The sequence below is a fragment of the Thalassospira sp. ER-Se-21-Dark genome, from assembly GCF_017922435.1.
Lineage (GTDB): Bacteria > Pseudomonadota > Alphaproteobacteria > Rhodospirillales > Thalassospiraceae > Thalassospira.
The window spans coordinates 399,036-455,541 of sequence record NZ_VDEZ01000002.1 but is presented as its reverse complement, the minus strand read 5'-3'; the positions used below and the strand labels follow the sequence as shown (position 1 = coordinate 455,541).

General features: G+C 54.8%; 56 protein-coding genes, 5 tRNA genes and 1 riboswitch (1 of these 62 running past the window's edge). Of the genes, 29 read left to right on the top strand and 32 right to left on the bottom strand.

Annotated features, from left to right (window positions below; all coding sequences use genetic code 11):
* Positions 1-380, top strand: the end of a protein-coding gene (locus tag FHI25_RS09785) for a LysR family transcriptional regulator (RefSeq protein WP_210517254.1). It extends 526 nt beyond the left edge of the window; only the last 380 of its 906 coding nucleotides appear in the window; its start codon lies beyond the left edge, outside the window; the stop codon is at positions 378-380.
* Positions 381-400: 20 nt separating this feature from the next.
* Here the strand turns inward: FHI25_RS09785 and FHI25_RS09780 are convergent, their stop codons facing one another.
* Positions 401-919, bottom strand: a complete 519-nt coding sequence (locus tag FHI25_RS09780; protein ID WP_210517251.1) for an AAA family ATPase — start codon at positions 917-919, stop codon at positions 401-403.
* Positions 920-1,070: 151 nt separating this feature from the next.
* On the opposite strand from FHI25_RS09780, the gene FHI25_RS09775 reads away from it, so the two are divergent.
* From FHI25_RS09775 to FHI25_RS09765, 3 genes are all read left to right on the top strand, one after another.
* Complete coding sequence (locus FHI25_RS09775) at positions 1,071-2,090, top strand: LLM class flavin-dependent oxidoreductase (protein WP_210517247.1); 1,020 nt, start codon at positions 1,071-1,073, stop codon at positions 2,088-2,090.
* 180 nt (positions 2,091-2,270) lie between these two features.
* On the top strand, positions 2,271-3,845 hold the full coding sequence (locus tag FHI25_RS09770) for an L-lactate permease (RefSeq protein ID WP_210517244.1): 1,575 nt from the start codon (positions 2,271-2,273) through the stop codon (positions 3,843-3,845).
* Position 3,846: 1 nt separating this feature from the next.
* Positions 3,847-4,005, top strand: coding sequence for a hypothetical protein (locus FHI25_RS09765; RefSeq protein ID WP_210517241.1), 159 nt, complete (start codon positions 3,847-3,849; stop codon positions 4,003-4,005).
* 225 nt (positions 4,006-4,230) lie between these two features.
* Here FHI25_RS09765 and FHI25_RS09760 read toward each other — a convergent pair whose 3' ends face one another.
* Positions 4,231-5,931: an inverse autotransporter beta domain-containing protein gene (locus FHI25_RS09760; RefSeq protein WP_210517238.1), complete on the bottom strand. Its 1,701-nt coding sequence runs from the start codon at positions 5,929-5,931 to the stop codon at positions 4,231-4,233.
* Between the two features lie 643 nt (positions 5,932-6,574).
* Entirely contained in the window at positions 6,575-7,207 is a 633-nt protein-coding gene (locus FHI25_RS09755) for a LysE family translocator (RefSeq protein ID WP_210517220.1), read from the bottom strand.
* Positions 7,208-7,377: 170 nt separating this feature from the next.
* On the opposite strand from FHI25_RS09755, the gene FHI25_RS09750 reads away from it, so the two are divergent.
* Positions 7,378-8,541, top strand: a complete 1,164-nt coding sequence (locus FHI25_RS09750; protein ID WP_246879022.1) for a PA0069 family radical SAM protein — start codon at positions 7,378-7,380, stop codon at positions 8,539-8,541.
* A gap of 48 nt (positions 8,542-8,589) precedes the next feature.
* Here the strand turns inward: FHI25_RS09750 and FHI25_RS09745 are convergent, their stop codons facing one another.
* The 3 genes from FHI25_RS09745 to FHI25_RS09735 all read right to left on the bottom strand — a co-directional run bounded on the left by FHI25_RS09745 (position 8,590) and on the right by FHI25_RS09735 (position 10,444).
* Complete coding sequence (locus FHI25_RS09745; RefSeq protein ID WP_210517215.1) at positions 8,590-8,868, bottom strand: tyrosyl-tRNA synthetase; 279 nt, start codon at positions 8,866-8,868, stop codon at positions 8,590-8,592.
* Between the two features lie 301 nt (positions 8,869-9,169).
* Positions 9,170-9,697, bottom strand: a complete 528-nt coding sequence (locus FHI25_RS09740; protein ID WP_040823776.1) for a hypothetical protein — start codon at positions 9,695-9,697, stop codon at positions 9,170-9,172.
* 87 nt (positions 9,698-9,784) lie between these two features.
* Entirely contained in the window at positions 9,785-10,444 is a 660-nt protein-coding gene (locus tag FHI25_RS09735) for a hypothetical protein (RefSeq protein WP_210517212.1), read from the bottom strand.
* Positions 10,445-10,715: 271 nt separating this feature from the next.
* Here FHI25_RS09735 and FHI25_RS09730 point away from each other — a divergent pair, with 271 nt between their 5' ends.
* From FHI25_RS09730 to rpmF, 5 genes are all read left to right on the top strand, one after another.
* A complete protein-coding gene (locus FHI25_RS09730) occupies positions 10,716-11,426 on the top strand; it encodes an alanyl-tRNA editing protein (protein WP_210517209.1) in 711 nt (236 codons plus the stop codon).
* A gap of 168 nt (positions 11,427-11,594) precedes the next feature.
* The gene (gene sseA / locus FHI25_RS09725) at positions 11,595-12,452 is read left to right on the top strand and encodes a 3-mercaptopyruvate sulfurtransferase (RefSeq protein ID WP_210517206.1); all 858 of its coding nucleotides are present in this window, start codon (positions 11,595-11,597) and stop codon (positions 12,450-12,452) included.
* Between the two features lie 44 nt (positions 12,453-12,496).
* Positions 12,497-13,015 (top strand): GNAT family N-acetyltransferase, encoded by a 519-nt coding sequence (locus tag FHI25_RS09720; RefSeq protein ID WP_210517203.1) that lies wholly within the window; start codon positions 12,497-12,499, stop codon positions 13,013-13,015.
* Positions 13,012-13,698: a GNAT family N-acetyltransferase gene (locus FHI25_RS09715; protein WP_210517201.1), complete on the top strand. Its 687-nt coding sequence runs from the start codon at positions 13,012-13,014 to the stop codon at positions 13,696-13,698. Before FHI25_RS09720 ends, FHI25_RS09715 begins: the two co-directional genes overlap by 4 nt.
* A 41-nt stretch (positions 13,699-13,739) precedes the next feature.
* On the top strand, positions 13,740-13,919 hold the full coding sequence (rpmF, locus tag FHI25_RS09710) for a 50S ribosomal protein L32 (RefSeq protein WP_007090029.1): 180 nt from the start codon (positions 13,740-13,742) through the stop codon (positions 13,917-13,919).
* A 129-nt stretch (positions 13,920-14,048) separates the two neighbouring features.
* Here rpmF and FHI25_RS09705 read toward each other — a convergent pair whose 3' ends face one another.
* Positions 14,049-15,005 (bottom strand): threonine/serine dehydratase, encoded by a 957-nt coding sequence (locus FHI25_RS09705; RefSeq protein ID WP_210517198.1) that lies wholly within the window; start codon positions 15,003-15,005, stop codon positions 14,049-14,051.
* Between the two features lie 168 nt (positions 15,006-15,173).
* On the opposite strand from FHI25_RS09705, the gene metC reads away from it, so the two are divergent.
* The gene (gene metC / locus FHI25_RS09700) at positions 15,174-16,358 is read left to right on the top strand and encodes a cystathionine beta-lyase (RefSeq protein WP_210517195.1); all 1,185 of its coding nucleotides are present in this window, start codon (positions 15,174-15,176) and stop codon (positions 16,356-16,358) included.
* A 138-nt stretch (positions 16,359-16,496) separates the two neighbouring features.
* On the opposite strand, the gene FHI25_RS09695 is transcribed toward metC, so the two are convergent.
* The 4 genes from FHI25_RS09695 to FHI25_RS09680 are packed head-to-tail and all read right to left on the bottom strand — an operon-like array spanning position 16,497 to position 19,088.
* On the bottom strand, positions 16,497-16,970 hold the full coding sequence (locus tag FHI25_RS09695; protein WP_210517192.1) for a hypothetical protein: 474 nt from the start codon (positions 16,968-16,970) through the stop codon (positions 16,497-16,499).
* Positions 16,971-16,985: 15 nt separating this feature from the next.
* Positions 16,986-17,792 (bottom strand): metal ABC transporter permease, encoded by an 807-nt coding sequence (locus tag FHI25_RS09690; protein ID WP_210517189.1) that lies wholly within the window; start codon positions 17,790-17,792, stop codon positions 16,986-16,988.
* Positions 17,789-18,631, bottom strand: coding sequence for a zinc ABC transporter ATP-binding protein ZnuC (znuC, locus tag FHI25_RS09685; RefSeq protein WP_210517186.1), 843 nt, complete (start codon positions 18,629-18,631; stop codon positions 17,789-17,791). Before znuC ends, FHI25_RS09690 begins: the two co-directional genes overlap by 4 nt.
* Complete coding sequence (locus FHI25_RS09680) at positions 18,612-19,088, bottom strand: Fur family transcriptional regulator (RefSeq protein WP_008890884.1); 477 nt, start codon at positions 19,086-19,088, stop codon at positions 18,612-18,614. The genes znuC and FHI25_RS09680 overlap by 20 nt, the downstream gene beginning before the upstream one ends.
* A gap of 151 nt (positions 19,089-19,239) precedes the next feature.
* Between FHI25_RS09680 and hisI the strand changes: the two genes are divergently transcribed.
* The 4 genes from hisI (at position 19,240) to FHI25_RS09660 (ending at position 22,823) form a co-directional block, all read left to right on the top strand.
* Positions 19,240-19,638, top strand: coding sequence for a phosphoribosyl-AMP cyclohydrolase (gene hisI, locus FHI25_RS09675; protein WP_210517183.1), 399 nt, complete (start codon positions 19,240-19,242; stop codon positions 19,636-19,638).
* A 46-nt stretch (positions 19,639-19,684) separates the two neighbouring features.
* Positions 19,685-20,797 carry a GTP-binding protein gene (locus tag FHI25_RS09670; RefSeq protein WP_210517180.1) on the top strand — a complete coding sequence of 371 codons (1,113 nt, stop codon included), beginning with the start codon at positions 19,685-19,687 and terminating at the stop codon, positions 20,795-20,797.
* A 336-nt stretch (positions 20,798-21,133) separates the two neighbouring features.
* Entirely contained in the window at positions 21,134-21,964 is an 831-nt protein-coding gene (locus FHI25_RS09665; protein ID WP_210517176.1) for an aldo/keto reductase, read from the top strand.
* A gap of 196 nt (positions 21,965-22,160) precedes the next feature.
* Positions 22,161-22,823, top strand: coding sequence for a YitT family protein (locus tag FHI25_RS09660; RefSeq protein ID WP_210517173.1), 663 nt, complete (start codon positions 22,161-22,163; stop codon positions 22,821-22,823).
* Between the two features lie 20 nt (positions 22,824-22,843).
* Here the strand turns inward: FHI25_RS09660 and FHI25_RS09655 are convergent, their stop codons facing one another.
* The 6 genes from FHI25_RS09655 to FHI25_RS09630 form a co-directional block, all read right to left on the bottom strand.
* Positions 22,844-24,181, bottom strand: a complete 1,338-nt coding sequence (locus FHI25_RS09655; RefSeq protein ID WP_210517169.1) for a hypothetical protein — start codon at positions 24,179-24,181, stop codon at positions 22,844-22,846.
* Positions 24,182-24,426: 245 nt separating this feature from the next.
* Positions 24,427-24,503, bottom strand: a tRNA-Arg gene (locus tag FHI25_RS09650).
* A 142-nt stretch (positions 24,504-24,645) separates the two neighbouring features.
* Positions 24,646-24,939 carry an ETC complex I subunit gene (locus FHI25_RS09645; RefSeq protein ID WP_063089999.1) on the bottom strand — a complete coding sequence of 98 codons (294 nt, stop codon included), beginning with the start codon at positions 24,937-24,939 and terminating at the stop codon, positions 24,646-24,648.
* Between the two features lie 144 nt (positions 24,940-25,083).
* Positions 25,084-25,160 (bottom strand) — tRNA-Pro (locus FHI25_RS09640).
* A gap of 162 nt (positions 25,161-25,322) precedes the next feature.
* Positions 25,323-25,769 carry a DUF192 domain-containing protein gene (locus tag FHI25_RS09635; protein ID WP_210517166.1) on the bottom strand — a complete coding sequence of 149 codons (447 nt, stop codon included), beginning with the start codon at positions 25,767-25,769 and terminating at the stop codon, positions 25,323-25,325.
* Positions 25,766-26,980 (bottom strand): acetoin utilization protein AcuC, encoded by a 1,215-nt coding sequence (locus FHI25_RS09630; protein ID WP_210517162.1) that lies wholly within the window; start codon positions 26,978-26,980, stop codon positions 25,766-25,768. Before FHI25_RS09630 ends, FHI25_RS09635 begins: the two co-directional genes overlap by 4 nt.
* A gap of 187 nt (positions 26,981-27,167) precedes the next feature.
* On the opposite strand from FHI25_RS09630, the gene FHI25_RS09625 reads away from it, so the two are divergent.
* A complete protein-coding gene (locus FHI25_RS09625) occupies positions 27,168-28,244 on the top strand; it encodes an alpha/beta hydrolase (RefSeq protein WP_349237997.1) in 1,077 nt (358 codons plus the stop codon).
* Between the two features lie 100 nt (positions 28,245-28,344).
* On the opposite strand, the gene FHI25_RS09620 is transcribed toward FHI25_RS09625, so the two are convergent.
* Positions 28,345-29,475, bottom strand: a complete 1,131-nt coding sequence (locus FHI25_RS09620; protein ID WP_210517159.1) for a citrate synthase — start codon at positions 29,473-29,475, stop codon at positions 28,345-28,347.
* Between the two features lie 93 nt (positions 29,476-29,568).
* Here FHI25_RS09620 and FHI25_RS09615 point away from each other — a divergent pair, with 93 nt between their 5' ends.
* The 6 genes from FHI25_RS09615 (at position 29,569) to FHI25_RS09590 (ending at position 35,925) form a co-directional block, all read left to right on the top strand.
* A complete protein-coding gene (locus FHI25_RS09615) occupies positions 29,569-30,924 on the top strand; it encodes a CoA transferase (RefSeq protein WP_210517157.1) in 1,356 nt (451 codons plus the stop codon).
* A 69-nt stretch (positions 30,925-30,993) separates the two neighbouring features.
* Positions 30,994-31,105: riboswitch (TPP riboswitch) on the top strand.
* Positions 31,096-31,881, top strand: a complete 786-nt coding sequence (locus tag FHI25_RS09610; protein ID WP_210517155.1) for an ABC transporter ATP-binding protein — start codon at positions 31,096-31,098, stop codon at positions 31,879-31,881. It overlaps the preceding riboswitch by 10 nt.
* Positions 31,878-32,687 (top strand): ABC transporter permease, encoded by an 810-nt coding sequence (locus FHI25_RS09605; RefSeq protein ID WP_210517153.1) that lies wholly within the window; start codon positions 31,878-31,880, stop codon positions 32,685-32,687. Before FHI25_RS09610 ends, FHI25_RS09605 begins: the two co-directional genes overlap by 4 nt.
* A gap of 78 nt (positions 32,688-32,765) precedes the next feature.
* A complete protein-coding gene (locus FHI25_RS09600) occupies positions 32,766-33,719 on the top strand; it encodes an ABC transporter substrate-binding protein (RefSeq protein WP_210517151.1) in 954 nt (317 codons plus the stop codon).
* A gap of 210 nt (positions 33,720-33,929) precedes the next feature.
* The gene (locus tag FHI25_RS09595) at positions 33,930-34,982 is read left to right on the top strand and encodes an MBL fold metallo-hydrolase (protein WP_349237996.1); all 1,053 of its coding nucleotides are present in this window, start codon (positions 33,930-33,932) and stop codon (positions 34,980-34,982) included.
* Positions 34,983-35,073: 91 nt separating this feature from the next.
* Positions 35,074-35,925 (top strand): hypothetical protein, encoded by an 852-nt coding sequence (locus tag FHI25_RS09590; RefSeq protein WP_246879021.1) that lies wholly within the window; start codon positions 35,074-35,076, stop codon positions 35,923-35,925.
* A 35-nt stretch (positions 35,926-35,960) separates the two neighbouring features.
* Here the strand turns inward: FHI25_RS09590 and FHI25_RS09585 are convergent, their stop codons facing one another.
* The gene (locus FHI25_RS09585) at positions 35,961-37,274 is read right to left on the bottom strand and encodes an FAD-binding oxidoreductase (protein WP_210517145.1); all 1,314 of its coding nucleotides are present in this window, start codon (positions 37,272-37,274) and stop codon (positions 35,961-35,963) included.
* A gap of 367 nt (positions 37,275-37,641) precedes the next feature.
* Here FHI25_RS09585 and FHI25_RS09580 point away from each other — a divergent pair, with 367 nt between their 5' ends.
* Positions 37,642-38,796 carry a PLP-dependent aspartate aminotransferase family protein gene (locus tag FHI25_RS09580; RefSeq protein ID WP_210517143.1) on the top strand — a complete coding sequence of 385 codons (1,155 nt, stop codon included), beginning with the start codon at positions 37,642-37,644 and terminating at the stop codon, positions 38,794-38,796.
* A 35-nt stretch (positions 38,797-38,831) separates the two neighbouring features.
* The gene (locus tag FHI25_RS09575; RefSeq protein ID WP_210517141.1) at positions 38,832-39,881 is read left to right on the top strand and encodes a ChaN family lipoprotein; all 1,050 of its coding nucleotides are present in this window, start codon (positions 38,832-38,834) and stop codon (positions 39,879-39,881) included.
* A gap of 31 nt (positions 39,882-39,912) precedes the next feature.
* Here FHI25_RS09575 and FHI25_RS09570 read toward each other — a convergent pair whose 3' ends face one another.
* From FHI25_RS09570 to FHI25_RS09550, 5 genes are all read right to left on the bottom strand, one after another.
* Positions 39,913-40,473 (bottom strand): hypothetical protein, encoded by a 561-nt coding sequence (locus FHI25_RS09570; protein ID WP_008890906.1) that lies wholly within the window; start codon positions 40,471-40,473, stop codon positions 39,913-39,915.
* A 122-nt stretch (positions 40,474-40,595) separates the two neighbouring features.
* Positions 40,596-41,042 (bottom strand): hypothetical protein, encoded by a 447-nt coding sequence (locus FHI25_RS09565; RefSeq protein WP_008890907.1) that lies wholly within the window; start codon positions 41,040-41,042, stop codon positions 40,596-40,598.
* 127 nt (positions 41,043-41,169) lie between these two features.
* A complete protein-coding gene (locus FHI25_RS09560) occupies positions 41,170-41,697 on the bottom strand; it encodes an adenine phosphoribosyltransferase (RefSeq protein ID WP_008890908.1) in 528 nt (175 codons plus the stop codon).
* 161 nt (positions 41,698-41,858) lie between these two features.
* Positions 41,859-42,092, bottom strand: a complete 234-nt coding sequence (locus FHI25_RS09555; protein WP_008890909.1) for a hypothetical protein — start codon at positions 42,090-42,092, stop codon at positions 41,859-41,861.
* 315 nt (positions 42,093-42,407) lie between these two features.
* Complete coding sequence (locus FHI25_RS09550; protein ID WP_210517139.1) at positions 42,408-42,674, bottom strand: hypothetical protein; 267 nt, start codon at positions 42,672-42,674, stop codon at positions 42,408-42,410.
* 248 nt (positions 42,675-42,922) lie between these two features.
* Between FHI25_RS09550 and FHI25_RS09545 the strand changes: the two genes are divergently transcribed.
* The 3 genes from FHI25_RS09545 (at position 42,923) to FHI25_RS09535 (ending at position 46,430) form a co-directional block, all read left to right on the top strand.
* A complete protein-coding gene (locus FHI25_RS09545; protein WP_082923532.1) occupies positions 42,923-44,635 on the top strand; it encodes a HAMP domain-containing methyl-accepting chemotaxis protein in 1,713 nt (570 codons plus the stop codon).
* A gap of 296 nt (positions 44,636-44,931) precedes the next feature.
* Entirely contained in the window at positions 44,932-45,726 is a 795-nt protein-coding gene (locus tag FHI25_RS09540; RefSeq protein ID WP_210517137.1) for a MotA/TolQ/ExbB proton channel family protein, read from the top strand.
* 11 nt (positions 45,727-45,737) lie between these two features.
* The gene (locus tag FHI25_RS09535) at positions 45,738-46,430 is read left to right on the top strand and encodes a flagellar motor protein MotB (RefSeq protein ID WP_210517135.1); all 693 of its coding nucleotides are present in this window, start codon (positions 45,738-45,740) and stop codon (positions 46,428-46,430) included.
* Positions 46,431-46,461: 31 nt separating this feature from the next.
* On the opposite strand, the gene FHI25_RS09530 is transcribed toward FHI25_RS09535, so the two are convergent.
* The 3 genes from FHI25_RS09530 to FHI25_RS09520 all read right to left on the bottom strand — a co-directional run bounded on the left by FHI25_RS09530 (position 46,462) and on the right by FHI25_RS09520 (position 49,654).
* Positions 46,462-47,286 (bottom strand): MBL fold metallo-hydrolase, encoded by an 825-nt coding sequence (locus FHI25_RS09530; protein WP_210517133.1) that lies wholly within the window; start codon positions 47,284-47,286, stop codon positions 46,462-46,464.
* Positions 47,287-47,396: 110 nt separating this feature from the next.
* Complete coding sequence (locus FHI25_RS09525; RefSeq protein WP_210517131.1) at positions 47,397-48,122, bottom strand: SAM-dependent chlorinase/fluorinase; 726 nt, start codon at positions 48,120-48,122, stop codon at positions 47,397-47,399.
* Between the two features lie 122 nt (positions 48,123-48,244).
* The gene (locus tag FHI25_RS09520; RefSeq protein ID WP_210517129.1) at positions 48,245-49,654 is read right to left on the bottom strand and encodes an SPOR domain-containing protein; all 1,410 of its coding nucleotides are present in this window, start codon (positions 49,652-49,654) and stop codon (positions 48,245-48,247) included.
* Between the two features lie 332 nt (positions 49,655-49,986).
* On the opposite strand from FHI25_RS09520, the gene FHI25_RS09515 reads away from it, so the two are divergent.
* Positions 49,987-51,285 (top strand): EAL domain-containing protein, encoded by a 1,299-nt coding sequence (locus FHI25_RS09515; protein WP_008890917.1) that lies wholly within the window; start codon positions 49,987-49,989, stop codon positions 51,283-51,285.
* Between the two features lie 111 nt (positions 51,286-51,396).
* On the top strand, positions 51,397-52,767 hold the full coding sequence (locus tag FHI25_RS09510) for a DNA polymerase IV (RefSeq protein WP_210517127.1): 1,371 nt from the start codon (positions 51,397-51,399) through the stop codon (positions 52,765-52,767).
* A 78-nt stretch (positions 52,768-52,845) separates the two neighbouring features.
* On the opposite strand, the gene FHI25_RS09505 is transcribed toward FHI25_RS09510, so the two are convergent.
* The 5 genes from FHI25_RS09505 to recJ form a co-directional block, all read right to left on the bottom strand.
* Positions 52,846-52,921 (bottom strand) — tRNA-Glu (locus FHI25_RS09505).
* A gap of 44 nt (positions 52,922-52,965) precedes the next feature.
* A tRNA-Glu gene (locus tag FHI25_RS09500) sits at positions 52,966-53,041 on the bottom strand.
* 37 nt (positions 53,042-53,078) lie between these two features.
* A tRNA-Glu gene (locus FHI25_RS09495) sits at positions 53,079-53,154 on the bottom strand.
* Positions 53,155-53,308: 154 nt separating this feature from the next.
* Positions 53,309-54,571 (bottom strand): MFS transporter, encoded by a 1,263-nt coding sequence (locus tag FHI25_RS09490; protein ID WP_210517125.1) that lies wholly within the window; start codon positions 54,569-54,571, stop codon positions 53,309-53,311.
* 80 nt (positions 54,572-54,651) lie between these two features.
* Entirely contained in the window at positions 54,652-56,412 is a 1,761-nt protein-coding gene (gene recJ / locus FHI25_RS09485) for a single-stranded-DNA-specific exonuclease RecJ (protein WP_210517123.1), read from the bottom strand.
* Positions 56,413-56,506: the final 94 nt, after the last annotated feature.

The window sequence follows — 56,506 nt, the reverse complement described above, 5'->3', positions numbered from 1 at the left end:
CGGCTGCCCAACGTGAAAAGGTCGCCCTATCGGAACTCAGAGACGAGGCGCTGATCCTGACCCCGCGCGCGGTCGGCCCAACCCATTATGACAAGGTGGTCACTGCCTGTCGCGACGCCGGGTTTGAACCACAAATGGGTCAGATCGCGCCACAGCTCGGATCCGTGATCAATTTCGTTGCGGCCGAGCTTGGCTTTTCATTGGTCCCTAAGCCGATGACGCAGCTTCAAGCCAAGGGTGTCGCCTATCGCGAGATCGAGGGCGAAGTGCCCATTGCGCAACTTTCACTGGCTTATCGCAGCAATGATATCTCGATTGCTCTTCGCAATTTCGTTAGCCGCACGCTTGCCGCCCATCGGCAGCCAAGCATTGATGAATAGACGAAAAGATATGTTTTAATTCAGATACTGGCGATCTTCTTCCGAACAAAACCAACAAGTATGTCAGAAGAAGCACAAAGCGATTGCGCAGCAGTATCAATCACCAGATCCACATCCGGCCAGGGGTGATATTCACGATCACAGACCTTTTGCCAGTCGGGCAGTTTCAGGTTTTCTATGTCACCCTTTCGTGTTTCAACCCGGTAACGATGCTCATCAACATCAGAACAAATCAGTTCAATCTGCACAAAAGGCTTGTCTGCGATTATCGCGGCTTCTTGCCACGCGGCACGGGATAATTCGATCGGATTGACCGCATCTCCGATCACAAGGTGGCCAAGGCGCAAATTATCTGTCGCGATCCGGTTTGCGACGACATACCCGACCGGGCCCATTTCATCGGATGGCACGACACCGCAATCAATAACTGCCTGCTCGATTGTATCAATTCGCAGATGGATCGCGCCAAGTTCCTGAGCCGCCAATCTGGCAATTGACGTTTTGCCGACACCAGGCAATCCACCAAGAATAATCAACATTTTCAACGTCCCTTGTTTGTTCCTGTATATGAACATTCCAGTTAGGGACTGGCAAGACGGTTCATTCGCGCTAGATTAATGCCAACTGTGAAATCCGGCGCGCCGCTGATATCTATTTCTGCGATGTCCGCGCCAAACCGAAAGTCTGGCTATGCTAAGATATTCCCTTCTTGATCTTTGCCCCGTGAATGAGGGTGAACATCCCTCTGATGCGTTGCGCAATACACTTGCCCTCGCCCAACACGCTGAAAAGCTTGGCTATCATCGTTATTGGCTGGCCGAACATCACAACATGCCCGGCATTGCCAGTGCCGCGACATCTGTTGTCATGGCCCATGTCGCGGCTGGTACCAAGACCATCCGCGTTGGGTCAGGTGGCGTCATGCTGCCCAACCATGCGCCGCTGGTGATTGCCGAACAGTTTGGCACCCTTGATGCGCTTCATCCGGGCCGTATTGATCTGGGCATTGGCCGCGCGCCAGGCACGGATCAACGCACCGCAGCCGCCCTTCGCCGTGACATGCATGGATCCGAGGAACGCTTTATTCAGGATGTCTTGCAGGTGCAGGCCTTCCTCGCCCCGCTTGAAGGCAATCCGCCGATCCGGGCCGTACCGGGCTATGGTTCGCAGGTGCCGATGTGGCTTTTGGGCAGCAGCCTGTTTTCAGCCGACCTGGCCGCACGCCTTGGTCTGCCCTTCGCCTTTGCATCGCACTTTGCGCCCGACATGCTGATGGATGCGCTAACCCTTTATCGCAACCGGTTTGAGCCAAGCAAAGCCCTTGATAAACCCTATGCGGTTGCTGCGATGGGCTTCTTTGCCGCTGACACCGACGAGGAAGGTGAATATCTGGCCACCTCGATGCAGCAGCAGTTCCTGAACCTGCGGCGCGGAACACCGGGCCAATTGCCAAAACCGGTCAAGGATATGAGCGAAATCTGGAACCGCGTTGAAAAGGCCGGTGTGGATCACGCCATGCGCTATGCCGCAATTGGCGGGCGCGATACGGTGCGCAAGAAACTGCGCGAATTCGCCTACATGACCAAGGCCGACGAAATCATGGTCACCGCCAACATCTATGATCAGACGGCACGCCTGAAATCCTTTGAAATCGCTGCCGAGCTGTTTGGCGAAATGAACGCAAAGTCCGAGAACAAAGACTGCGCCTAAGACCAAGCGGCACCTTATTTCTACAAATGCCGGGTTCTTCGTGAATCCGGCATTTTGCTTTCATCATACGAAATACCAGAACACACCACTTGCGCTTGCATCATTGGTCGGACAATATGCGCGTCCCGTTGAAGACTTCAACGATAGCCCCTTGTTTCAAAAGGTTATGGTGCGCCCTTCATGACCAACTTCCTGCTGGCAGCCCTGCCAATCGCGACTATTTTGTTTCTGATGATCAAGGCCAACTGGGGTGCTGCACGCGCAGGTGCCGCCGCCTGGTTTGTGACGGTTATACTTGCCGTCTTCTTCTTTGGCGCACCGACCGATATGCTGATCATCGCCCAGGCCAAGGGCGTGATGCTGGCCCTTTATATCCTGTATATCGTCTGGGCCGCACTGATCCTGTATTTCGCAGCCGAGGAAGCCGGCGCGATCAAGACCATCGGGCGCGCCATCCGGTCGCTGACCGATGATCGCCCGCTGCAGCTTTTGATACTGGGCTATGTTTTTGCCAGCTTCCTTCAGGGTGTGGCGGGCTTCGGCGTTCCGATTGCGGTCGTCGCACCACTTCTGCTGGGCATGGGTTTCTCCCCGGTATTGGCGGTTGCAGCCCCAATGATCGGGCATAGCTGGTCGGTTTTGTTTGGCAACATGGCAACCTCGTTCGAAGCGCTTATTGGTGTCACCGGCATTCCGGGCACCGAACTGACCCATTATTCGGCGATCCTTTTGGGCTTGTCCGGCTTTATGTGCGGGGCGGCTGTTTTGTGGCTTGATGGCGGGTTCCGCACCATTCGCCGCCGCATTGTGCCGCTGGTTCTTATTTCCGGCGTGATGGGCGTGGTGCAGTATGCCATGGCCAATTACGGCGTCTGGACGCTGGGCGGCCTGACAGCCGGGATTGCAGGACTTGTGACCTCGATCATCGTGACCCGGTTCTGGAAACCCCATCCCGATGATGTGGCCGAGCAGGTTACTGATGATCATCACCACATGCCCCTGATTGAGGCATTGACCCCTTATCTGGTGTTCATCGTGCTGGTCACGCTGGCAACCTTTGTGCCCGCAATTGAAATGCTTTTGGGTAAAATCCGCTTCACGCTGGATTTCCCGGAAACCGCGACCGCAACCGGCTGGGTGATCGAGGCCGAAAGTGCCAAGGCGATTGCCATCTTTGGCCATCCGGGCGCGCTGTTGCTTTATACCGCTGCCATCAGCTTTACCTTCTTCAAGCTGCGCGGTCATTACGACGACGGGATCGGTAAACGTATCTGGCAACGCACGCTCAAAAGTGGCCTTCCGACCAGCATCGGCATGGTGCCGGTGATCGGGCTTGCCATCATCATGGACCACGCGGGCATGACCTATGCCCTTGCCGAAGGGGGTGCTGCGGTCTTTTCCGGGGCCTTCGCCGTTGCCTACCCGGTGATTTCACCTGCCATCGGCGCGCTTGGTGCGTTTATGACCGGCAGCACAAACAATTCCAACGTCGTCTTTGGTATGTTCCAACGCCACACTGCTGAGCTTTCTGGCCTGTCGACCGCCCTTGTTCTGGCGGCACAGGCGACGGGTGCGTCCCTTGGCAGCATGCTGGCCCCGTCAAAGATCCTTGTTGGGTGTTCGACCGTTGGGCTTTCGGGAAAGGAAGGACCGGTACTTTCGGTGGTGCTTAAAACCGGCGTGATCCTTACCGCGCTGTGTGGCTTCATGGCTCTTGGCCTGCTTTTGATCACGACGATGAACGGGGGCGCGTAACATGAAAAACAAACTGTTTAATCCGGTCTTTCTCGTCCTGACCTCGATCATCCTGCCGATTGCCGCGTTTGAAGCCCTGGTGACAGACAACATCGCTGCGAGCGACATTCTGTTCGCGTTGTTCTGTGCTGTTATGGCGCTGATCATCGCGCGCAAATAACCCCTTGGGTCCAAGTGCCGACAGGATCACTTGCTTTTTAGCGCACAACATTCAGGGCCAATCGACATTTAATCGAAAGCGCCCCAGAATGGACCCGTTTGATCTCCAAGAACTGAGCCCCGAACAATGGCGAAGAATTGACGCCTCGGGAAAAGGGGAAAGAGACCGTTGCCATCCTTATGAAGAACAACTCGCTTGGCGTCGACGAAGCAATGACGTGGATCGTTACGGACAGGAACTGCCATCGGTAAATCCAATCGATCCTGTATTGGTGACTGACGTACTGCATGTCGCAGCAGCCGCATTCTTTGTGTTGCCGGAACCTGAGAGGTCGGTAACGTCGTCTAAATAGACAGAGTGCTTGTTCCCACTGCCGCTGGCCGTGACCGAGTTGTTGGAGAATTTGATATTGCTGCTGTCCTGCACGGCCATCCCACCAAAGGTCTGATGACCCGTCTGGCCGGACGCTTTGAGGGTATTACCGGTAATCGTGATATTGCTGGAGTTGTTGAGAATATAGATCGGCGTAGATGTGTTGCCGGATGCAGATGCACTGAGGGTGCTATTGCGTATTGTTGCGCCGGAAACGCCGTCCATTAAAACTGCATAACTGGCCGTTCCGCCACTGGCCGTATTGTTCACCGTGATACCAGCAAGGGTGCTGTTATTGGCCATTTCAATCAGCCTGGAATCATTCCCCCCGACAGTTGTCACCGTTCCTGTCCCGGAGACAGAAGCCGATCCCATGTCCAGGGTGGCAACACGCCCGGAGGGGCTTTTAACTTCCAGGCTGCCTTGCCCCATCAATGTCTGACCGGACTGCAATATGACTTTGCTGTTCACGTTGGAGAAGTCACCTTGCAAAATAACTGTCGAATTTGCGCCTGCTGCTGCCACGGCATTGGAAAGATTGCTGCCTGTGGTCGATGAGCTATCCACTACCGACAACAATTGCCCAGATGCCGTTTCGCTTGCTGTCTCTGGCGGACCAAAGGCTCCGGCCCGGCTAACAACATCGACGTCACGAATAACCGGATCCGCCATTCGTCTTTCGATCGGTCTCAGGTCTGTTTGATGGGTTTCTTGGCCTCCAAACACCTGAAAGGGAATGCGCAATCTGAACATGGCAAAGCTTTGGGTGCCGCGCGGATCATCATGCTGAACCTCAAGCCCAAGGCTCAACCGAGAGTCATCCCAAAGGAAAGGGACCTCATTAAAGGTCAAATCAATTCGTCCCCGTGGACCGGCAATCATACCCGCCTTTTCATCGGAAAAGCGATATCCCCCGCCATAAAGGCGCAACTGTTGCTGGGAATTTTCATCAAAAACAGGCACGCGCCAGCCTAGCTCGGCATCAAAACCGCCCAAAGAACGTTCCTCGCCGCCGCGAAAAACAACAGTTGTACCGGAAATTGTCGCAGTATTCAGGCTATCGACCTGATAGGATTTTCGACCAATCGGAACATAGGCATTGGCACGTATATCCCAGTCCATCGACAGTGCTTCTGCACCGAACGTGATCTGGTTGAACATATTGCCCAAAGAGCTTCTGCGTCGGTCAAAATAGCCATACCCGCCCAAATTCCATCCGGATGACAGCATATGACGCACGCCCAATCCGTAATTGCCTTCCCTGCCATTCTGATTGTCGATCCTGCCGCGAAGATTGCCAAACACAAGCGTGTGGTCGTCCTGAATCAACGGTACGAACAGGTCGGCTTCACCGAGATGCCGGTCAGAACCCGGCTTTCCCTCAAGATCAATGTGAGGTCGCCATTTGTCAGATTCCGACGCTTTTACAGTAGAAAAAGAACTAACAAAAATTAATGCCAATACAGAAAACGAAATAAACATCGAATTTTGCATGAATTGGCCAATATAATTCGAATCAATCAAATATAACAAATTATTTTCATTTTTCAGCATAATAGTCTTTAAATTATCTATCGCTCACAAATGTAATTGATCCAATTTATTTAAACGAACCAAGCCATCAAATTGGAATTATGAACAAAACAACCTTTCCTCGACCAGCTCTATACGTCGTCATACATCAAAGCAATTTGTCCTGTATCTGTTTGTTTGACAGGAAACGCTGTTGATTGAGGTACCCTCGCCGGAATATCTGCGCTTGCGATAAGTTGTTTTGTGTTGGCGCGAGGCGAAATTACTGCACCGTTAATGTTCGGCGGTCCGTCACATCTGAATTCTTGGGTGAAATCTAATGCGCTTCAGATAGCTAAACCACTTCTATTCTTTATCATTTTCCCAAAAGTTATCATTTTCCCGACTGACGAGCGTTGGCACGGTCAGGAGATTGCTTCGGTCATTGGCACATTGAGGAAATTCATGACCGGTAACGCCAATAATTCGAACGTCGCCTTTGGCATGTTCCCGCGCCACACAGCCAAGCTTTCGTGTATTTAGACCGCATCTTTCATGACGACACAGGCAACCGGCGTGATCCTAACGGTGCGTTGCGCGGTTATAGACCTGATCAATATCCGAAAACAAAAATGCCCGCCGACTTCCATAACCGGCGGGCAAAGTACAATAGCGTTGGTTCAGATTAGGGGCGCAACGACACCAGCTTAACACCAAAGGCGATGAACACCGCCCCGGTGGTAGCCTTAAGTGCGCGCTGAAAACGGCCATTCCTTGCAAAGCGAGTCAGCCGTGCAAACAACATGACCATGGCTGCAAACCAGATGGCGTTGATTGCGGCATGCACACACACCAGCATAAAGGCGGCGGTCATCGCCCCCTCACCTACGGGAATGAATTGCGGGAAGGCAGCCAGATAAAACATCGAAGTCTTCGGGTTCAGCACATTGGTCAGAAGTCCCTCGCCATAAGCCGTGACCAAGGTACGCCTGCGTTTGGCCGGTGATACATTGGCAACTGTTTTCACCCCAAGCCACGCATCACGCAGCGCCTTGAACCCGACCCAGCACAAATAGGCTGCGCCAAGAAACTTCACGACCATAAAGGCCTGTGCCGACTGCACCAGAATCAGGGAAATACCAAGGATCGACAACGTCCCGTGCACATAAAAGGCACTGACAAATCCGGCCACATTGGCCATCCCGGCCATGCGTCCTGATGTCGGCACCGTCTTGGCGACCAGAACACCGTTGGGGCCCGGCGACATGACAAGCAGTGACGCAACCAGCGCAAAACTCAAAACCTGTGACCAATCCATGGCGCATTCCTTTTCTGATCCGCCGTAAAACCTTCTTGGACTATAGGTCTATCTGATTTTCCGACAAGCAAACAATTGTATCGCTGCAATCCGGAACACGGCAGATCTCAGGCTTGATGCTTTATCGGTTTCCACTTGAATGTTCCTATTTTGTTCTATACGTTGTTTGCATGCAAAACCAAACCGCCTTCATGGAACAAAACACCGACAACACGGCTTTTGGTGATGACCGGACGCGCCCGGATCATGACCAAAACGTCTTGCCTGTCCGCGCGCAAAAGGGACGCGGGGCTGTTTCAAATATTGATGGCCGGTTTGAAAGACATATCCATCAGGCAGTTGATGATGGCTGGACGTCACACCGGCTTGAAGAACAGGAACCACCCCGGATCAAAACGACCCTTGGCATTGATGGGGCGCGTTCTGTGATCACCCGCAATCAAAGCCCCGATGTGCCGTTTGATCGCTCCATCAACCCTTATCGCGGGTGTGAGCATGGCTGTGTGTATTGCTTTGCGCGCCCGACCCATGCCTATCTGGGCTTGTCCCCCGGTCTTGATTTTGAAACGCGTCTTTTCTGGAAGCCAGAGGCCGCCCAGCTTCTGCGCAAGCAACTCTCATCAAAGACTTATCAACCCGCCCCGATTGTGATCGGCACAAGCACTGATCCCTATCAGCCAGTCGATCGCGACAAGAAACTGACGCGGTCGATCATTGAAGTCCTGTCAGACTGTCAGCATCCCTTTTCACTGATTACCAAAAGCGCGTTGGTCACCCGTGACATTGACCTGATCGCCCCGATGGCCGCCCGAAACCGGGCATCGGTGGCCGTATCCGTCACAAGCCTTGATCACCGGCTGTCAAACCTTCTGGAACCGCGCGCCTCTGCCCCGCACTGCCGGCTTGAGGCCATCCGAAAACTCTCAGATGCGGGCATTCCGGTCACCGTCCTGTGCGCGCCGGTTATTCCGGGCCTGAATGATACGGAGATCGAAAAGATCGTGTCGGCCTGCAAGGACGCCGGTGCGCAATCGATTGGTCACATCGTCTTGCGCCTGCCGCTCGAAATCGCCGATCTGTTCGAAGAATGGCTGGAGGCCCATTACCCCGACCGCAAGGCCAAGGTGATGTCATTGATCCGTCAGATGCGTGATGGTCAAATCTATCAATCGGAATTTGGCACCCGCATGCGCGGCACCGGCCCGATTGCCGATCTGATCGCCAAACGCTTTGACGCTGCGCGCAAAAAGCATGGCCTGACCAACAGATCCCTCAACCTTGATTGCAGCGGCTTCAAACGTCCCAGCGCGAGCGGGCAAATGTCGCTGTTCTGACATCAGCAGCAACATCGCCCATATCCCGCAACAGATAACCCATCCGGATCAGTCCGCGCGCCGGATCAGCATCGTGCTTTTGCCCCCAACCGTGAGCCGCAGCACTTCGCCATCATCAAAGGCGTAGCTCAGGATATGATGGTCGGGATCAATGATCTGTTTGCCTTCGATGGTGACAGCACCACGTGCGACCAGTTCACTTGCCGCCGTAGTGGTCTCGGCAAAGCCCGCCATCAGAATAAGCGGCACCACCCCGATCCCGTCCTTCAGGGCGTTGGGCGTGAAATCAAGTGTCGGCATGCGATCAGCAAGAGAGATATGGGTCATTTTCCGGTTTCCTTGTTGGTAGGGCCACCTCGGGCAAACCGGTTTATGGAAAAAACAAAGGCCGCCCTGGGGCAGCCGGTCTTGGTTTAATTTACAAACACATCAACAGGCGCCGCGCTATGTGCACGACGTAAAATAGGCGTTCTGATGTGTAATAATGTTTTCCATGCTTTAATGCATATGGCGCTTTTTTCGTTTGGTCAAGCCGCTTGTTGACCACCCTCCACGCCAAAGAAAAACACCCGCCAGCAAAACAGGCGGGTGCACGAAACATTGATAGTCTGACCTGTAAGCGAAGATCCTAGCTGACAACCCGATAGCGGGCATGCACTGCCGGCTCGCTGATGATGGCGGGATCAATCATGGCATTCACCGCGTCCTGTGCTTCGCTGGCGGCCACACCTTCGCGGTCCTTGGCGTTCACATTTCCATCTTCGCAAAGCGCCCTGGCACGTGCACTTTCAAAGAAACGCAAACCACGTTTTTCCATGACATACAGGGTTTCACCACCCCATTGCCCGGTCCAGACAAGACCAGAAAGACCTTCCATTTCCCGTTCAATCCGGGTTGGCGAAATCGGCATCCCCAGGCAAGTGGTCAAAAGGAAGGAAAGTTCGGCTGCGGTCACCCCGTCTTCGCAGCATTCCTCGGCCAGAACCGACATCACCGCCATGGTCACAACCCGAAGCGAAACCTTTTCCGCATCAAGCCCCGGGAACCGGTTTTGCTGAAGTTCAACAATGTCGTTGGCAATACGATCAACATCACCACGAATGACATAACGGCCCCGCCATACCCGGCAGCTGCTTCTGACTTCCCACGCGCTCATGATTTGGTCCCACCCGTTTTTGTTTGTCCCTGCTAAAAAAGATACAACAAACATACATAACGTCAATATCTTTTTCGACTTTTTGTATTATTTCATACACTCATCACGAAACCAGCGGAAGCCATCAGCTGCAACGGTGTAACCGTCCTCGCCCTCGACCTCTTCAAGGTAGCCTCTTGCCACGGCCGCATGGAAATCCCGGCTAAAATTGCGCGGCATCCGCAGATGATCCTGGCGGCGTAAAAGGCGGCGGACATCACCGCGCGTTACAAAACTCCTGCCATCGCGATCTTGCAGCCAGATTGCCGCCAGCAAGATTATCTCGGCAAAGCCACGTGGTTGCAGGCGTCCGACCAGATCGGCAAAACTGCCAACATACCCCGTAATGAACATGCCGGGATCTATTGCGCCGGAAAATGCGGCATCGCCTGCATATCCTATGCCACCATGCGCCCCGCCCGCCCCTGGCACGCCAAGGGTTGCTGTCGCGGCGCGATCATTCACCTTGTCCGCCGCACTTTCATTGGCGAAGCCATCAACCGCGCCGTTCGCGTGCGGGCGACCACCACCCGAAACACCAGGTACAGAACCATGCACCGCGCCAACAGCCATTCCCGGCACAGACGGTGCCTGCCCGAACAAAGCAGCCATCACCACCGGCAAACGCGCAGGCGGAATCGCACATTCGAGATCGACTGGCCCGAAGTCCCCTTCGCCGGAAAGCTTGACATGGATAATGGCTGGCACGGCTTTATCACTCCTGAAATACACCGCAGCGATATCATACATTACGTACAATTTTCAACATTAATATTACATTTATGTATACTAACTTACATTTCAGCCGAAGGATTACCGTAACTTTGGTCTCGACAATTGCCGGTCCGCCACCGCACCATAATCCCGGCAATCAATCCATTCGCACCAATCCTGCGCGACGAACGGACGCCCCGGCACCAAACGCCGGGCGGTAAAATCAAGAACGCCATCAACCGCCACCAACGGGAGACCAGAAAACATGACACGACTAATGTTTCGCGAAGACGCCTATGCAAAGAATTGCAACGCCGCCGTCACCAGCATTTCAGATCGCGGGATCGAACTTGATCAAACGGTGTTTTACGCAACCGCTGGCGGCCAATCAGGCGATATCGGCACACTAACCCTTGGCGATGGCACGGCCCTTCCCGTCGTTACCACGGTCAAAGATCGCGAAACCGGGCGTATCTTGCACATCATTGCCGATGATCATCCCCTGCCCGCGGTTGGCGATACGATCACAGCCGAACTTGATTGGGACAATCGCCACAAGCTGATGCGCTTTCACACCTGCCTGCATCTTTTGTGTGCTGTCATCGAAGGTGATGTTACGGGTGGCAACATCGCCGCCCATAAGGCGCGGCTAGACTTCAATCTGCCGGACGCCACGCTCGACAAGGATGAAATCAGTGAAAAGCTTAACGAACTGATCGCACGCGATGCCGATGTCTATGACGGGGAAATCTCCGTCGCCGAGCTTAAAGCCAACCCGGAACTGGTGCGCACCATGTCGGTGCAGCCGCCAATGGACGGACATTCTATCCGGACTGTCACCATAGAAGGCATTGATTTCCAACCCTGTGGCGGCACCCATGTGCGCAAAACCGGCGAGATCGGCAAGGTCATGGTTTCCAAAATTGAAAAGAAAGGCCGCCAGAACCGCCGGATCAATATCGTATTTGACGACTGATGCCATTTGTAATTGGCAACCGGCAAACATACGGATCATCACCATCCGGTTTGACTGCCAGTTGCCAGCAAGCGGCAGGACCGTTACAAATTTAAATAGATTCAGGACCAAATTTAAAACAATCCCGGAACCAACCGGAAATCCACCACCGTCAATCGGAGCTTGTCCATGACCAACCCACTTTCCGACGCCCTTGTGTCCACCCAATGGCTTGCGGATCACCTTGATGCACCGGACGTGCGCGTCGTCGATGCCAGCTGGTACATGCCAGCCGAAAACAAGAATGCCCGCGAATTCTATGACGCTGAACATATTCCGGGTGCGGTTTTCTTTGATATCGATGATATCGCCGCCGATGACAGCGCCCCGCTGCCGCATATGATGCCCGATGCGATCAAGTTTTCCGCCAAGGTCCGCAAACTCGGCCTCGGCGATGGTGTCCGTGTGGTTGTCTATAGCCAAAAGGGTTCCGCCCTTGCAGCCTGCCGTGCATGGTGGATGCTGCGTCATTTCGGCCATCATGATGTTGTCGTTCTCGATGGCGGCCTGCCGAAATGGATCGCAGAGGGCCGCCCGGTCACCGATGCACCGACCCCGCCGCGCGAACGCCACTTTACCGCACGCGCCAACAGCTTTTTACTGCGTGAATATGATCAGGTTCTCTCGAACGTCAAAACCAAACGCGAACAGCTGGTGGATGCCCGCGCAGGCGAACGGTTCCGTGGCGAGGTTGACGACCCTTGGGGCAAATCGGGTCACGTTCCCGGCTCCTACAACCTGCCCTTTACCGAACTTCTGAATTCGGATGGCACCTTCAAGTCGGCGGATGAAATCAAGGCTGCATTCGACGCAGCAGGTGTCGATCTTAACAAGCCGATTGTTGCAAGTTGTGGTTCGGGCGTTACCGCCTGTGTCCTTGCCATGGGAGCCTATATTTCCGGCCACAAACAGGTCGCTGTCTATGACGGATCTTGGGCAGAATGGGCCACCACGGAAGACAGCCCGGTTGATACCGGCCCGGCCTGAACATCCTGCCCCGTCCGTATCACACATTTAAAATGAGAAACCCGATGCCCGCCCCATCCCCGTTCGGTTCGGATATGACGAACAATACCGCGGATGGCGCGGGCATCAGACTTGAACAGCTTAAAGCCCCTACTAACGACGATATTGCCGCCATCACCCGCCTTTGGATTGCGACCGGACTGATCCCGGCGATCCGCGATGCACGGCAGGATATCGAAAACTGTATTGCGGCTGATAATGGCAGCCTGATTGTCGCGCGCATGCCAGATGATCAGCAAATCTTTGCCACCATGATGACCGGCCATGACACTGTCTTTGGCTGGATTCATTACCTGGCAATCGCCAAGCACGCCCAAGGCAGTGGCATTGGCCGCGAACTGGTAAGCTTGGCCGAGGATATCCTGCGTCTTTCGGGCTTAAGTGAAATCCGGGTCACAATTGAAAATGCCGCAGCGGGTGATTTTTACGCCAAACTCGGCTATGACTTTATAGCAAGCGTCACCGATCAGGCTGATCCTGATCCGCACCAAAACAAAATAATGCGCAAGAGTTTAGTCCAATGACCCCATCCAATCCGCGCAAGCTGGAAGTTGTGATCAGCTTCCTTGAAATGCAAAGCCCGCCCGAACGCGCGCCAGCCATCGTCCCGCCCGGCAAGGTCGCGATCATCCGGGCTGAAAACCCGACCCTGTCATTTTATCGCTACCTATATAATACGGTCGGCGAACCTTGGCTGTGGTGGCAACGCCGCCTGATGAGCGACACGGAGCTTTCCGCGATCCTCGCCAAGCCGGAGACGCATGTTTATGTGCTTTATGTTGCCGGTGTGCCTGCCGGCTTTGCCGAGCTGGATCTGACGGACTTTGAATCTGACAACGTCATTGATCTGCACTATATGGGCCTGATGCCGGAATTCATCGGCAAGGGCTTTGGCAAGTACCTACTGGATTGGGCGATTGATACCGCCTGGAGCTTCAAACCCACCCGTATCACGGTCAATACCTGCACGCTTGATCACCCAAGTGCACTTGGGGCTTACCAAAAGGCAGGATTTGCTATATATGATCGCCGAACCGATATTGTTGATGATCCGCGCGATACAGGACTGATCCCGCATATCGACCACCATGTCGATCATGATGGTCATCCCGCGAGCGATACACCTGATCGCGAAAGTGATCCGGAAAATGCAAATAATGCAGATTCCGACACTTTGATCGTTGACTTTCCCGACCGCGCACGGTAACAAGCGCGCCTGAGTTTACCCAAGCCAGAGGATGATGACCCATGGCAGTGCCAAAGAAAAAAGTGACCAAGTCCCGTCAGGGCATGCGTCGCTCGCATGACAAGCTCGCCAAGGGCTCGTACCGCGAAGACAAAGAGACCGGCGAACTGCATCGCCCGCACCACATTGACCCGAACACCGGTATGTACCGTGGTCGTCAGGTGGTCGAGCCGAAGATGTAATTCCGCACCGGAGAGCTTTTTGCTCTTTGGCGGTTTGCGACGCTATATATTTCCGCGCCAGTCCTATCGGACTGGCGTCTGGTTTAAAAAGGGATGAAACCGTTTGGTTTCATCCCTTTTTATTTATCCCTACTCAAAACCATCCATACCGGTTCCGCACACGATCACCCCGACCCGCCCCGGATTTGGATCGCCCAGGCGATCATTCATAACGGCCGCAATACCAGCGGCGGCGGAAAGCTCAACGGAAATGCCGAACTCTTTCCAAAGCCACCTGGCAGATTTTTGCATTTCTTCATCACTGACCAATGCGATGCGATCCACGTTCCTGCCAATCAGATCGACATTAAGTGCCGATGACTGACGCGGCGCAAGACTGGTGGCGGCTGTATTCACGCTGGGCAAAGTCGCGACCTCGGTGGCCTTAAGGCTTTCAAACAGGGTTGCCGCCCCGGTCGGCTCCACACCGATCACCCGGATCGATGGGCGCAACAAGCGTGCGGCTGTCGCCACACCGGCAATCAGCCCGCCACCACCAATCGCCACCACCAGTGTATCGAGGTCGGGTTGCTGTTCTAAAAGCTCAAGCGCGATGGTTCCCTGCCCGGCAATCACCTTGGGATCGGCGAACGGGTGGATATAGGCCATACCGCTTTCATGCGCGTGCTCCATCGCAGCACGGTTGGCGTCATCCCAAACGGCCCCGATCAAAGCCACGTCAACACCCTGCGCGCGCAGTTTTTTGACTTTGGGCTGTGGTGTATTGGTCGGCAGGAAGATTTTCACCGGCACACCCAGTGTGCGGGCCGCATTGATCACTCCCATGCCATGGTTGCCGCCAGATGCGGTGCACAGCCCGGCAGATCTTTGTTCAGGTTCAAGGGCCAGTGCCGCATTCATCGCCCCGCGTGCCTTGAAAGACCCACTGACCTGCATGTTTTCAAGTTTCAGGAACATCTCGGGGATGCGATCACGCGCGACAAAGCCGGATGTATCGCCAAAATTGCGGGCCGCAAACACCGGGGTCAGGCGCATATGGTCCGATATCGCCTTGCGCGCAGTGCGAAAATCCTGAAGTTCAATCACGGGGCCCCCTTGCTGTATTCTGTGTCATTCGTTGCTGTTATTGCCTGTAAAAAATAGCCTGATATCAGGCATTAACAATGGCTTTGACGCAAAAAGCCTTGAATGGCCGCCGCCAAGGTGGTTTGTCTTTGAAGCATAAGACGTCGCGCCCAAGGAGAACCGCCTGTTATGTCATCGCAAAGCCCCAAACATACCGCAACCAAGCTGGTCCATGCCGGTCGCCGTTCCAGCCAGTATCACGGCGTGGTCAACCCGCCGGTTCTGCATGCCTCGACCATCCTGTTTGACAGCCTGGCAGAACTTGAAAAGGCCGGTGCCTCAGTCCCCGGAAAAACGACCTATGGCCGCCACGGAACGCCGACGCGCTTCCTGCTCGAAGAAGCCGTTGCCGAACTTGAAGGCGGCTATGGCACGCTATGTGTTTCATCGGGCGTTTCGGCGATTACCAATGCGATCCTCGCCTTCGTGAAGCCCGGCGATCATATCCTGATCACCGACAGCACCTATTTCCCGACTCGCAACCTGTGCAATACGTTTCTTAAGAAATTCGGGGTCGAGACGGAATATTATGATCCAACGATTGGCGGCGACATTGCGGACCTTATTCGCGATAACACTGCCCTTGTCTGGTGCGAAAGCCCGGGGTCACTGACCTTTGAAATGCAGGATATCCCGGCAATCGCCAAGGCCGCGCACGCGCGCAATGTGAAGGTGATGCTCGATAACACCTGGGCTTCCCCGATCCTGTGTCGCCCGTTTGAATTGGGTGTTGATGTCTCGGTTCAGGCGGGCACCAAATACATTGTCGGTCATTCCGATGTCATGCTGGGCACCATCACGACTGCGACCGAGGATGACCTTCTGACCATCAAGAAGCAGGTCCTGATTTCCGGTGACGCGGTTGGTCCGGATGATTGTTACCTCGCCCAGCGCGGCCTGCGCACCCTTGCCGTGCGCCTGAAACAGCATCACGAAAGCGGCCTTAAGGTCGCAAACTGGCTGCAAACCCGCCCGGAAGTAAAACGCGTCCTTCACCCGGGGCTCCCCGATGATCCGGGCCATGCCATCTGGAAACGCGATTTCACTGGTGCCTGCGGCCTGTTTTCCTTTGTCATGCAGCCGGTCGAAAAAACCCGGCTCGCCAATATGGTCGATCACATGGAACTGTTTGGTATGGGCTTTAGCTGGGGCGGCTTTGAAAGCCTGATCCTGCCGTCTGATCCGACCAAAATCCGCACCGCCACCAAATGGGACGACGATGGTCAGTTGGTCCGGCTCCATATCGGCCTTGAAGACCCCGATGATCTGATCGCTGATCTTGAAGCCGGGTTCGCGCGACTTAAAGTGGTCTGAAAACAGCACTCAGCAGAATGAAAAATGGCGCGGAATTTCCGCGCCGTTTTTTTATGTTAGACCGGATCGGAACGAGCCATCTCAATACTATTTCCGCACCCAACTAAATTTTGGATCAACGCCAAAGGCAGACACATCTCATGTTATGGATTTTGATGCTCTAAATTGTTTCTTTGCCCGGAGACGCACAAATCCGAACCACCCCGTAGTCACCGCATAGGATGAGACAGTACCAATGGACAACAAACCAGGAATGGAAACAGGACCATCAGCAGCGAAAAGAAACAAGGTTACAATCATCAGGAAAACTCCACCCACCGTGTCTCTATAAGCCCGAGAAGGTCGCAACTCATTTCTCTTCGGTGGCGGATATCTCCACGCATAACGATATCTTCCAGTTCGATAACCGTCGTAGCTACCCACCAACCAACTCAGCGCACCGAACCAATGCCCCAACGTCCCATCAACCATGAAGTAACCGAAATAACGCCAATCAACCAATGCAGCAAAACCGACTGGCACCACTGTCAGTAAACCAACACAAGGACTAGTAATCAGTTTTTGGAACCGTCTAAGGAGATCCGTAAAAAACTGAAGCACTCTGCCGGTCATGACGTTCTCCACGTGTTAACGCTCGACAAGTCTTTTCACCAAAGGTGAAAACCCAGCCGTCAAAACAAACAGAAACGCAGCCGAAATCACGATGCTCGGCCCGGCTGGCGTATCGACATGCCATGACAGGGAAATCCCCGCCAGTACCGATGCCGCGCCAAACAGCCCGGCCCCAATCGCCATCTGTTCAGGTGTGCGGGCAAAGAAACGCGCACTGGCGGCCGGGACGATCAGAAGGGCTGTAATTAACAAAACCCCGACAATCTTGATCGCCATGCCGATCACAAGCGCCATTAGAAGCATGAAGATCAAACGCAGCCGTTCGACCGGGATGCTTTCGGCCGCGGCAATTTCCGGGCTGACTGTCAGCGCAAGCAACGGCCGCCACATCCAGGCAAGGATGCCAAGTGCAAAGGTGCCGCCAACCGCCAAAAGCAAGATATCCCCGGTATTGACCGCCAGAATATCGCCAAACAGATAGGCCATCAGATCAACAGCCACCCCCTGCACAAAGGCAAGCGCGACCATACCCAGTGCCAAGGTCGAATGGGCCAGCATGCCCAGCACCGTATCACTGCCAATCCGCGATTGCCGCTGCCCATAGGCCAAAATGAGGGCCGCCGCCAGACACGTCGCGATCATGCCAATGCGAACATCGACCCCGATCAGAAGACCAAGTGCCACCCCCAAAAGGGCCGTATGCGCCAACATGTCGCCAAAAAACGCCATGCGCCGCCAGACGATAAAGGCGCCGAACGGCCCACAGACAACGGCCAGCAAAACGCCGCCCAAAACGGCGCGAAACAGGAAATCGTCCATCATTGGTTTGTTCCCGCCCCTTCTTTGACGGTTTTATTGTGATCATGTCCGTGATCATGTGAATGGCCATGTGCATGATGATCATGCGAATGATCGTGACCACATCCGCCAACAACATGGCCCGACAAATCATGTTCGTGATCATGTTCGTGGTGATAAATACCAATCGCATCGGCCTCGCGCACGCCAAACAAGGACCGGTATTCCGGATGCTGGCGCACGGTTTCGGGAATGCCCGAACAACAGACATGGCGATTGAAACACACCACCTGATCGGTCTTTGCCATCACCAGATGCAAATCATGCGAAATCATCAGAACGGCGCAATCAAGTTCGCGGCGGATCTCGTCAATCAAGCGATAAAGCTCCGCCTGCCCGGAAACATCCACGCCCTGCGTCGGTTCATCAAGCACCAGCAAATGCGGACGCAGCAAAAGAGTGCGGGCCAGCATCACACGTTGCGTCTCGCCACCTGAAAGCTGGCTCATTTGCGCATCAATGACATGCCCTGCCCCGACCTGCGCCAGAACGCCTTCGCAATCCGCCCGGCTCACGGACCGGGTCAGGCTCAGAAACCGCTTCACCGTCATCGGCAAGACCTGATCAATGGCAAGCTTTTGCGGCACATAGCCAATCGTAAGCCCGCGTTTGCGGATAACCTCCCCGCTATCGGCCTTCTGCAAGCCCAGAAGCGTCTTGACCAGTGTTGATTTACCGGCCCCATTTGGCCCGATCAGGGTAATGATCTCGCCCGGATGGATGGCAAGCGATACCTGATCAAGGACGCGCTCATTGCCAAAAGAAAGGATCAGGTCGCGGCCTTCAATGAGTGGCGCAGTCATGGCACAGCCCCTTGATCTCGACCGTGGTCGCCTGAATGGTAAAACCGACACTGCGGGCGGCCTTGCGCACCGCGTTGCTCATATCTTCGTTGACTGCCTCGGCCACGCGTCCACAGTCAGTACAGATGAAATACTGCCCCAAATGTTCGCAATCGGGCCGGTCACAGCCGAAATAGGCATTAAGCGATTCAATTCTGTGCACCAGTCCAAGCTCGGTCAGGAATTCCAGCGCACGATAAACCGTCGGCGGCTGAACCCGCTGGCCTTCAGCGGTCAGCGCATCGAGCAGTTCATAGGCCGTGACCGCCTTGTGCGATTGCCAGATCAGGGTAAAGACCTTGCGGCGCATGTCGGTAAAGCGCGCATTTTCGCTGTCACAGACTTTCTCTGCCTGCGCAAGTGCGCTATGCACACATCTGTCGTGATCATGGCCCTTTTTGGGGAAAAGATCGCTCATAGCTTAATATCTCGTATCGACGGCCATCTGGTTTCGGCGGTTTCGGCCCGACCGATTTCAAAAAGCCGTGGCATCTGATGAAATGTTATAATATATCATTTTCTGACGCGCCGAACGTCAAAAGTCAACCACCATCGACCGGAGCTTCCCCATGACGGGCTCAAATGCACTGATTGCCGACAAACTGAAATTCAACGAAAACGGCCTGATTCCGGCAATCGCCCAGCAATATGACAGCGGCGAAGTCCTGATGATGGCCTGGATGAACCGCGATGCCGTGCTTGAAACCCTTGAAACCGGCCGGGTGTGTTATTTCTCGCGCTCCCGCGGGAAACTGTGGCGCAAGGGTGAAAGCTCCGGTCAGGTGCAGAAACTTGTCGATTTTCGTTATGACTGTGACATGGATACCATTCTGGTCGAGGTCGATCAGATTGGTGTGGCCTGCCACACCGGACGGCGCAACTGTTTCTATTTCGCCGCCCGCGATGGCAAGGAAGTCGTGATTTCCGAACCGGAAATTTCGACCGAAGAACTTTACGGCAAGAAATAGGCCCCCGCCCCAAATCCCACGCCCAGTGCAAAAGACCTGATTGATCATGGCCCTTTCCAACGAACAGTTTGACCGCATCGCCACAACTGTCATCACCGGCTTTCTCGGCAGTGGCAAGACCACGCTTTTGAATGTCCTGCTGACACAGGATGGCATGGATAAGACGGCGGTGCTGATTAACGAGTTCGGTGAAATCGGGCTGGATCATCTTCTGGTGCGCGAAGTTTCCGAAGATGTGGTGCTGCTCAATTCCGGCTGCATTTGCTGTTCGGTGCGCGGTGATCTGATTTCGGGTCTGCGTGATTTGTTTGTCAAACGCACGCGCGGTGAAATCCCGGAATTTGATCGGGTGATCATTGAAACCACCGGCCTTGCCGACCCGGCCCCGATCCTGCACACCCTGATGACCGACCCGCTTCTGACCACCAAGTTCCGCCTTGATAGCGTGGTGACCACGGTCGATGCTATCCATGGCGCAGGCCAGCTTGATAATCATCCCGAAAGTGTCAAGCAGGCCGCTGTTGCCGACCGCATCCTGATGACCAAGGCCGATCTGGCCGATGAGGCGACGCGCACCGTACTTGAAACCCGCCTGCGCGCACTCAATCCGGCCGCCCCGATCTATCCGGTGGTCAATGGCGACATTGCGGTTTCAAAACTGTTTAATGCCGGGCTGTATGATCCGGCGACCAAAAGCATGGATGTGCAGAAATGGCTGCGTGATGAAGCCTATCAACAGCATGGCGATGACCATGCACATCATCACGACGATCACGAGCATCAAGACCATCATGATCACAGCCACGACGTCAACCGCCATGACGACCACATCCGGTCATTTTGCATCACCTTTGACGAACCGATCCATTGGGATGCCTTTGTCACCTGGGCCGAAATCTTTACCCAGATGCGCGGCGAAAGCCTGTTGCGCGTAAAGGGCATCCTTAATCTGGTTGGCGAAGATGCGCCTGTCGCCATTCATGCCGTGCAGCATGTTTTCCACCCACCCGCATCGCTGCCCGCATGGCCAAGTGACGACCACCGGTCCAAAATTGTCTTCATCACCAAGGATCTCGGGCCCCAGGTGATCCGTGAATCGCTTTATCACCTTAATGCCGCCGTCAGCGAAACCAATGATGGCAACACGGTCAAAGAATAATCGACTGCGTTTGAGCCACATCAAGGATCATCGCCGGTGATTGCGGCAATCTCGTCCTTGGCTTGATACAGCCTCACTCTAAGTCCTGAACTTCGGGCGACCCAAGAATTTGGTCGCCCTTTTTCTTTGCCTGAAAATCCCCAGCCGCACACGGGTCAGCCCCGGGCCTCTCGCCAATTGCACAGCCCGTACCATCCTGATGTACAGGTTGCGATCGGCGACATCCGCACTAAATCTGGCGCAAATCGGGCAAACTGACACCGGATCGTCATTTGCACATGACACCACGAAGACCCAAAATCACAACAATCAAACGAAACAAGGGGGTACACCAGTATGATTTACCGGAACTGGCAGGACACTAAAATCCCGGCCCTTGGCTTTGGGACCTACGAGCTTAACAACGATGAAGCGGCGAAAATGATCGCTGAGGCCGCCAAGATCGGCTATCGCCATTTCGATACCGCCCAGATGTATCACAACGAACAGGGCGTTGGTCAGGGCCTGAAAAATTCCGGCCTTGCACGCGATGACTACTTCCTGACCACCAAGGTCTGGTACGACAAATTCCAAAGCGGTGATTTGCAGACCTCCGTGGTCGAAAGCCTGCGCAAGCTTGATATGGACCATGTTGATTTGTTGCTTCTGCACTGGCCCAATGATGACGTGCCGCTTGAAGAAACCATGGCAGCCTTGAACGAGGTCAAAAACCTTGGCATGACGCGCCTGATCGGGATTTCAAACTTCCCGACTGCCCTGATTGATCAGGCCGTGTCGCTAACCGATGCGCCGCTGACGGTCAATCAGGTCGAATATCACCCCTATCTTGACCAGTCCAAGGTGCTCGAAAGCGTTCGCGCGCATAACATGCTGCTGACGGCTTATTGCCCGATTGCACGTGGGAATGTCATGAAGGACGCAACACTTAAGGCCATCGGTGAAAAATACGGCAAATCCCCCGTGCAGGTCACACTCCGCTGGTTGCTGCAACAAGACAGCGTCATGGCAATCCCGAAATCGGGTTCGCCCAAAAATGCCGCGGCCAATTTCGATATCTTTGATTTCGAACTTTCGGAAAACGACATGGAAGCAATCCATGATCTTGCCAATCCAAACGGTCGCCTGATTGATCCGTCTTTCGCCCCGGAATGGGACAAGGCCGCCTGATCACCATCCGGCTTAACGGCGAACAAACATACAAAATTACCAAGACCGGCTTGCTTTAAGCCGGTCTTTTGCGTTTGGCGATGCCGTTACATCAAAAACACGCGATTTACGCCGCGATCTTGCCCACGGCTTGTTTCGCACTTGCGAAAAGCGTATTTTAATTCAATCTAATCAACCAACTGGCAGCAAACCGCTTATGAGCACCGCAAACACCAACGGTAAAACCGACCCGGCCGCAACCAGCGAAACACCCAAAAAGGACGATATCGCCCATCGCCCGTATGAGGATGTGCTGGCCCTGTTGCTGGGCACCATGGTGGTGTCGCTTGGCGTCACGCTCTATAGCGAAAGCATCCTTGTCACCGGCAGTACCGCCGGGGCCGCGCTTTTGATTGAACATGCCACCGGGCTGTCATTTGGCGTGATCTTCTTTGTGATCAACCTGCCGTTTTACTGGCTGGCGTATAAGCGCATGGGCAAGGCCTTCACCATCAAGACCTTCATCGCCGTTGGTCTGGTCTCGGCCTTCTCTAAGTTGACCCCCATACTGGTGGAGTTCAACACGCTCAACCCGATCTATGCCGCGGTTGCCGGGGGTGCGCTGATGGGGATTGGCCTGCTCATGCTGTTTCGCCATCGCGCCGGCCTTGGCGGGGTCAATATCCTGGCCCTCTATCTGCAGGAAAACTTCAACATCCGCGCCGGTTACTTCCAGCTCGCCGTTGATATGGTGATCCTCGTCTGCGCCTTCCTGACCCTGCCCTTCGAAAAGGTCCTGCTCTCGATCCTGGGCGCTGTCATCCTCAACCTGATCATTGCGCTGAACCACCGTCCGGGACGGTATTTGGCGGCAAGGTAATATCGCCCCGAGCAGCCGAGCTACTGATTATTTGCAGTCAAAGATTGGCTTATTGTTTGATAACTCTCATAACACGCTGTGCGGATGGCGCTCTCTTTTGCCGTTATCGGGAACCGCTGAGTAACAGCCCACAGTAATAAATTGCTGTCTATACGCGTAAGACCTAGCCCCTCTCCTGCACCAAGTATCGCCGAGCACATTTTCTTTGCTTCTGCTGGCAACGTCTGACTTGTTGCGGCTGCGACGTCCTGAAGTCTGGTATTGAACTCAGGGGAAGCCAACAGATAGCTGTAGATTGTAGTATTATCAGACAGCGGATACCCAAGAACCCGCTCAGGAGAGAGCTTAAAGTCTGCCGGAATATCCTTTACTTGAACTTGACAGGTCACTGCTTGTGAGTTGCCACTTGCAACTCTTCTTGCTGGGATGAACAAGGAGCGCGTTGGACAGTCCAATGACACATCCCAACTGCCAATTTCCATAGCGTCATTCAGACCATTGCTATCAAGATTTCTGGGCAACCTGAGTTGGACTGAAACAATGGGCGTGTCCGGCAAGAATTCATGCAACAAGCTGTCTGAAAGAACTTTCTCACTCAAGCTTTGAGAGAACAATTTACCAAGAGCGCTATCCCAGATTTTTGCTTCTTTATCTGCCGAGTTTTTCGTAAACGTTGTAAGCAAGTCGGACTCAGGAGCAATAACCTTAGTTGCCTCCCTCGCCACGTTAAGTGCACTCTGAATGATCTGGCTATCTGCACTCTTAGAACGCGCCAGCTCGACGCCAACGCTAATTTTAGAGCCTGCCCGAATGCGGACCAGTTTGTTTACGGACTGACCATAGATGTCGGTGGACCACGCTTCGCCGGTTTCGCTGTTACTAATGTGGGACATTGCGACAACCGGTACTACCGAAGAAAATGCAGGACGTTCTCCGCTGATATCCACTCTGAAGGTCAAATTGGCCGAAAGTGTCTTCCCGACAAAGAAACGCGCAATGGCGTTTCGTCTTTCGGCATCATAGTTCCGATCAACGCCTAGTCCGCTGGGGGCATTGCCAAGCGTCTTGGCTGTGACCCTAACTCGGGTATAGGTATCATCCCAGAAGTCCACAGTCTGCCCAGAAGTGTTCCTTTCAACTAGGATGTGCGGCGTAACATTCAAGACTCTCTCTTGCGCTCCCGAACTCAATTGACTTGGTACAAGTGGAGCCTGCTCAACGTTAATGGTGCTGCTGGTCGTCTCAACTGCAACGCTTGGGGGTGATGTTTCAGACGGGGCACCGGCCTCAGAAGAGACAAGTTGTGAACTACTGCAACCGGACAACAAAATGAGTGCAACCAATGGCAAACTGCGCATCCCAACAACCTCCGCTTAAGCAGGTAAAAGCAATTGCACAGCATGAATATAAAGGAAAATTAAATCAACCATAGATTGATAGATGCAGAGTGATCAGTTCTACTTTTCGCTTCCTAAAGTTTGGCGTAGGCCGCCAACTATTAAGATCGAAATCACACTTTTTCTGGAGACTACGCAACAGTCATAACTGATTGGCCAACTGCCAACCAAATTAGCCAATTCCAGATTGTTTAAATGAAGAAAAATGGCGATCCCTGCAGGACTCGAACCTGCAACCTACAGATTAGAAGTCTGTTGCTCTATCCAGTTGAGCTAAGGGACCGCTGGGTGGGGTGGTTACGAACCCCGGGGCATGGCATTGGGCGCCTGCCCGATATGATTTCAGGATTTAACGTCCCCTGTCAGACGAAACGGGGCGGAAATCCGCCCCGAGAATTGGTCAAATACCGATGGCAAGTGCCAGATCAGACGACGCGTTTGAATGCGAAGTTGTCGGCATAGGCCTTGAGCTGAAGTTTGCGCGGCTTCGGCATTTCGATGTCCGCGATCAGCTTGTGCTTGGCGGCAAACGCCTGCGCTTCTTCGAGGGTTTCGAAATACATGCGGACCTGACCTCGGGTGTCGGTCGAACCGATCCAGCCCATCAGCTGATCCGCGACCTTTTTCGCACCCGGTTCAAATTCCATGACCCAGTGCTTGGTCGCAGCCTGACCGGACTGCATGGCGTTCTTGGCAGGTTTGTAAACACGGACCTTCATCGGGACCCTCGTCTTGACCTTCGGGATAAGATGATGATGGCAGTTAAACGGGTCTCTCTAACCCCTGCTATCAGTTCATCTTTTACACCTTTTATCGTGACTTGGAAATCCCGTTGGGCATCCGAAAAACGATAAAAGGGGAAATGGTCGGGAAGGCGAGATTCGAACTCGCGACCCCCTGCTCCCAAAGCAGGTACGCTACCAGACTGCGCTACTCCCCGACGCGGATGTGGATTTAGCACCATCTTGCTGGGTGGGCAAGACCGCATTACGTGTTTTTCTCGAAAATATGACACAAAAACCGACGCAAAAACCAAAGGCCGCAGATATCACCTGCGGCCTTGCTATTGCTGATTGATTGTGTGGCGTGTCGATGGCGTGGCCTAGCGCGGCAGTCCCTCGACCTTTTCACCAACCTCAAACCCCATCCGGTCAGACGAGCCACCATTGAGTTCAAGCACAAAGCGCACAGGCCTTGGCGACGGAATGATGGTTTCCGATTGCGGCACGGTGCGTTTTTCAATACCGACAATCGTGCCGTCGGTTGCAATGAACAGCATATCAAGCGAGATAAAGGTGTTTTTCATCCACATCGAAATGTCGCGTGGTCCGCCGAAATCAAACAGCATTCCGGCGTCTTCAGCCATTTCGGTACGGAACATCAGGCCGCGTGACCTTTCTTCGGGTGTGATGGCCAGTTCAACATTGAACACTTCGCCATCAACAAGAAGACGCGACCGTTCATAACCGGTTGCCTTTGCATTCAGCCCGGCAACAACCGCCGCGCTGACAAAGCACACAACCAAAGCCATCTGAAAGAACGACTTCATACCCCATATCCTCTTAGTCTTTTGACGCGCTCCCGGACCTCGTCCCGGATGGCGCCACCCCGCCATGGATCCGCAAGCGTTGTGAACAACTCACTTGCCGGCTGTCTTCCACGACTATGCGCCCATTTTATGACACGCAGGATATTTTCCGCTGTGATGGGTAACACATCAGGTATTTCGATCCCGTTAATGGTTGCCCACACCCCGGACCAACAGCGTGCAACGCCATATGGACTATATCCTCCGCCGCCAAGAACAAGGCTTCGGGGCGCCAATCGGGTCATCGCCCCCACGACTTCCCAGATCGACTGATTGCCCAAAAGCTGTCTGGACAGTGGATCCTCTGCAAGAGTATCACATCCACATTGTAAAACAATAGCTTGGGGTGTAAAACTTAATCCAAGCGGAATCAAATATTCAAAAAGAATGAAACGCATCTCGTCATCATGCATGCCGCCCGGCATCGGAAGGTTGCGCGCCATGCCGCCTGCAATGTCATCAATTGCGCCGGTCTTGGGCCACAGGTCTTCCTGATGGATGGAGACGGTCAGAACACGTTCATCCTCGGCAAAGGCAATCTGCACCCCGTCGCCGTGATGGGCGTCAATATCAACATAAAGCACCCGGTCCAACCCGCTATCGAGCAAGGCATAAATACCCAGAACCGGATCGTTGAAGTAACAGAACCCCGATGCCCGATCGCGCAAACCGTGATGGGTGCCCCCTGCCGGATGATGAATGATCCCGCCATCCTTGATCAGGTTGGCCGCCATCACCGATGATCCGGCGGCAGTCGCCGGACGCCGGAAAATTTCCGGATAGATCGGATTGCCATTCTTGCCCAGACCAAACCGCTCCATCATCTCGACGGGCAGCGCTTGATCGCGCTCGGCCTGCATGACGGCGGCGATATAGTCCGGGTCATGGAACCGCGCGAGCTGGTCGGGCGTTGCCACCGGCCCTGTCAAATAGGTGGTTTCATCCACCCAGCCCAGCGCATGCACCATATCAACCACCAGCGATACACGCGGGATCGCCAGCGGATGCTTGGGACCATAGCTTGAGCCACGATAAATCTCGGCCGCAATCATGCGCGGGGCAGGACCGGCAATACGGTGGTCAGGTATCTCGTCTGAAAGGATCACAATGGCACGCAAGGCAGATTTGGTTGCAGTGCCGAAAGCATTGACCGTTTCATGATGCTCTTTCAAGTTCTGTTTTGTGCAATTCCAGGCTCAGGACCTAGGGCCTTGCACTTATGATCCGGATGCTTTTGGGCTAAACACCTGATTTCATCGACATAACCGGTTGCAAGGCAATTGACGGGCACCCTGACTTCTCGCAATCTGCGAACACTGCCAAATCGCCCTTGCTGTCACCGACCTGAAAGGCTGTGCCGTGCCATCGCCCCGCCGCATTCGTTACCGCCGCCTTGTCAGGGTGGCGATTGTTCTGTTTGTGCTGCTTGTTGCTGTTCCCGGAAGTCTTGCACTAATCGGATTGTCTGACTTTGATATCAGCAACCGCCCGACTGAACAGATCAGCTTTGCACACGAAGATGCTGTTCTGTCTGGCAGCCTGATCTTGCCAGATGCGCAGCATACAGGCCCGATTGCCCTTCTGCTTCATGGCGATGGTCCGCAGGACCGCTTTGCGGGCGATGGCTATTTACCCCTGATCAATGCCCTGCTCGATCGCGGGATCGGCATTTACAGCTGGGACAAGGCCGGCGTCGGCGAAAGCACGGGAAACTGGCGTTCGCAATCGATGAATGACCGCGCAAACGAAGCCGTTGCGGCGTATGACGCAATCAAAACGGCCCATCCCGGAAGCCGACAGCAAATCGGCTTTATCGGTTTTTCCCAGGCGGGCTGGGTGTTCCCCAAAGCGTCGCGGATGATCCCGGACAATGCCTTTAACGTCATCATTGGCGGGGCGGTGAACTGGCAAGACCAGGGTGATTTTTATACACGCCAACGCCTGCTGGCAGGTGGCGCAACAAAAACCGATATCACCCGTCAGCTCGAACGCAACCACGTCCGGGACACCGTGATCTTTGCGCCCGATGCAAGTTACGAAACCTACCTTGCAAATACCAATGATCCGTCACCGATGGCATCGGACCGGTTCGGATTTGTAAAACGCAATATTGCATCTGACGCAAAAGCCGACCTGGCACAGATTGAAACACCAACACTTGCCATGTGGGGGCATGATGATCTGAATGTGGATGCAAAATCCGATGCGGACATCTATCGCGATATCCTGATCGGTCGACATCCTGAAAATGAGGTGGTTGTCATCCCCGATGCCACGCACGGGCTGCTTAGAAGCAATTTGTTTAACTACCAACTCATTAGCGAGATGCCGACATCCCGCCAAATGCTTTATGTCGCCCTTGGCCGGTATGCCTATGCGCCCGGTACGTTTGACAAGATCGCAGGCTGGATCAAGCAGGTGGTTGCCCGCCCCTAACCCGACGCCCGAAGATCAAATTGCAGGGTGATTGACGCTTCGACCCCGTACGGATGACGCAAGGAACCAATGTAACCTATGCTGCGCAATTTGGATCACATCAGGACACACTTGCGCGTGGCCGAATGATCTTGCCACTTTTGCGCTGTTCAAAAAGATGCGCGATCCAGCCTGCCATGCGCCCAACGGCAAAAATACCAAGCCCTGCCCCCTTCGGCAGACAAAGTTCGCGTTCAATCAAGGCCAATCCGAAATCAAGACTGGGATTCTGCCCGGTATTTTGCGCGACCTCATTTGCAATCCGCGCCCAGAAGGCATCGCCAGTCTGACCACAGGCCTGCATGAGTGCACGGGTTCGCGGATCGCCATCGGGATAGAGCGGATGACCAAATCCCGGCGGCACATAATCGGGATCAATCTTGCCACCAGCTTTTTCGACCTGATCCATCCATGCCCGACATCTCGGTGTCAGGCCGCCATGACGCGCACCCGACAGGGTCGACAACCCCGCCATCAGGGATGCCGGTATGGTTGCCCCGGCCGATGCCGCAACACGCACGGTATAGGCCGATGCATTAAGCTCGTGATCGGCACAAAGTACGAGGGCCCGACGCAACAGGTCCGGCGCATTTTCATGATCTGTCCATGCATTTGCCAAAACCAGATGGATCGGGCTTTTCCCGTCGTCTGAGACTCCGGCTGCGGCCAAGGCGCCAAGCCGAACAATCCGTGCCGCGCTCGGACGACCATCACCACGGGGCGATCCGGTCATAAGCTCAGCCAGCATCGCCACCATACGCTGCAGCGCCAGATCATGTTTGGCCGGAACAAAGTCCGGCACGGCATTCAACACAGGATCGCATCGAAGCCCGGCCAAAAGACCGGCTGCGTCCTCAAGCGTCATTGTGCGGGACAGTTCGACGGCGTTTTGACCGCGATAGTAAAACTGCCCATCGGCAATGCGGGTGATGTCCGACATTAGGATCGGCTCCCCCCAATCAATGGTCGAGGCCGCAACAGATTGCCGTGACCGTCCACGTCGTTTGCGATCATGCAGTTTGGCGACATCGCGCCGGTCATACAGGCTTTTGCGTGCATCACCCGGATGGGCAACAGCACGCACAATCCCCCTACTGACATAGGCGTAAAGCGTATCGCGCGATATGCCGACCTGCGCGCACACATCCGCTGCCGACAATGTGCAGAATGATCCGTCATCGAATTTTTTCATATTGATTATCTTGATCAAGATTGACGGTTTGTCCAGTCCGGCATGATGCTTTGGTCATTACTGGTTCCGCCCCTTGATAAAGGAAACGCCATCATGCCCAACTGTTTCACACCCCAGATCGCCAATGCCCTTGGCCTATCTGAAACACCTGAAATCACGACCATCGGCACAGATGCCTTACCGTCCTATTTCGCAGTCACCGAACTCGCCTGTGCAAGCATCGGGATGGCCGCCGCGACGATTTCAAACTGGCGCGCCCTTGAAACCGGATCAGACGCCCCGATAACGGTTGATCAGCGACTGGCGTCGAAATGGTTTAATATGACAATCCGCCCTCAAGGCTGGACATTGCCAAACGTCTGGGACCCGCTGGCGGGCGACTATCGAACGCGTGACGGGTGGATCCGGTTACATACCAACGCGCCACATCACCGCGCGGCGGCACTTTCTGTTCTGGGCGATTACGAAACCCGCGATGATCTGGCGATGGCTGTGCTGGACTGGCAAAGTGATATGCTTGAAAACGAAATTGTCGCGGCGAATGGCTGTGCCGCAACCATGCATAGCCTTGCGGAATGGCAGGCACATCCGCAAGGAATATCGATCGCCACCGATCCACTGATCTGCTGGGACCAGCACGCAAACACCAATTTCACCCCCGCGTCAATTGACCCGGCCCGCCCGCTGCGTGGCATCCGCGTTCTTGATCTGACCCGTATCTTGGCCGGCCCAGTCGCCGGGCGTTTTCTGGCAGCATTTGGTGCGGATGTGTTGCGCATCGACCCGCCAGGCTGGGATGAAGGTGCGGTCATTCCCGAAGTCACACTCGGCAAACGCTGTGCGGGACTTGATCTGCGGGACCGGGAAGACCGCAAGCTATTTGAAGAACTGATTAGCGGTGCTGACATCTTGCTGCATGGCTATCGCCCTGACGCCCTGCCTGAATTGGGGTATGACGCCAAAACGCTGCGTGCCATTAACCCGGCGCTGATTGATGTGACGCTGTCTGCCTATGGCTGGACCGGACCGTGGGCCAAACGACGCGGGTTTGACAGCCTTGTGCAAATGAGCTGCGGCATTGCCGATTGGGGGATGACACATTCAGGTTCTAAAAAGCCCCTACCGCTTCCGGTACAGGCGCTTGATCACGCGACGGGATATTTGATGGCGGCCAGCGCAGTTCACGCCCTGATCCGCCGCGCCGCCCATGGCGAGGTCACAACCGCCCGCCACTCATTGGCCCGAACAGCACATATGTTAAGCAAGACAGCAACGCCTGACTGCATTGGCATGATCACCGCGGAAACAGATGCCGATACTGCCCCAGATATGGAAGACACAGACTGTGGCCCGGCGCGACGCATCGCCTTTCCGGTCAGTATAGCAGGAACACCGCATCATTGGGATCATCCGGCGGGAAAGCTGCATCGTCATGGCGCGCACTGGTAAGCTGTGATCAGGATCAAGTCCAAGAACTGTTACAAAACTTGACGGCAGCGATTTGTCTGCGCATAGTCCCCTGATCTCCGGGGGGGCCGATCGTAAATCGGCTGAGAGGTTCGGTGTTGCCGAACGACCCTTTGAACCTGAACCGGTTAAGACCGGCGTAGGAAGGATCGAATGCGCAGCACAGAACACGCGCCCCAGATGGCGCAAAACAATCCAACCAGATTTGATATTGCGCTCCGTGCGGCCCGCGTGGCTTTCAACGGCGCCGATATTTTCCATGATCTTGACCTGACCTTGCAGGCGGGCAGTTTTACCTGTCTGCTCGGTCCAAGTGGTGTCGGCAAAAGCACGCTTTTGCGCTATTTCGCAGGCCTCGTCGAAGGCGATGTTAGCGGTACCATCACCTGTTCGGACAAGATCGCGCTTAACGGTCGGGTTGCCTATATGGCGCAACAGGACCTGCTCTTGCCATGGCGCAGTGTTCTTGAAAATGTCGTACTCGGTGCTGTTCTCCGCGATGAAAAACCCGATTATGAGAAAGCCTCACATTTACTGACCGAAGTCGGATTGCGTGATGCGGCAGACCTGCGCCCGGCTGAACTGTCTGGTGGCATGAAACAGCGTGCGGCCCTTGCCCGCACATTGATGGAAGATCGCCCGGTCGTTTTGATGGACGAACCGTTCTCGGCGCTTGATCCGCTCAATCGTCTGCGTTTGCAGGAACTGGCCGCACGGGTTCTGCGCGGCAAGACGGTGTTGCTTGTGACCCACGACCCGCTTGAGGCATTGCGCCTTGGCGATCGCGTTCATGTCCTGACCGGCAGCCCGGCACAATTGCAAGATGCCATCACGCCCAAGGGCCAAAGCCCGCGCAACATTGCCGACCCCGAAATCCTGGCACAGCAGGCCGAACTGCTCGGCCAACTCGGTGCCGAGCGGTCGGAGGGCGCGGCATGAGCACCCAAAACAATCCTCATACCAATAAAGCACTGTCGGAGCACCGCTGGCTGATCCTTGCGCGGCCGCTGATTATTATCTTTGCGCTGATTGCCACCTGGCAGATGCTGGTGATTGTAACCGGTGCACCGAAATACATGCTGCCACCGCCAGCTGACGTTTGGCATACCCTAGTCGCGCGTCATGCCGTCCTGCTTGATCATGCGAAATACACCATTGCTGAAACCGTGATCGGCCTGTTTGCCGGTGCCGCCCTTGGCACGCTGGCCGCGATCCCGATGGCGCTGTTTTCGCCGGTGCGTTTCTGGCTGATGCCGATCCTGTTGGTATCGCAGGCCATTCCGTTCTTTGCCCTGGCGCCGCTTCTGGTTCTCTGGCTTGGCTTTGGTCTGGCATCCAAAATCGCCATGGCCGCATTGATCATTTTCTTCCCGGTGACGGTTGCGTTCTTTGATGGCCTGTCACGGACGGAAACCGGCTGGCTTGATCTGGCGCGCACCATGGGGGCAAGTCGTTGGCGACTTTTGACCAATATCCGATTGCCCGCAGCCCTGCCCGCCTTTGCATCGGGTTTTCGGGTCGCCACCGCCGTTGCCCCGATCGGGGCGGTGATTGGCGAATGGGTCGGGTCCAGTCACGGGCTGGGTTATCTGATGCTGCATGCCAATGCGCGGGTTCAGATCGATATGGTTTTTGCCTGTCTTCTGATCCTTTGCGCGTTTTCGATCACGCAATATTTCATTGTCGATCGCGTGCTGCGCGCGGCCCTGCCCTGGCAACCCGACAGCCTGAAACCGGTTCGGTAAGACACGACACGCCTGCCTGTTTGGCAGCTTCTTAAATCTTCATACTATTTATTTGGCGCATCTTACGGAGGTTCATCCATGTCACGCCTTAAATCCATGATCACCGCGACCGCACTGGGCGCACTTGTTCTTGGAACGTCTTCAACCGCCTTTGCGGCGGACAAGCTGGTCATACTTCTTGACTGGTTTGTGAACCCCGATCACGCACCGCTGATTGTTGCCAAGGAAAAGGGCTTTTTTGCCAATCATGATCTGGATGTCGAACTGATCGAACCATCCGATCCGTCGGCCCCGCCGCGCCTTGTTGCTGCCGGTCAGGGCGATGTTGCCGTGAACTATCAGCCACAGCTTCATGTTCAGGCCGCAGAAGGCCTGCCCCTGACCCGTATCGGGACACTGGTTGCCACCCCGCTTAACAGCCTGATCGTCCTTGAAGACGGCCCGATCAAGGAAATCGCCGATCTGAAAGGCAAGAAAATCGGTTATTCCCTGGCCGGCTTCGAGGATGCGCTTCTTGGTACCATGCTGGGCAATCATGGGGTTTCGATTGACGATGTTGAGCTGATCAATGTGAACTTCTCGCTTTCGCCGTCGCTATATTCCGGTCAGGTGGATGCGATCATTGGCGGCTATCGCAATTTCGAGCTCAACCAGATGGAAATCGAAGGCAAACCGGGCAAGGCATTTTATGTCGAGGAAGAGGGCGTCCCGCCCTATGACGAGTTGATCCTGACCGTGCGTAACGACAAGGTCGATGACCCGCGTTATGCCCGCATGCTGGCCGCCCTTGAAGAAGGTGTTCAGTACCTGATCAACCATCCTGATGACAGCTGGCAGGCCTTTATTGCCGCCTATCCGAACCTTGATGATGAACTCAATATCAAGGCATGGGCCGATACCCTGCCACGCTTTGCACTGCGTCCGGCCGCCCTTGATAAGGCGCGCTATGCCCGCTTTGCCGATTACATGGTCAAACAGGGGTTGATCACCGAAACCCCGGCGCTTGAAACCTATGCAACCGTGATCGAATAAAATTCAGTCCCCCCTGCTTTCGCAAGGCTCGCCCCAGCAACTGCGAAAGCATTGGTCTGCACCCCGCATGGGCAGACCAGCAAGAAAGGCCGGAATGTGTGTCCCGCGTTCCGGCCTTTCGCTTGCGCAGGTCAAATTCCCAGTTACCATATGGTCACCCGTACAAAAAGCAGAATGGCGACCACATTCAAACCGGATCAGGACCCAAAAGTGCCGCAGCAAACAAAACCAGCCCATCACACCGATAGCGGCTTTGAAAACCGTCACCCCCTGCCCGATCCGGTCAAACGGTCGTTCTGGCATTTCCTGAAACGGCGCTATTTCGGTGATTACAACTGGCCGAAGGCCAAGCATCAGGTCGGTAAAATCCCGACCGAAACACCTGATCATGACGCCATCCACAACCCGGACCCGAGCCGCCTGCAAGTCACATGGGTCGGCCATGCCACGGTTCTGGTGCAATATAGCGGGCTTAATATCCTGACCGATCCGGTGTTTTCCGACCGTGCATCACCGTTCAAGCGACTTGGTCCGAAACGCTATACCCGACCGGGCCTTGCCATCGACCAGTTGCCCAAGCTTGATCTGGTGTTGCTGTCGCATAATCACTATGACCATTTCGACCTGGCCAGCCTGACGCACCTTGGCAACGCGCCGGGTTATGTCTTGCCGCTGAAGAATGGTGCACTTCTGGAAAAGGCGGGCATTCGTGCTGATCGTTATGTCGAACTGGATTGGGATGAAAGCCATCATCACGATGATCTGAAAATCACCCACGTGCCATCGAACCACTGGTCAAGCCGCACCACCAAGGACCGCAAGGAAATGCTGTGGGGTGGCTATATCCTTGAGTTCGGCGATGGCTATCGGTTCTATTTTGTCGGCGATACCGGCTGGAACGAAGCCCTGTTTACGGAAATGGGCGCGATCCACGGCGGGATTGATTTTGGCTTGATCCCCATCGGGGCCTATGACCCGCGCGACTTCATGCGCAATGCACATTGCAACCCCGAAGAAGCCATTCAGATCATGCAGAAAATGGGCGTCAAACAGGCGCTTGCCATTCATTGGGGGACGTTTGTTCTGACGTCTGAGCCGGTGGATGAGCCGCCGGTCCGGTTGGCCGCGGCCCGTAAGGATAGCGGGATTGCAGATGGCGATTTCGTTGCCCCACCAATCGGCGCCACCCGGTTCTTTGATGGCAAAGCCGCACCCGCATCGACAACCACGCAAAAGGTCGAGCATACGGCGTCTGGCTCATAGCAGCCCTATCAAGTTCGGTTTGGTGGTTTTTCAAACTGCATGCTAAGCATCAATGATTGCGTCACAAAACCGTAACATTGGTCGCCCCGCCATGAGTTTGACTGTCTTTCTTGCTGTAATGGGTGCTGCCCTGATGCACGCCGTGTGGAATGCACTGGTCAAGGGCGGCTCGGACAAATTGATGAACATGACGGCAATCGTGCTGGGCCATACGCCGATTGTACTGACCCTGTTGCCGTTTGTTGACCTTCCTGCCCCCGAAAGCTGGCCTTATCTGCTGACCTCCGTCGGGCTTCATATCGGCTATCAGTTGTTTCTGATCCTGGCGTATCGTTTGGGCGATCTCAGCCAGGTTTATCCGATAGCACGCGGGTCTTCGCCGCTGATTGTTGCGGCAGTGTCCGCGTTGATCATGGGGGTTACCCTGCATGTCAGTGAGTGGCTGGCGATTGTAATCATCGGGGTCGGCATCATCAGCATGTGCATAACGCGACAAGCCGATGGCCTGCGTAACCGCAATGCTGCCCTTGCCGCGATCATCACGGGTTGTTTCATCAGCAGCTATTCACTGGTAGATGGCACCGGTGCAAGGCTGGCTGGAACGGCGCTTGGCTATTACAGCTATCAGACGATTGGCAACGTTGTGATCTTTGCCGTGATCGTGACCTTCATGCGCCCGCGCATCCTTGCCGATATCGCGCGATCTGGAAAAAAGGTCTTTGCGATTGGCGGCACCGCATCCTTTGCGGCCTATGCCACTGTGATGTGGGCCTTTACACAGGCGCCGATCCCGCTTGTGGTCGCCCTTCGCGAAACCGGCATTGTCTTTGCCCTTCTGATCGGGGTGTTCTTCATGGGCGAGAAGCTTAATCTTGTGAAGCTGTCCTCAACCATGATGACGCTGGGCGGGGCGATTATCCTGCGTCTGGCACGCAGCCTGTAACCGCCCTTGCCCAATATCAGTTTCAGAACACGCGATCAGACCCGTGTCCGCGGAACACGGCGGGTGCTGTCTTCGAACCGGGCAAGTTCCATGCCCTTTAGCGTGATGGATGGTTGCCCTGTGGTGATCCAGTCGGCCAGCACCTTGCCCACCACCGGCCCCATGGCAAACCCATGGCCCGAGAAGCCAGATGCGACAAAGAAATGCCTGGGGTTGTCGAACTGATCGATCACCGGCACGGCATCCGGGGTGACATCAATGTCCCCCGCCCAGGTATCGACGATGCCGACTTTCTTGATCTGTGGCAGGACCTTTTGCAGATTACGCATCGCGTTTTTAACCCGCACCTCATACGGCTGTGCCTGATTGGTGCGTCGCCCGATCATGGGTTGCCGTGATGCATCCGATCCCGGCAGGCGATCCACCAGATCATCAAAGAACCGCTTGTTAAAGTGGAACTTGAAGGTCGCCCAGTTATCAAACAGTCCCGGCATGAAATCACGGGCATACTTGAACCGGCCCAGTGTCAAATCAATGTCGGTCATGAATTCATCGGCGATATTCATCGACCCATCTGCGCGTTGACGAAACGCCAGACCAGCCGCCAGTGTGCCCGCGGCCGAGATATCAGGCACGGGTGTGGTACGGATCACCGTCCCGCGTGTGGTTTGCTGCGGCAAACGCCGCCCGAACTTGGCGACGAATTTATGCGTCGCAGCCCCGGCAGCACAGATGACGTATTTGCATTTGATTTCGCCCTGTTCGGACACCACCGAACTGATCGCGCCGGCCTCTGTTTCAATCGAAAGCGCGCCGCAGCCCTCGGCAATCACAGCACCCAATTCACTGGCGCGCTTGGCAATTGCCGGGGCTGCCTTTTTCGGTTCGGCCTGCCCGTCTGAGGGCGTGTAGATCCCGCCAACACCCGGTGTTGTGATCCCCGGTGTCAGTTTTTCGACCCCCTTGGGGTCAAGGACCTGGGTTTCGATGCCAAAGTGTTTGGTGTCGTTAATCCAGCCTTCGAATTCCGACATTTCCTTGTCATCGCGGGCAACAAACAGCACCCCGCCCTGACGCCATTCCAGATCGGCATTCAGTTCCTTTTCAAGACCTTGCCAGATCTTGTTGCATTCAATCATTAATGGCAGTTCAACCGGGTCACGCCCCTGTTGGCGGACAAAACCCCAGGCACGACCGGACTGGTGTGACGCGATGGTATCCTTTTCCAGAAGCACGACTTTCATGCCGGCCTTGGTCAGGTAATAGGCGCAAGATGACCCGTGAATGCCGCCGCCGATGACAACGACGTCGCATTCCTTTGGCAGGGTGATTTTGGGATAATTCGTCATGTGGGGACCTAAGGTCAGGAGTGGTTAATTTGGTTCGAATAGTCGCTCAGATTTGTGCGGATACGCGGAGCCAAACCGATGGAAGATATTTATCTTTCAAGGTTTTGCAACAAAGTAGCCCGTGCAAATCTGAGCGATCCGAAGGACAGAATTTATATTTGCAAACTCCGACGTCAAACCCCTTGAGCGGGATACCAACCCGCCCAGCGGGATTTTTCTTAGATTTCACAAATATAAATTCTGCCATTCCAATCAAATTAACCGCTCCTGACCTTAAAGATCAGTTTTGGTGGCAATTCAATTTGGTGTGTGGCGGGAACCACGTTATGTTGCGCGCCAACAAATCTCAACCAAATCAGGTGCCACCATGTCTGATCATACAAAAAAACAGTCCCCCGCCACCGTAAGTGCACAGGCCCTTGGCTGGGTCGATGAAGCCACCAAATCCGTCACACCGCCGCTTTATCCGTCGACAACGTTCGAACGCAACACGGACCTGAGTTACCATGACGGGCGCTGCTATACGCGTGCGGACAATCCGACCTATGATCAGGCCTGTGCGGTCCTGAATGAACTTGAAGGCGGTTCTGAAACCCGCCTGTTTGCATCGGGCATGGCAGCCGCCGTCGCGGTTTTGCATGCGTTGAACCCGGGTGATCATGTCGTCGCGCCGAAGGTGATGTATTGGGCGCTGCGCAGCTTCATGCTTGATAGTGGTGTACGTGCTGGACTGTCATTTGACTTTGTCGATAACGCCGATATTGCCGATTGGGACAAGCACATCGTTGCCGGCAAGACCAAGCTGGTCTGGCTTGAAACCCCGGCCAACCCGGATTGGCAAATCACCGATATCGCCGCGGCTGCCAAACTGGCCAAGGCCGCAGGCGCAGTTGTTGCCGTTGATAATACGGTTGCCACACCGCTTTTGACCCGTCCGATTGATTTTGGTGCCGATATCGTCATGCATTCGGCGACCAAATATCTGAACGGTCACAGTGACGTTTTGGCGGGATCCTTGACCACTGCCAAGGACAGCGAATTCTGGCAGCGTGTTTGCAAACAGCACGCATCGGGCGGTGCCGTTCTGGGCGTGTTTGAAACCTGGCTTTTGCTGCGCGGGATGCGCACCCTTTCGATCCGTGTCGAGCGCGCCAGTGCCAATGCCATGGCAATCGCCAAACATTTCGAAAGCCATCCGGAAATCGAACAGGTTCAGTATCCCGGCCTTGAGAGCCATGTTGGTCATGACATTGCCAAAAAACAGATGTCAGGTGGTTTTGGCGGGATGTTGTCGCTGCGCGTCAAGGGTGGTGAAAAGCGTGCGGTTGATTTCCACAACCAGTGCAAACTGTTTAAACGCGCGACATCGCTTGGCGGGGTTGAAAGCCTGATCGAACATCGATCCTCGGTCGAAGGTCCGACCAGCCCGGTACCGGCAGACCTTCTGCGTCTTTCGGTCGGGATCGAAGATTGTGGTGATCTTGTTAACGACCTTGAAACGGCCTTGCGCTTAAGCAAATAAAACACACACGTTTTCAATCAGGAATCAACTGATCGATGCCCAAGTCGATGCCGATCCAAATCGCAGTCAGATCATGGACACGTGCTGTTAAACGCAGTGTCGGTATCTCTGTGGTTGCGCTGGCATCGACTATCCTTCCCGTCGCCCCGACGGTTGCGCATGATAGCAATACCCCCCAGGGCAGTCTGACCGACGTCAATGCCCTGCCCCCGGCGCCGGGTTTGATTTTTGACGTGGTGGCTGGCGAATACATCATGTTTGATACGCTGGTGGAACGGCTGTCAGGTCGCAAATATATCCTGATTGGTGAAAAGCACGACAATCCCATCCACCATCACCATCAGGCACAGCTGGTCAATGCACTCAGCAAGTCGGATCAGCGTGAACGTGCGATTGTCTGGGAAATGTTTACCCGTGATCAGCAGGCATCGCTTGAAGACAGCTGGCAGACGCTTCCGGTTTCGGAACTCGGACCGGCGATGGCGTGGGAAGATCGCGGTTGGCCGTCATGGCATGACTATGCGCCGATTGCGCAGGCTGCACGCGACAACGGTTTGATGATGGTGGCGGGTAATCTGCCCGATGATCTGCTTAAACCCATGATCAGCAATGGCAACGATGCCCTGCCCGATGATCTGGCTGCCAAGCTTGATTTGCCAGATATGCCGACAGAAATACTAAATCGCTTCAATGTCGAAATCGCCGAGGGGCATTGCAATATGTTGCCCGAAAGCATGCTGGGTGGTTTTTCCGCCGTTCAGTTTGCCCGCGATGCGTCGCTTGCGCGTGCGATGAGCGATGCGGCAAATATTGACGGCATTGATGGTGCCTTCCTGATTGCGGGTGCCATGCATGTCCGCCACAGCATTGCCACCCCCTGGCATTTGCAGCGCTATGAACCGGATCTTGCGGCGCGCGATATCGCAGTCGTCAGCCTAATCGAGGCCGATGATCCCGGCCCGGACGCGTCAAGCGTCGAAGATTACGCCATGCGGTTTGGCGCACCCGACGATATCGATTTCATGTGGTTTACCAATGACATCGCGCGTGGCGATCCGTGCGAGAACCTGGGAATGGGGCAATAACCCCAAAACCCGTTCAGCCAAGCTTTTCGGATTATTTGATCTTGCGCGGCAACCAGTCGGTGGTCGCAACCGGTTTGCCTTTGTGGGAGCGCATAACACGCGGGCGCACGACTTCCTTGGCCTCGGGCGTGGTCGCGGTTTTGCGGACCGAGGCATAAAATTCAACCAGTTCGTCGAACGGGATGATCGTTCCGATCCCTTCCTTGTAGGCCTTGGTAAAGGGCGGATGATTGCGCACGGTCACGCTGAGATGTTCGACCGTGTGATGACCAAACTGCGCCCAGATGCTTTCAAGAAAATGTATGGTTTTCGGATCAACCGATTTCAGCCGCACATCAGGCCGGGATTCTTCCATCACGGCATAAAGGTTCGGTTCGACCGGGCCGAATTCCTCGGCCACAAAAATGGCCGGCATCAACATGTTGCCGTGATAGTTCGCGCCGTAATAGGCCTGCGCCAGATACAACAAACGATGCAGCTTTTGGGGCTGCAGATATTCGTTGTCATTGAGTGCGAGGTCAATGAACCTGAATGCGGCATCAAATACCGTATTGAGAACCGGCTTGTTCTTCATGCTGTGCCCGATGGTCATGGGATACGATCACGTGTTGCCACGGATCATAAAACCTATGGCAGATACCAACAAGCATCACCGATCAGGTTTTTAAATTTTCGGGAAAAGCAAAGGTTTGCAGTGCCTATGGACAGGCCTATCTAAACGGTCGCATCCAGATGCTTGCCGCGCACGCCCACACCGTGGGCCACCGCATTGACCACCGCATAAAACGATGTACCGCTATTGGCCGACAGGTCAAACGGGATCGACGGATCAAGCAGGCTGGCAAAATCGATCTCGCTGGGCATATCGACAGCACCCTCGCGATCACTTGCGCGACGGGCAGCTGACAGGTTGCGCTGTTCGGTGCGCTGGTCTTTCTGTTCACCGGGATTGCCCTGCCCGGATTGACGTTTGTTTTTGCCATCGACATAGGCATTAAACAGAATACCGTCATCATCCGGGTCATAGGTGTAGTTCTGAGACGATGCCTCAACCTGATTATCCCGGTCGGCCGTTGCCACACCGCGCGCACCAGCAGGCGCAAGTCGGCCATACTGGCCAACCTGTGAAACTGTCTGTGCGTTTTGGACCGGTGCGATCATGTTCCTCTGCCTTGGCGAAAGACCGATATGGGCTAAGACCTAATTCAACCCATGCATTATACATGAATATATAGTGATACGGCAGGAAATTCGCAATTCCCGCCACTCACCTTAGTTTCCCTGCGTCTTAATCGCCTTCGAATTCGACAAGATGGAATTCTTCGATACCGCGATCGCGGATTTTCTGCGCCCCGCCAAGATCCGGCAAATCAATGATAAAGGCGCACCCTGCGACCTCTGCCCCGATCTTTTCGACCAGATCAATCGCGGCAAGGGCAGTGCCACCGGTGGCAATCAGATCATCCATAATCAGAACACGACTGCCCGGTTTGACGGCGTCCTTGTGGATTTCGATGACGTCGGTGCCATATTCGAGTTCGTACTCGACACCGACTGTTTCAGCCGGGAGCTTGCCCTGCTTGCGGATGGTGACGAAACCGACACCAAGGGCCACGGCAACCGCCGGACCGATCACAAAGCCACGCGCTTCGATCCCGGCGATCATATCGATCTTCTTGTCCTGGAATTCGGCGGCGAAGCTGTCAATCACTTCGCTAAGACCATAGGGGTCCTCGAACAGCGTCGTGATATCCCGAAACATGATGCCCTTTTTCGGGTAATCGGGAATGGTACGAATCAACGACTTGATCGACATGGGATACTCCGGCCAGATATCAGGAAATACGACGTCGCAGATCAAAAGCCATGACTATCACGGCCAGATCACATACGGCGTCACTTGATGCCTGAAACAGAGTGAATTGGCAAGGTACATCCCATAACCCGTACCTTGCCGGAGCCGAGCTTTTAACCGCGTCAAGCCGCGTGCGGTGTGGACAGACGCGGGTTGATATGTGCGACAGACGGTACCGCCGCAACAAAGTCATTGGCGAGCTTCTTGCTGATTTCTGCGCGTGTTCCACGCGGCAAGCCGGTTTGCGCCGCCTGACGATTGCCCCAAACGGCCCGGTAAAGGCGATAATCATGGTCATTGATCTGACCGAATACTTTTTCGACTTCCATCAGAGTCTGGACGTAACTCTTTTTCATGTCAGTCATCCTGTTGCTCGTTGGTTTTCGACGGTTTTGCCCATCGAATTTTGTCGCATCTATTTTTGTGATGCGGCGTTTACAGAAGCCATATAGTCCTAACTTCATGGCCGCTCAACTGCAGCACGGTGACAAGATCAGGAAGAATTTGTGACAGTTTGCCCAATTCTTCCGATGCCCTAAAATCAGCCTTTCCTGAGGTTAGAAGATTTCTGCCAGTTTGCGGCTTACCAGCCACATAAAAACGGCCCGTCTTCAAAACAGAAGACAGGCCGAAAAAAATTCGATCAATGCGCAAACGACGCGCCCAGAACGCTAGTTCAGTTTTTTGGCCGCTTCGGCCTGCTTGGCTTCTTCGTCAATCTGCTTTTGCAGGGCATCGCCGTATTCACCGTATATCCGGCCCTCAAGCGACAGCTCCAGAAAACGGATGTAATCGTTCTGGTCGGTGATCTTTGCGCGCGCGACTTCGATCACGTCAAACGGGCTTGCCGCATCCAGACCGTATTTGCGGATCAGTTCCAGCATTTCTGCAGTGATCTGATCAAGCTTCTTGCGGGTGTCGCTATAGGAAAGCGTCATCAGATTGTCCTGTGTATCGAATGTGTTTGTTTGGCTGGTTATGCCTGTTTGTCGTTGGGCTTGCAAGCCCCGCAACGTTGAAAACAGCCCGTTTGGCGATACGAACTATACCAATTCAATTCGCCCCGCTTGAGGCATATCAAAGCACTTTTTCCGCGATCATGCATGGTTCACAAGCCCGCAAAACAGAACAAAAAAACATCCTGTTTCGCCGGGTTTATTGAAGCCTATGCCATCGGGGAGTTACCATGCGCATCCTGTCTGCCTTCAACGCCATGAGCATTCGCAAACGCTTTATGTGGGCGTCCGCATTTGGCGTCTCTACCACTGTGATTATTGCGCTTTTGATGATGACTGTGGTCGAGGAAAAAGCCATGGATGAAAAGCTTCATCAGCTAAGTGAAAACGAGCTGACGTCGCTGCATGCGCTGATTGTCAACGTGATGGCCGCCCGCCCCGATGATGTCGACGATATCGGCATTCAGGTTTTCAACAACTGGTTTGACAGCCGCAATGGTGACTATCCGGGCGAACTTTGGTCCGCATGGGGACCAACCACCATGGCCTATATGGAAGAATTCGGCGAGAAGCCGCTTAAGACCCCGCGTGACGAGATCGATATCGAGGCCATCGAAACCGGCAAGATGATTGGCCGTTATACCGATAATGGCACCTATCGCCTTTCGATGCCGATTGTACTGGGTGAAACCAAGGGTGCGGATCGCGAAGTTTGCTTTAGCTGCCATGGCGCGATGGAGGCCGACACCGGCGACGTAATCGCCGTTCTGTCCTCAAGCCTTTCCGTCGCACCCGAACAGGAAAAAACCAACCGTATCCTGATCGGTATTGTTCTGGGCGGCCTTGCAATCGCGATTGCCACCATCATTGGTATGCGGGTGTTACTGTCACGCATTGTCACCGGTCCGCTTTCTGATCTGGGCAATGACATGAACGCGCTGGCTGATGGCAATACCAACTTTGAAATCAATGCCCTGTCGCGCCAGGATGAAATCGGCGAAATGGCGAAATCGGTTGATGTCTTCCGCACCAATGCGATTGCTAAAAAACAGATGGAAGCCGAACAGAAAGAAGAATCCCGGCGCCGCGAAGAACGCATGCAAAGCCTTGAACGCCATATCGGCAGTTTCGAAGGCGTGATTGCGCAAATCGTCGGTGCGGTCTCGGCCTCGGCCGAACGCATGCAGACCACGGCACGCGGCCTTGTCGATTCAGCCGACCGGGCCAGCAAAAGTGCTACCACGGTTGCCGCCGCATCCGAACAAGCAACGGTCAATGTCCGTACTGTGGCCGATGCCGCCGACCATCTGTCTGAATCAATTTCCCAGATCGGGGAACAGGCACAGCAATCAACCCAGATTGCCGCCGAGGCATCGCGCGAAGCCGCCCAGTCGTCCGAAACCGTTCAGGGCCTGTCGGAAGTTGCCAACCGCATTGGTGAAATTGTTGAGCTGATCAGTGACATTGCGGGCCAGACCAACCTTCTGGCACTCAATGCCACCATCGAAGCCGCCCGCGCGGGCGAAGCCGGCAAAGGTTTTGCCGTGGTCGCGGCAGAGGTTAAAAACCTTGCCAACCAGACAGCCCGCGCGACCAACGAAATTGCCGAACAGATCACGGCCATTCAGGAAGAAACCGGCAAAACGGTAAGCTCGATCGGGGATATCTCGGATGTGATCAGCCGCATTACTGAAATGGTCAACACCATCTCGGCCGCGGTTGGCGAACAGTCCGATGCCACCGACGAAATCGCGCAAAATGTCGAACAGGCCGCCATTGGCACCCAGGAAGTCAGCAGCAATATCGAACGGGTCAGCAACACCGTCGCCGATACCGATCAGGCTGCCCATCTGGTTCTCGATGTTGCCGAAGAACTTGGGACGCTGTCCAACGATCTGCGCGCGCAGGTCGATCAGTTCCTTGCCGACATCCGCAGCAGCTAAGCGCAAATCTGCGCAGAAATCGTGAACCATTGACCGGCGGCGAGACAGTTGTTTTGCCGCCGGTTTTGTTTTTGGCAACCCTCGGACGGACCGAACTTATGCCAGAAGTTGCGTTGATCACGCCCCCTGCATTTGCCCCCGGCCGAAATTATCGACTTTGAATTGAATAAAATTAACTTCAAAACAACGAAATGCAGGCCTATTCTTACGTAAAATAATAATATTCTTTTTTCTAATGTCTGGTGTCTTTGACACAAAAGAGCGCCATGTCGACGACCCGGGGGATTGTGGGGACAATGTCGTTTACGACGATTTTAGGCATTATAGTCGGCCTTGGCCTGTTTATCGGGTCGATCTTTATTTCGACCGATAACTATCTGGTATTCTTAAGCCTTTCGAGTGCACTGATGGTGGTTGGCGGGACGCTGGCCGCGACATTTATTGCCTATGAGGCGCGTTATGTACTGCTGGCACTAAGACTGATTTTCAAGATTTTCCGCGCCCCGCAAATGGGCCGAGGACAACTGACCGGCGAAGTCGGCCGTGTGGTGAAATGGGGCTATCTGCTGCAGAAAAAGGGCATCAACGCGCTTGAACAGGAAGCCGAACGGGTCGGCAAGGACGAACCGTTTTTGGGCTGGGCGATGGAAGTCGTCATCACCGGCTATGATGGCGAGGAAACCGCCGAGATGCTTCATAACGCCATTGATAATGCCTTTAGCCGCAACCTGGTGCCGGTTGCTATCCTTAAGAGCATGGCGGCCGCCGCCCCGGCCTTTGGCATGATCGGGACACTGGTCGGGCTTGTCATCATGCTTGATAAGATGGCCGATGATCCGACGTCACTTGGGGCCGGTCTTGCGATTGCGCTGATTACGACATTGTATGGCATTGTTGCCGCCCGGTTCTTTTTCCTGCCCGCGGCCAGCAAAATCCAGCAGCGCGAGGAAATCATGCGCTTTCGCAATTACCTGATCGCTGAAGGGCTGATCATGCTGGCTGATCGGAAAGGCCCACGCGCCATACAGGACAGGATGAATTCCTTCCTTGATCCGGCCATTCATTTCAATATCGACAAGTCGTCGAAGTAAGGGGATCGATCATGGCCCGCGGCAAAAGGCGTCTGCAATACAAGGAAGAAGAACCGGTCAACGAGGATTGGCTTGCCACCTATGCCGATGCCATCACCCTTTTGATGGCGTTTTTTGTCATGCTGGTCAGCTTCTCCAAGGTCGAAATCCCGATGTTTGAAAAGGTCCAGGCCGGCATTGCCGAACAGATTGGCAAGCGCGAAGTCGTGCGCCCGACACAGGTGCTTGAGACAGATCTGCGCGATGTGGTTTTCAATATGGCGTTGGACAGTGCCGTCAATGTGTCGACCGATGACGAAGGCATCCTGATGGAAATGGGCAGCGCGTCGTTCTTCCAACCGGGGTCAGCCAACCTGACCAATGATGCTGTCCTGTTTCTTAAGGATGTCGGTGATCTTCTGAAAGAACCGCGCTATCTCGGTTTTCAGGTCGAAGTTTCCGGTCATACCGACGACAGCCCGATCAACTCACCGCGTTTCCCGACAAACTGGGATCTGGCGGCGGGTCGTGCCATCGCGGTTGTCCGCTTCTTTGCCGCCCTTGGCGTTGATCCCGACAGCAAACGCATGCGTGCGATTTCTTATGGCGATACCAGACCGAAATTGCCAAACCGCAATGATTTCGGCGAACCGATCCCTGAAAACCGCGAAGCCAACCGCAGGATTGAAATCCGTGTCTTCCCGAAATACTCCCGCGTGTTCTGAGGCCGAAGTTCAGGTCCGGGAATTGGCACCGCTATTCGATGTGCAACACCATTTCATCGCGGGCGGCAAACGCGCCTGACCAAGTGGCACGTGCCTTTTGCTCGATAATGGTCATCGCCGCATCATCGTGTTCCGGATCGTGATGGAACAGTGCCAGTTGCTTGGCATTGGCGGCCCGGCAAAGCCGAATGCCTTCCTGCCATGTCGAATGCCCCCACCCGACTTTCTGCGTGAATTCTTCGTCGGTGTAGGTGCAATCGTAAATCACCAGATCGGCATCTTCGATGAAATCAAGAATGATCGGGTCCGGGGTCTCCGGATCATGTTCGGTATCGGTCACATAACACACCGCATTACCATCATACTCTACACGAAACGCCGTCGCCCCGTTGGGGTGACGCAAGGGTGCCGTCTTGATCACGATACCATCGGCGGGATGCAATTCATCCCCGACACTGAAATCCTCAAATGTCAGCTTCGATTGCATGGCAGACAGCGGCACGGGAAATGTCGGGTCCGCCATTTGCGCCGAAAACACCCGCTCCACCCCGCCCTGATGGGTCAGATGCCCCGCCATGACCCGGAAGGAAGCATTTGGGTTATAGGCCGGCACAAAGAACGGAAATCCGTTGATATGATCCCAGTGCGTATGGGTCAGGAAGATATGGGCATGGGTGACGTTGCGCCGGATCAGATCCTTGCCAAGATTGCGGATCCCGGTCCCCGCATCAAAGATCAGGACCTCGTCGCCGACACGCATTTCAATGCAACTGGTATTGCCACCATAAACAACATGGTCAGGTGACGGACATGCAATGCTTCCACGAACGCCCCAGAATTTAACCTCAATCGCCATTCACCAAGCCCTGCTCAAGGATTGATTGCATATCGCAAACACCAGTTATCACACCTTCAAACGATCACATCACATACTTACGAACCAATCATCGATTGCGCGTAACATATTCAATTCACGCCAACAGTGCTTCCGATCACAGCGCCCATCATTTTATCGGCGCGTCCACAATTCACCGCCACTTCACAGAGCCTGATCGAATTGCGGTAATGGAAAGCCGATCCTTCGGGGACGTCGGAGAATGTCCGCGCCCCGGAAACGATATGCGCATTGATTGTGATTTTTTCATCAAGTGAACGCGCAGAAAGTCCCGTCATCAGGTTGCCATAGGGATCGACATAGATCACTTCGGCCAATTCATCGGGCCAATCCTGTGCTGCACCAAACCGCGCATCAAGTGCGATCGGATGTGATGCAAAAGCCTGATCGGTTGCAATCAGTGCGGCAACCGGGGCAAAGATATCCCGGCCATGGAAGCTTGCCGATGCGTCATCGGGCAACCAGTCAATGACCTTGATCGATACCTTTTCGGCACGCCTTATAATCATTTCAAACAAACCATTATCCGGCCCGACATATGAAACGCCATCGGCCGTAACGACAAGCCCCCGACGCGCACTGCCCACGCCGGGATCAACAACCGCCAACACCACATCGCCCGCCTGAAATTCGCGGGTTAAGGCCGCCAGAAGGTAACTTGCCGCCTTTGGGTTCCGGTCCGGCGCATCACACATCAGATCGCAGATCGGCACATCCGGCGCATGGCGCATCACGACCGACCGAATGGTGCCACTATAGGGGCCGTTTACACCAAAATCGCTAAAGACAAAGATCATGGCATGCTACCGGGATATCGGTTGAATAAGGTTAGCTTGAAGACAACAACGCCGGTGGCAACATTTTGATCCCACCGGCGTTGTCGCAATTCTTTTAAGATAAGGTCCATGGACCAGAAGTGCTACTTGACCTCGCAGAACTGGCCGCGTCGTTTCAGCTCCGCACACAGAGTGCTTGCCGCACTATCGCTTAGCCCCGTTGCCATCAGGCGGTAATAGGTGCCTTTGCCCGGAATGCTGGCGCGCGTCACACCATGTTGAAGCGGGGCAAGCTGGCCATAGCGGCTGCTCAGGATCTGCCAGCCGCGTTCTGCCTGTGCCTCATTACGATAGGATGCAAGATGAACGGATTTGGCGCCACTTGCCATTGCTGCAGGCGCGCTTGCCATTTCCTCAGCCGCCTGAACCGGGCGGCTTTCACCCGTGGCGACACGGCGGACCGGTTCACCGGCATTAAGGGTCATTGCCGTGCCCTGTGCCGGTTCGACAATGGCGGCCTCAATCGCGTCACGTTCGCGCTTGAACTCATCAGGTGTGACCAGCTTCATCTGTTGCAGGTCTTCGATGCGTGCAATCTGACGTGCGGCATCCATCAGACCTTGCGGGGCTGGCGGCGGGGTTGCGCGTTGGCGCGGCTGGGCTGGCAATAACGCATCGAGAATGGCAGTGCGTTCTGCAACATGTTCCTGCACGGTAATTGCCCCGATCTGAAGCGCACGGTTCAGTTGATTAAGACGTTGTTCGACCTGCTCGCCTTCTGGCGGCGGGTTATTCAAAAATGCCGACGGTGCCGGTTGGCTCATCGGCAGCAAGGCACCAAGGTTTGCGGAACGGCGGGCGGAATATTCCTCGGGCGTGACAAGTCCGGTGGACTGCAGGTTGCGCAAGATCGCAAACCGTTCGGCGATTGCCTCGTCCCCTGCCGACAGGGCTGCACCAGCCGGAACATCCATCGGCCTGGTTGACGCGCTGGTCATGGACGAAACCGGGTTGCCGGTCATTGGCGCGTTTGTGGCACGACCGGCGGCAACAGCCGCGGCACCATTGCCAAGGCCCGACGGCCCGCTAATGATTTGATCATTGATGCTCAGCGACCCCGGCAGGCCGCGCTGAAGCCGCGACAGGTTGAATTCAGCCGCATCCCGCAACGGTCGCGGCTGTGTCCCCGTTGCCGAAGACATCAGAACCGTACCGGGCGGGTTCATCGCGATCAGTGTTTCATAACCATCCCGCGCCCGATCCGGGCGGTTGGTATTTTGATAAAGAACGGACCGCCACAACATTGCATGGCCGTCCTGGGGATTTTTGCGCAGTGCCTCGTCAAAATACTTTTCAGCAGATGCATAATCACCGCTGGCCAACTGCTGCAGGCCAAGGGCCGTGTAATTGTCATCGGCAAAGGACGTTGCCTCGTCCCAGAAATCCTGATCCAGCAGCGGCGCACAGGCCGACACCCATGAAACCATACCGATCACAGCAATACCCTTGCCGATTTTCAGCCAGTTCCCGGTCCGCTTTGCGGATACCTGCATGGCGCCAATCCCCTATTCCATAAAACCCGTTTCGGAAATCATGCTGTAGTGCCAGTTCATGTTCCAGCAAAACCGCGCATGGACTTCCCCCATACAGCCTTGATTTTGCACCCTGCTTGCCAACAATTCGTTAAAGCAAATTAATCACTGTTTTTGATGCGACACTTGTCCTGCCATACGTATAGTTTCTATACATAGAATAGTGCTAAAGTGAGTGTCTCAACCATTAACCAGACCTTCAGAACATTATGATTTGATCAGACTTCGGTCTTCGGTGTATTCAACCGGCAAATAACCACTCAAAAAACGTTTTCTCTTTCAGGGGTTTCGGCGTGATTGAACCGCAGCAATATGGCCAACAGGCCCTTCAGGAATACCTGTTGCTGGATTATGTGCAACGGCTGGAGACCCGTAAATACGGGCACCGGGCTGTACATATTCACCTGTCGCGCCTAAAACCGTTCCATCGCCGCGATTATCATATCCGCGTTGCGACCAATACCTTTGAAAGCTATGTCAAACTCTATGTCGGTCGTATCTTTGTTCTGACCAACAATGATCTGATCTTTGTCTGGAAAGACAAGTCGATTGCCGATGTCGAACCGGCTGTAGATACGCTGCGCTATCTGTTCCGCGATGATCCGTTGTCACAGGACGACAGCGAAGAAACCGGTTTTTGCACATGGTACAACCTTAATACCGAGTTCCAGGAATTTCTGTTGCTGTGTCAACACCTTGATGAGCGCGCGAAAAAGCTTCAGAAAAGCTTGAACATGCGTAGCGCCATCCAGCGTGAAAAGGACAACAACGTCCTCAACCCCATCACGGCCGAAAACCTCGGCGAACTTGAAGAAACCATTCACACAGCCGATCTGTCTGAACATATTCGCCAGCAACCGGTCTGTGTCTTTGCCCATGGCAGTTCCAAGGAACTGCATCCAGTATTTGACGAGTTCTTTGTCTCGATCACCGATCTGCGCAACGCGCTGATGCCCAATATTGATCTGGCGTCAAACCGCTGGCTGTTCCAGCACATGACCGAGACACTCGACAAACGCATGCTGAACTACCTGTGCAAGCGAACGTTCAAGACGCATGCAAGTTCGTTTTCGATCAACCTCAATCTTGGCACCCTGACGTCGAAGGATTTTGACAAGTTTGACGAAACCGTACGCCGCAACTGGCAAGGCAACGTGATCATTGAGCTTAATCAGGTTGATCTGTTTTCAAACCTTGAAACCTATCTCAGTGTGCGTGACGATTTCCATGAACGCGGTTATCGCATTCTGATCGACAACCTGACAGTCGAAGCCCTGTCCTTTGTTGATCGCAAACGCCTTAAGGCCGACTTCATCAAGGTCGCCTGGCGCGAAGAGATGACCGATAATGTCATCCGCAAAAAATACTCGGAAATGGACAGTCTGGTGAAGAACTCTGGCCGGGAACGTGTGATCCTGTGCCGTTGTGATTCACCCACCGCGATCAAGTTCGGCCAGTCGCTTGGCATCACCCTGTTCCAGGGCCGCTATATCGACAACATGATCGCCCGGCAACGCCGCGCCAAGCGGGACGCCAAAAAGCCCGTCAGACCTGCGCCGACAAGGCCAACCGACGACAAGCCGACGCGATAACCGACCGCAGCCAGACATCCTCCTGACAATCCGGTCAGGAGCCTTGGCTTACCAGCAACCACCTTCATTTCACCCCTTGGCAAAACGGGAACAAAAGCAGTACACATAAGCATGTTGTACGCGCTTTGCCCGGATTGCCATCACAAATGGCGACTGCATCTTGACCGACCGCTCCCCAAAAGCGGTAGCGGGTCTTATGTGCCCTGCCCGGTCTGTTCCTGCAAGCGCGCCATCGCCCACCCGGAACTGCCGGAGCTTGCGATTGGTCATCTTGATTGCGATGCCTTTTATGCCTCGATTGAAAAGCGTGACCGCCCGGAACTAATCGATCAGCCCGTCATCATTGGCGGCGGTCATCGTGGTGTTGTTGCGACATGCTGTTATGTTGCGCGCAAATATGGTGTCCGGTCCGCCATGCCAGCCTTCAAGGCACGGGAACTCTGCCCTGATGCCGTGTTTTTGAAGTCTGATATGAAAAAGTATCAGCGCGAAGGCTATCGCATTCGCGACATGATGCGCGCACTCACCCCCAATATCGAACCGCTGTCGATTGACGAAGCCTTTATGGACCTTACCAACGCCATGGAAACCCAAGGCAAGTCGGCGGCAGAATGTCTGATCGACCTTCAGGCGACCATCAAACGCGAAGTCGGCATCACGGTCTCGATCGGGCTTTCCTATAACAAGTTTCTTGCCAAAATCTCATCCGACCTCAACAAGCCGTTTGGCTTTTCCATGATCGGACGGCGTGAGGCGCTTGATTTCCTGGCCGACAAGCCAGTGCGCATGATGTGGGGGGTTGGCCCCGCGATGGAGCGCAAACTGCATGCAGATGGCGTTACAACCATCGGGCAGCTGCAGGAAATGGACATCCACACCCTGCAGGGCCGATATGGCAGCATCGGCAAGCGGTTCTTTTACTTCTCGCGCGGTGAAGACAACCGGCGTGTAGAGCAAAGCACGGAACGCAAAAGCCTGTCTTCGGAAACCACCTTCAACGAAGATATCGCAAGCCTGTCCGAGCTTTCCGAGATCGCCACCCGCCTGACATCGCGGGTTGCCAGCGATCTGGCGCGCAAGGAAATTGCAGGTCACACCGTGATCCTGAAGCTTAAATCATCAGATTTCATGCTCCGCACGCGCAATATGCGCCTGACGTACCCGACATTGCGTGAAGACGTCATTCTGGATGCTGCGCTGACACTGCTTAAAAAGGAAATCGATGGCACGCGCTATCGGTTGCTTGGCGTCGGGGTTGCCGATCTTTACGCCGCCGATTTGGCGGACCCGGTGGATCTTTTTGCCGGGGATCTCGCCGCCATCACCGAAGATGCCGCGCAATCAGACGCAATCACACCAGAAACCCCGCGCACGGTCATCGACCTGCCCCGACCGACTGCCGAACAATTGCGCGAAAGCCTGACACGGCGTTATCGGCAACACAAAAAGATGGCACCACGCCAGCACAAATTCCGTTTCTAGAAACGAAATCGCGCAAAAGACAATTGATGCGCGACGCGACATTTGCGCGGCAACATATTGATTTATATTTGGAAAAGATGGCGTCCCCTAGGGGATTCGAACCCCTGTTGCCGCCGTGAAAGGGCGGTGTCCTAGGCCTCTAGACGAAGGGGACACAGGCACAAGCATTTATGTGCGAATGTCGTGACTTTCGGTTGGTGGCGTCCCCTAGGGGATTCGAACCCCTGTTGCCGCCGTGAAAGGGCGGTGTCCTAGGCCTCTAGACGAAGGGGACACATACGCACCAATCGAAGTCAGTCTATGTTAACGAGTGGCGTCCCCTAGGGGATTCGAACCCCTGTTGCCGCCGTGAAAGGGCGGTGTCCTAGGCCTCTAGACGAAGGGGACGCAGCGCGTTAACGAGGCCGGTTTTTAGCGATTGGGTGGGGTCAGGTCAAGCGGCTTTTTCGCCCCTGTGACGTTTTTTTTAATCCCTTGGCGTAAATGATGCCATTCCCGACCAAATACTGAAAAACCTTGGCACACTGTTTAACCAGACGGTTTATTGGCTGCGACGTCGGGTTCCGATCCAGAAACTGATCCCAGCCACAGCAAGACCACAGCCCAAAAAGACAAACATCGCCTTGTAACCGGTATCCGGGTCGGCTTCATAATGGCCGACAATCAGCCCGGCAATGCCTTGAAGGACGAAAAGACCGCCAAAGGTCGCCAGATTGATCGTGGTCAGTGCGCGGCCAATCTGATGTTCGGCCACCGCCTTGCGCGATGCGGCGTAATTAAGCGTCGCACTGCTACCCAGGAAGCCGTGCAACAACATCAAAACCATGGCGATGCCCGTCCCCATTGGCCCTACAAAGGCCTGCAACAGGCAGGCAACCGCCCCGACCAGCACGGCAAAGACAATCAGACCACGGGTGTTGTCCGGCATCATGCGCGACAGTTGCCCATAGGTCGGCGGCCCAATGATCATGCCAATCGTCATGACCAGAAGGATATTACCGACCTCGACTGCGCCCAGATCAAACACGTCATGCAAGTAAGGGCCGCCCCAAAGGCCCCGCACCGTCAGGATCGTCGGGTAACTGAAAAACGCCACGCCCGAAAGCAACCAGACCTGCCGGTTTGACCAGACCGACACCATGCCGCGCAGTACATCACCGACACTTTCGCCGCGCTGGGCATGGGTTGCATGGCCCGGCGGGTTGTCGCGGACCAGAATGAAGTCAAGCACCACCGCAATCAACGCAATACCGGCAAGGCCGTAATAAACCGCCCGCCAGCCATAGGCCTCAACCAGTGTCGCAAGTGGCGTTGCCGATGCCAGAACGCCCATCAAACTGAACGAAACGATCAGTCCGGATGCAGCCGCAAACTTTTCGGGTGCGGTCCAGCGCGCGGCCAGAACCAGTGCCGACATGAAGGCTGCCGAACAGCCAACGCCAATCACCGCTTGGCCTGCCATCAGGCCCAGCACGCTTTGCGCATTGGCAAAGATAAAGACACCCGCCACGGTGACCATGGTCAAAAACCCGTTGGTCAGGCGCGGCCCATACCGATCCAGCAGCACCCCGACCGGGATCTGCATCAGGGCAAAGGCAAAATGGAAACTGCCCGATATCAGGCCAAGCTGCTCGGGTGTAACGGCAAGCTGTTCACGCAGCGGCCCGGCAAGCAGCGCCTGGGCAGAACGGAAAAACTGACTAAGCGAAAAGGCCAACATGATCGGCATCAGAACGATCAAAAACGATCCGAGGCCATGCTTGGGCGTCGCAGAGGTGGGTGTGGGGCGCAAATTTTGTGTCATGGTGCCTTCAGGATTAGTCTGATCAAACCATAACGGCAAGCATTTGCAGCATCATAGCTGCCCTGCCCGGGGGCACGTCGCTAGACCGGCAAGGCCACATCATCAATGATCAGCTGCACACCATCGCGCCCCTGCCAGCTATCGCGACGCAAATGCCCCAGGACATGTAACGGGCGCCCGCCATGCTTGATCAGGGTCTGTCCCATATCATTATCAAGGCATCTGAACGCAATCGCCTTAAGCCGCCCCTGCCCGTTTGACCCGGTCAGGATACAGCGCACATGATCCTGTCCGACAACGTCGGCCTTGACCGCGCGGCAATCGACAAATGCAAATCGGGGCTCGGCATTGCCCGCACCAAAAGGCCCCAGCTTTTCAAGTGAGTCGATAAGATCAAGTGTGGCGCCCTTGGCATGCAGGGCCCCATCGACCGTGATCGTCGGGCGAATGTCGTTTTCGGCAATGATCTTGGCAAAGCGTTCTTCAAGGAAGGCCTCGAACGCGTCAAGCTTTTCGGGATCAAGTGTAAAGCCCGCCGCCATATGGTGCCCGCCACCATTGATCAGAAGCCCGGCCTGACGGGCAGCAATGATCGCATCGCCCAGATCAATGCCCCGCACAGATCGCGCAGAGCCCTTATAGACGCCGTCAACCTTGCCCATCACAAGCGACGGCACGTGATAGCGATCCTTAAGCCTGCTTGCGACAATGCCGATCACGCCAGGGTGCCAGTCATCGCCGCCGACCAGCACCATGGAGCCGACCTTTGATTTGCCTTCAACCGCACTGATGGCCTGATCAAGGACGATATCCTCGATCGCCTTGCGCTCACGGTTATATTCATCAAGCCTGCGGGCGATATCCTGCGCCTCTGCGGGGTTCTCGCCCGAAAGCAGGGTGGTGCCCAGAAAACTCTCGCCAACGCGCCCACCAGCATTCACACGCGGCCCAAGGACATAACCCAGGTGATAGGCACTCGGCACCTCGTTGACGCCGGCAATATCGGCAAGTGATGTCATGCCGACATTGGATCGGTGCTTCATCACCTTAAGGCCCTGGGTCACGAACGCCCGGTTCAATCCGCGCAACGGCACCACATCGCACACCGTGCCAAGGGCCACCAGATCAAGCCAGTTGCGCAAATCCGGTGCGCGAACGCCCTTCTTTTCAAGCCAGCCACGATTGCGCAATTCGCGCAACAACGCCACACAGACCAAAAACGCCACACCGGCTGCGCAGAGATGCCCAAGCCCGCTTTCGTCATCCAGTCGATTGGGGTTCACGACCGCCACGGCAGGCGGCAATTCCGGCTCTGCGGCGTGGTGGTCGACAACAATGATCTCAATCCCGGCATCGCGGGCCTCTTGCAGCGGTGCATAGGCGGTTACCCCGCAATCAACCGTCAGGATCAGCTTGGCACCCTTGCGCTGAAGCTCCAGAAGGGCTGGCGCATTCGGGCCATAGCCCTCTTTCATGCGATCAGGAATATGGACAGGAACATCAACACCAATGGCGCGGAAAAACCTTTTCAACAACGCCGTACTGGTCGCGCCATCAACGTCATAATCGCCAAATACCGCAATCCCCTCGCCCGCCTCGATGGCGTCGGCAATGCGTGCGGCCGCCTTGTCCATATCCTGCAAGCTGGATGGATCAGGCATCAGATCGCGCAGTGTCGGTGACAGGAAACTTTCGGCGTCATCAAGGTCAATGCCGCGCGCGGCCATCACCCGGCCAACAATTTCGGGCACGCCAAAACGCTGGGCAATCGTGGTTGCCAATCGCTCGTCATTTGCGCGTTCACGCCACCATTTGCCGGTGACGGATCGCTCAATGCCCATAAAGGTAGTTTCTTGTGAATGCTCTGTCATGCCCTATGGAATAGCGCAATCTCGGGCGGTCTGAAACCGGATATTTTGCCAATCGATCAAACCG

Excerpts from the sequence above, each read along its gene's own strand:
- FHI25_RS09615 (WP_210517157.1), top strand. The coding sequence starts at position 29,569 with ATGCCCAACTGTTTCACACCCCAGATCGCCAATGCCCTTGGCCTATCT.
- FHI25_RS09755 (WP_210517220.1), bottom strand. The coding sequence starts at position 7,207 with ATGGATTGGTCACAGGTTTTGAGTTTTGCGCTGGTTGCGTCACTGCTT.
- FHI25_RS09560 (WP_008890908.1), bottom strand. The coding sequence starts at position 41,697 with ATGTCGATCAAGTCGTTGATTCGTACCATTCCCGATTACCCGAAAAAG.
- FHI25_RS09565 (WP_008890907.1), bottom strand. The coding sequence starts at position 41,042 with ATGATCGCACCGGTCCAAAACGCACAGACAGTTTCACAGGTTGGCCAG.
- FHI25_RS09665 (WP_210517176.1), top strand. The coding sequence starts at position 21,134 with ATGATTTACCGGAACTGGCAGGACACTAAAATCCCGGCCCTTGGCTTT.
- recJ (WP_210517123.1), bottom strand. The coding sequence starts at position 56,412 with ATGGGCATTGAGCGATCCGTCACCGGCAAATGGTGGCGTGAACGCGCA.
- FHI25_RS09525 (WP_210517131.1), bottom strand. The coding sequence starts at position 48,122 with ATGATCTTTGTCTTTAGCGATTTTGGTGTAAACGGCCCCTATAGTGGC.
- FHI25_RS09530 (WP_210517133.1), bottom strand. The coding sequence starts at position 47,286 with ATGGCGATTGAGGTTAAATTCTGGGGCGTTCGTGGAAGCATTGCATGT.
- FHI25_RS09690 (WP_210517189.1), bottom strand. The coding sequence starts at position 17,792 with ATGATGGACGATTTCCTGTTTCGCGCCGTTTTGGGCGGCGTTTTGCTG.
- FHI25_RS09550 (WP_210517139.1), bottom strand. The coding sequence starts at position 42,674 with ATGACGCTTTCCTATAGCGACACCCGCAAGAAGCTTGATCAGATCACT.
- hisI (WP_210517183.1), top strand. The coding sequence starts at position 19,240 with ATGACGGGCTCAAATGCACTGATTGCCGACAAACTGAAATTCAACGAA.
- FHI25_RS09645 (WP_063089999.1), bottom strand. The coding sequence starts at position 24,939 with ATGAAGGTCCGTGTTTACAAACCTGCCAAGAACGCCATGCAGTCCGGT.
- FHI25_RS09555 (WP_008890909.1), bottom strand. The coding sequence starts at position 42,092 with ATGAAAAAGAGTTACGTCCAGACTCTGATGGAAGTCGAAAAAGTATTC.
- FHI25_RS09600 (WP_210517151.1), top strand. The coding sequence starts at position 32,766 with ATGTCACGCCTTAAATCCATGATCACCGCGACCGCACTGGGCGCACTT.
- FHI25_RS09780 (WP_210517251.1), bottom strand. The coding sequence starts at position 919 with ATGTTGATTATTCTTGGTGGATTGCCTGGTGTCGGCAAAACGTCAATT.
- FHI25_RS09750 (WP_246879022.1), top strand. The coding sequence starts at position 7,378 with ATGCAAAACCAAACCGCCTTCATGGAACAAAACACCGACAACACGGCT.
- FHI25_RS09540 (WP_210517137.1), top strand. The coding sequence starts at position 44,932 with ATGTCGTTTACGACGATTTTAGGCATTATAGTCGGCCTTGGCCTGTTT.
- FHI25_RS09760 (WP_210517238.1), bottom strand. The coding sequence starts at position 5,931 with ATGCTGAAAAATGAAAATAATTTGTTATATTTGATTGATTCGAATTAT.
- FHI25_RS09580 (WP_210517143.1), top strand. The coding sequence starts at position 37,642 with ATGTCTGATCATACAAAAAAACAGTCCCCCGCCACCGTAAGTGCACAG.
- FHI25_RS09605 (WP_210517153.1), top strand. The coding sequence starts at position 31,878 with ATGAGCACCCAAAACAATCCTCATACCAATAAAGCACTGTCGGAGCAC.
- FHI25_RS09770 (WP_210517244.1), top strand. The coding sequence starts at position 2,271 with ATGACCAACTTCCTGCTGGCAGCCCTGCCAATCGCGACTATTTTGTTT.
- FHI25_RS09610 (WP_210517155.1), top strand. The coding sequence starts at position 31,096 with ATGCGCAGCACAGAACACGCGCCCCAGATGGCGCAAAACAATCCAACC.
- FHI25_RS09765 (WP_210517241.1), top strand. The coding sequence starts at position 3,847 with ATGAAAAACAAACTGTTTAATCCGGTCTTTCTCGTCCTGACCTCGATC.
- FHI25_RS09720 (WP_210517203.1), top strand. The coding sequence starts at position 12,497 with ATGCCCGCCCCATCCCCGTTCGGTTCGGATATGACGAACAATACCGCG.
- FHI25_RS09660 (WP_210517173.1), top strand. The coding sequence starts at position 22,161 with ATGAGCACCGCAAACACCAACGGTAAAACCGACCCGGCCGCAACCAGC.
- FHI25_RS09585 (WP_210517145.1), bottom strand. The coding sequence starts at position 37,274 with ATGACGAATTATCCCAAAATCACCCTGCCAAAGGAATGCGACGTCGTT.
- FHI25_RS09535 (WP_210517135.1), top strand. The coding sequence starts at position 45,738 with ATGGCCCGCGGCAAAAGGCGTCTGCAATACAAGGAAGAAGAACCGGTC.
- FHI25_RS09575 (WP_210517141.1), top strand. The coding sequence starts at position 38,832 with ATGCCCAAGTCGATGCCGATCCAAATCGCAGTCAGATCATGGACACGT.
- FHI25_RS09490 (WP_210517125.1), bottom strand. The coding sequence starts at position 54,571 with ATGACACAAAATTTGCGCCCCACACCCACCTCTGCGACGCCCAAGCAT.
- FHI25_RS09590 (WP_246879021.1), top strand. The coding sequence starts at position 35,074 with ATGAGTTTGACTGTCTTTCTTGCTGTAATGGGTGCTGCCCTGATGCAC.
- FHI25_RS09510 (WP_210517127.1), top strand. The coding sequence starts at position 51,397 with ATGTTGTACGCGCTTTGCCCGGATTGCCATCACAAATGGCGACTGCAT.
- FHI25_RS09730 (WP_210517209.1), top strand. The coding sequence starts at position 10,716 with ATGACACGACTAATGTTTCGCGAAGACGCCTATGCAAAGAATTGCAAC.
- FHI25_RS09670 (WP_210517180.1), top strand. The coding sequence starts at position 19,685 with ATGGCCCTTTCCAACGAACAGTTTGACCGCATCGCCACAACTGTCATC.
- FHI25_RS09695 (WP_210517192.1), bottom strand. The coding sequence starts at position 16,970 with ATGACCGGCAGAGTGCTTCAGTTTTTTACGGATCTCCTTAGACGGTTC.
- FHI25_RS09620 (WP_210517159.1), bottom strand. The coding sequence starts at position 29,475 with ATGAAAAAATTCGATGACGGATCATTCTGCACATTGTCGGCAGCGGAT.
- FHI25_RS09545 (WP_082923532.1), top strand. The coding sequence starts at position 42,923 with ATGCGCATCCTGTCTGCCTTCAACGCCATGAGCATTCGCAAACGCTTT.
- rpmF (WP_007090029.1), top strand. The coding sequence starts at position 13,740 with ATGGCAGTGCCAAAGAAAAAAGTGACCAAGTCCCGTCAGGGCATGCGT.
- FHI25_RS09655 (WP_210517169.1), bottom strand. The coding sequence starts at position 24,181 with ATGCGCAGTTTGCCATTGGTTGCACTCATTTTGTTGTCCGGTTGCAGT.
- FHI25_RS09740 (WP_040823776.1), bottom strand. The coding sequence starts at position 9,697 with ATGAGCGCGTGGGAAGTCAGAAGCAGCTGCCGGGTATGGCGGGGCCGT.
- sseA (WP_210517206.1), top strand. The coding sequence starts at position 11,595 with ATGACCAACCCACTTTCCGACGCCCTTGTGTCCACCCAATGGCTTGCG.
- FHI25_RS09635 (WP_210517166.1), bottom strand. The coding sequence starts at position 25,769 with ATGAAGTCGTTCTTTCAGATGGCTTTGGTTGTGTGCTTTGTCAGCGCG.
- FHI25_RS09680 (WP_008890884.1), bottom strand. The coding sequence starts at position 19,088 with ATGAGCGATCTTTTCCCCAAAAAGGGCCATGATCACGACAGATGTGTG.
- FHI25_RS09745 (WP_210517215.1), bottom strand. The coding sequence starts at position 8,868 with ATGACCCATATCTCTCTTGCTGATCGCATGCCGACACTTGATTTCACG.
- FHI25_RS09570 (WP_008890906.1), bottom strand. The coding sequence starts at position 40,473 with ATGACCATCGGGCACAGCATGAAGAACAAGCCGGTTCTCAATACGGTA.
- metC (WP_210517195.1), top strand. The coding sequence starts at position 15,174 with ATGTCATCGCAAAGCCCCAAACATACCGCAACCAAGCTGGTCCATGCC.
- FHI25_RS09715 (WP_210517201.1), top strand. The coding sequence starts at position 13,012 with ATGACCCCATCCAATCCGCGCAAGCTGGAAGTTGTGATCAGCTTCCTT.
- znuC (WP_210517186.1), bottom strand. The coding sequence starts at position 18,631 with ATGACTGCGCCACTCATTGAAGGCCGCGACCTGATCCTTTCTTTTGGC.
- FHI25_RS09520 (WP_210517129.1), bottom strand. The coding sequence starts at position 49,654 with ATGCAGGTATCCGCAAAGCGGACCGGGAACTGGCTGAAAATCGGCAAG.
- FHI25_RS09775 (WP_210517247.1), top strand. The coding sequence starts at position 1,071 with ATGCTAAGATATTCCCTTCTTGATCTTTGCCCCGTGAATGAGGGTGAA.